The sequence below is a fragment of the Pseudomonas sp. IT-P253 genome (assembly GCF_949768125.1).
GTDB lineage: Bacteria > Pseudomonadota > Gammaproteobacteria > Pseudomonadales > Pseudomonadaceae > Aquipseudomonas.
The window spans coordinates 1-55968 of record NZ_CATKPT010000015.1 but is presented as its reverse complement, the minus strand read 5'-3'; the positions used below and the strand labels follow the sequence as shown (position 1 = coordinate 55968).

Here is a 55968-nt window from a genome sequence, read left to right as displayed (position 1 = left end):
CACTGTTGTTGAAGATTCAGCGCGCGGTCGCGGGGCAGGTGGACGCCGCAATGAGCACAGCGGACCATGGGCGCCGCTTCCAGTTCGGCAGAGGACTTGGGTACAGAAGCCTGACCTTTGAACTTGCGCCAGAACCATACCGCAGCGGCAATCAAAGCGATCCAGAACAATAAACGGAGCATGGTGAGCTGCTATTTGATTAATGAATCAGCAGTTTAGCCAAGGACGGGTCAGGCGCACAGCGTAATAGCTCGCCAATAAATAGCAGGCAATAAAAAAGGAGCCTCGAAAGGCTCCCTCTTGAAGGACTTTGTAGGAGCGAGCTTGCTCCGGGCGGCGTTCCGACGATGGACTCAAGAGCGCCGCATTTAGCCAGTAAACACGCGTTATCGTTAACGACCATCGCGAGCAAGCTCGCTCCTACATCCTACAGGTCAGTCGAACACGCCGAAGGTCAAGCGGCTGAACCACGAACGGTCAGTGTTATTGCCTTGCGCGTCATGCTTTTCCTCTTCGATCACGTCGCCATTTGTATCTTTAGGCTTGAGATCGCTTGGAATCGCGTCTTTGGCGTCCTGGAACTGCTTCTGCACGTCCTGGTTGGCGCGGGTTTCGCCCGGCGGCAGCGGTGGGCGGGAATCGATCAAGCCCAGAGTCGCCTTGCTCAACCACGAACGGTTGTCGGCTTCTTCCATCGATGGCTTGAACTGACCGTCCACCAGGCTCGGGTGGTTCGGGTAATTGAGCTTCAGGGCTTCGAGGCTGGTGTTGGCCAGTTCGTCCAGGTGCAGGCGCTGGTACGACTCGACCATTACTGCCAGGCCGTCACCGACCGACGGTGTTTCCTGGAAGTTTTCTACCACGTAACGACCACGGTTCGCGGCAGCGACGTAGGCCTGACGGGTCAGGTAGTAGTCTGCAACGTGAATTTCGTAGGCCGCCAGCAGGTTGCGCAGGTAAATCATGCGCTGCTTGGCGTCAGGCGAGTAGCGGCTGTTGGGGAAGCGGCTGGTCAGCTGGGCGAACTCGTTGTAGGAGTCACGAGCGGCACCCGGGTCACGCTTGCTCATGTCCAACGGCAGAAAGCGCGACAGCAGGCCGACGTCCTGATCGAAAGACGTCAGCCCCTTGAGATAGTAGGCGTAATCGACGTTCGGGTGCTGTGGGTGCAAGCGAATGAAACGCTCTGCAGCGGATTTCGCAGCCTCAGGCTCAGTGTTCTTGTAGTTGGCGTAAATGAGCTCGAGTTGAGCCTGATCAGCGTAGCGACCGAACGGATAACGCGACTCCAGGGCCTTCAGCTTGGCTGTGGCGGCGGTGTAGTTACTGTTGTCCAGGTCTTGCTGAGCCTGCTGGTACAGCTCGACTTCACTCAGGTTTTCGTCTACGACTTCCTTCGATGAGCAAGCAGCGGTCAATGCGAGGATGGCGATCAGCAGCAGGTGTTTCACTTGCATGGCGGCTTGCGTCCCTATGACGGCCGCTGTCTTGGGCGGGGCCGTCCTGTTATGATGAGTGCCCCGTTGAATAGCCTCGGGGCAAAAGACGCCGTATTTAACCACAAGCGCGCAGCCGAAACCAAAGGCTGTGCCGACGCCTAGTCTGAGCATGTCCGATAAAATTGAACTTCGCGCAGAGGTGCCGTCCGAATTGGGCGGCCAACGCCTCGATCAAGTCGCCGCACAATTATTCGCTGAGCACTCGCGCTCGCGCCTTTCCGCCTGGATCAAAGACGGCCGCCTGACTGTGGATGGGGCGGTTATCCGCCCGCGAGACATCGTTCATGGTGGCGCCATTCTTGAGCTGACTGCCGAGCAGGAAGCTCAGGGCGAATGGATCGCTCAAGACATCGAGCTGGACATCGTCTATGAAGACGACGACATCCTGGTCATCAACAAGCCTGCGGGCCTGGTGGTTCACCCGGCTGCCGGCCACGCCGATGGCACCTTGCTCAACGCCTTGCTGCACCACGTGCCGGACATCATCAATGTGCCCCGCGCCGGTATCGTGCATCGACTGGACAAGGACACCACCGGTCTGATGGTGGTGGCCAAGACCATTCAGGCGCAGACGCAGCTGGTTACACAGTTGCAGAGCCGCAGCGTCAGCCGGATCTACGAGTGCATCGTGATCGGCGTGGTGACGGCGGGCGGCAAGATCAATGCGCCGATCGGTCGCCATGGCCAGCAACGCCAGCGCATGGCCGTGATGGAAGGTGGCAAGCAAGCCGTCAGCCATTACCGCGTGCTTGAGCGTTTCCGCTCCCACACTCACGTGCGGGTGAAGCTGGAAACCGGTCGTACGCACCAGATTCGTGTGCACATGGCCCACATCAACTTCCCGTTGGTCGGAGATCCTGCCTATGGCGGTCGTTTCCGTATCCCGCCGGCAGCCAGTGTGACCATGATCGAATCGTTGAAGGCGTTCCCGCGTCAGGCGCTGCATGCGCGGTTCCTGGAGCTGGATCACCCGACGACCGGTAAACGCATGAGCTGGGAATCGCCACTGCCCGACGACTTCGTCTGGTTACTGACGCTGCTCAAGCAAGACCGCGAGGCGTTCATCGGATGAGTGACTGGCTGATACCCGACTGGCCTGCGCCTGCCGGGGTGAAAGCCTGCGTCACCACCCGTGCGGGCGGCGTCAGTCTGGCGCCGTTCGACAGCCTCAATCTCGGCGATCACGTCGACGACAGCCCCGAAGCTGTGGCCGAAAATCGTCGTCGTCTCACCGATCATTTCTCTATTCAACCGGCCTGGCTGCAACAGGTTCACGGCATCGTCGTGGCCCATGCTGAACCGGGCCGGGTCGTCACTGCTGACGCCAGCTGGACGGCAACGCCAGGGATTGCCTGCGCGTCGATGACGGCTGATTGTCTGCCAGCATTATTTTGCGACCGTGCCGGTACTCGCGTCGCGGCGGCCCACGCGGGTTGGCGCGGATTGGCGGCAGGCGTGCTGGAGGCCACTCTCGACAGTCTGGACGTGCCGCCAGAAGAAGTGTTGGTCTGGCTTGGCCCGGCCATTGGCCCCCAAGCCTTTGAAGTCGGCCCGGAAGTACGCGAAACCTTCGTCCAGCAATTGCCCGAAGCCGCCACCGCTTTTGTGCCAAGCCACAATGCCGGCAAGTTCATGGCCGACATCTACAAGCTGGCACGTTTGCGCCTGGCCGCTCGCGGTGTAACGGCTGTCTACGGTGGCGGTTTCTGCACCGTGACCGATCCGCGCTTCTTTTCCTACCGTCGCAGTCCTCGCACGGGTCGGTTTGCCTCCCTTATCTGGCTTGAAAGCTAGACTTCTCTGATCTGCATCAACCTCATGACGCTTGAATCTCCCAGAATTGACCACATCTAATGAGGTATCTGGCAGGTTTCTTCATTCAGGATGTTTATAGGTCCGGCCTGCTCAAAAGGAAGGTGACCCATGCGTATAGACCGTTTAACCAGCAAGTTGCAGTTGGCCTTGTCCGACGCCCAATCCCTGGCCGTCGGCCTCGATCATCCTGGCATTGAACCGGCGCACATGATGCAAGCCATGCTTGAACAACAGGGTGGTTCGATCAAACCCCTGTTGATGCAGGTGGGCTTCGACGTCAACAGCTTGCGTAAAGAGCTGACCAAAGAACTCGACCAGCTCCCGAAAATCCAGAACCCGACCGGCGACGTCAACATGTCGCAGGATCTGGCGCGCCTGCTCAATCAGGCCGATCGTCTGGCCCAGCAGAAGGGCGACCAGTTCATCTCCAGCGAACTGGTGCTGCTCGCCGCTATGGACGAGAACAGCAAGCTCGGCAAATTATTGCTCGGCCAGGGCGTCAGCAAGAAAGCCCTGGAAAACGCGATCAACAACCTGCGTGGCGGCGAAGCAGTCAATGATGCCAACCACGAGGAATCACGCCAGGCGCTGGATAAATACACCATCGACCTGACCAAGCGCGCCGAAGAGGGCAAGCTTGACCCGGTCATCGGCCGCGATGACGAAATCCGTCGGACCATTCAGGTCCTGCAGCGTCGCACCAAGAACAACCCGGTGCTGATCGGTGAACCAGGCGTGGGTAAAACCGCCATTGCCGAAGGCCTCGCCCAGCGCATTATTAACGGTGAAGTGCCGGATGGCCTGAAAGGCAAACGGCTGTTGTCCCTGGACATGGGGGCGCTGATTGCCGGTGCCAAGTATCGCGGCGAGTTCGAAGAGCGCCTGAAATCCCTGCTTAACGAGCTGTCGAAGCAGGAAGGCCAGATCATTCTGTTCATCGACGAATTGCATACCATGGTCGGTGCCGGTAAAGGCGAAGGCTCGATGGATGCGGGCAACATGCTCAAGCCTGCATTGGCTCGCGGTGAACTGCATTGCGTTGGCGCAACGACGCTCAACGAGTACCGCCAATATATAGAGAAGGATGCGGCCCTCGAACGACGCTTCCAGAAAGTGTTGGTGGACGAGCCGAGCGAAGAAGACACCATCGCTATCCTGCGTGGCCTGAAAGAGCGTTACGAGGTTCACCACAAGGTGGCGATCACCGACGGTGCGATCATCGCCGCGGCCAAGCTCAGTCATCGCTACATTACGGATCGTCAGTTGCCGGACAAGGCCATCGACCTGATTGATGAAGCCGCCAGTCGTATCCGCATGGAGATCGACTCCAAGCCGGAAGTGCTCGACCGTCTGGAACGTCGCCTGATTCAGCTGAAGGTGGAATCCCAGGCGCTTAAGAAAGAAAGCGACGACGCGGCGAAGAAACGCTTGGAAAAACTCCAGGAAGAAATCGTTCGTCACGAACGTGAGTACTCGGATCTCGAAGAAATCTGGAGCGCGGAAAAGGCCGAAGTTCAGGGCTCCGCGCAGATCCAGCAGAAAATCGAACAGTCCCGTCAGGAACTGGAAACTGCCCGCCGCAAAGGCGACCTGAACCGCATGGCCGAACTGCAATACGGGGTTATCCCGGACCTGGAGCGTAGCCTGCAAATGGTCGACCAGCATGGCAAAAGCGAGAACCAGTTGCTGCGCAGCAAGGTGACGGAAGAAGAGATTGCCGAAGTCGTCTCGAAGTGGACCGGCATTCCCGTGTCGAAAATGCTCGAAGGCGAGCGCGACAAGTTGATGAAGATGGAAAGCCTGTTGCACCAACGTGTGATTGGTCAGGACGAAGCGGTTGTTGCGGTTTCCAATGCGGTACGGCGTTCCCGAGCCGGGTTGTCCGACCCGAATCGTCCGAGCGGTTCATTCATGTTCCTCGGCCCGACCGGTGTCGGTAAAACCGAGTTGTGCAAGGCGCTGGCCGAGTTCCTCTTTGATACGGAAGAGGCGATGGTGCGGATCGACATGTCCGAGTTCATGGAGAAACATTCCGTGGCCCGACTGATTGGTGCACCACCAGGCTATGTAGGCTATGAAGAAGGCGGTTACCTGACCGAGGCGGTGCGTCGCAAGCCTTATTCGGTAATCCTCCTGGACGAGGTCGAGAAGGCCCACCCCGATGTTTTCAACATCTTGTTGCAGGTGCTGGAAGATGGCCGACTGACCGACAGCCATGGCCGCACGGTAGATTTCAAAAATACCGTGATAGTCATGACATCCAACCTGGGCTCGGTGCAGATCCAGGAACTGGTCGGTGATCGTGAAGCGCAACGTGCGGCGGTGATGGATGCGATTTCCACGCACTTCCGTCCGGAGTTCATCAACCGGGTCGACGAAGTGGTGATCTTCGAGCCGTTGGCTCGGGATCAGATCGCCGGCATTACCGAGATCCAGTTGGGTCGCCTGCGCAGTCGTCTGACCGAACGCGAGCTGAAACTGGAACTCAGCCCTGAGGCCATGGATAAGCTGATCGCGGTGGGTTACGACCCGGTGTATGGCGCACGGCCGCTCAAACGAGCGATCCAGCGCTGGATCGAGAACCCGTTGGCACAACTGATTCTGTCGGGTCGTTTCATGCCCGGCGATACCGCCAAAGGTATCGTGGAGAACGACGAAATCGTCTTCGTCTGATCCTCTGTTGTAGGAGCGAGCTTGCTCGCGATGGTCGTTAACGATAACGCGTACCTCTTGGATAAACGCGGTGTCATTGAGCGCTTCGCGAGCGAGCTCGCTCCTACACAATCCATATCTGAACAGCAGGTCTCGCATTGCGAGGCCTTTTTTTCGTTAGGCTGTTGAACTTAAAGGAAAAGGCTTGTAAAGTGCGCCCCGCAGTAAGTCACCCGGTAGGGTTTCTGCTCCCCAAGCAGGAATCTGAAATAAGTTGCAAATCATTAACTTGAATGCAAATTAGGGGGTTGACAGAGGTGCTTAAAATTGTAGAATAGCGCGCCTCAGACACACGAACGCAGCGATGCGAACGGGTCGAAGAGGTGAAGCAAGCTTCACAGTTGTAAATTGAAATATGTAGTTCCGTGATAGCTCAGTCGGTAGAGCAAATGACTGTTAATCATTGGGTCCCAGGTTCGAGTCCTGGTCACGGAGCCAATTTCAAACCGGGGTATAGCGCAGTCCGGTAGCGCGCCTGCTTTGGGAGCAGGATGTCAGGAGTTCGAATCCCCTTACCCCGACCATTTTTGGGTCGTTAGCTCAGTTGGTAGAGCAGTTGGCTTTTAACCAATTGGTCGTAGGTTCGAATCCCACACGACCCACCATTTTTGAAACCAGTTAACGCTGGAATCGAATCTTAAGATCAGAGGCCAAAAGCGCTGATCGTAGAAGGCGATTTGTAAAGGTCGCCTTTTTTTACCGGGGTATAGCGCAGTCCGGTAGCGCGCCTGCTTTGGGAGCAGGATGTCAGGAGTTCGAATCCCCTTACCCCGACCATATTAAAAATCCTCGTATCGAAAGATACGGGGATTTTTTTTGTCTTCGAAAAAAGTGAGGGCATGGTTCAGCGCTTGCGGGTTTAAATCTGTCAGGCGAAAAAAAGCCCTGCTGCTCGATGGAGGGGCAGGGCGGGGCTGGTGCCCGGACGCTTAGGCGCCGTCTTGGTCTCTCAGGTGCTCGAACAAGCCTTTTGGCATTTTCTTGCCATTGGCTTCGAAGTTGGCTTTTACGTTGTTGTAAGCCTCTTGCTCGTCGATGAAGCCATCATGGTTGGTGTCGATCTTGTCGAAATCGGACTTCGGCGCGACTTTCAGAAATTCGGCTCGGGATACTTTGCCGTCGCCATCGGTGTCGGTTTTTGCCATCGACGCATCGCCACACTTACCTTCACCGCATTTGCCTTCAGGGGTTTTCACGACCTGCTCAGCCGATGCCAGGAGGTAGCCCTGAGTCAGAGGTTGCGAGGCGAACACAGAGCCGGACAACGTCATGCCACCCGCCAGGAAAGCGCCGAGCAGGCCAATGGTGTTCTTGGTGAGAGTAGTGGTACGGGACATTTACATTCTCCTGGGTTGCACAACACAACCGCTCAATAGTGGGCGCCACGAAAATGCGGCGTTAGCCGAAGCGGGCGGGGTGCCTTGCTCGGATGTGGCTATTTAACGGGCGGGGTGTATCGCTACTGTGTCGCGCAAGGGAGAGTTTGTAAGCGAAGGGGTTCAATCGCGGGGATAGATACACAGAGACACAGATCTGATGGAAATCACCTGTGGGAGCGAGCCTGCTCGCGAAGAGGCCATCACATCAACATCAATATTGACTGTTAGACCGCCATCGCGAGCAGGCTCGCTCCTACAGTGGATATCAGTGCAGCTTGAGCCGTGGCTCAGTACCGCGGCCGATCTTGCTGCCGAGCATCAACATTGCCGTACGAAACGCGCCATACAACGCCATCTGGTGCATGCGGTACAGCGACACGTAAAACATCCGCGCCAGCCAGCCTTCGAGCATTACGCTGCCGGTCAGGTTGCCCATCAAGTTACCCACAGCCGAAAAGCGCGACAGCGAAATCAGCGAGCCGTAGTCGGTGTAGCTGTACTCCGGCAATGGCTTGCCTTCGATTTTCAGCTTCAGTGATTTGGCCAGCAACGATGCTTGCTGATGCGCAGCCTGGGCACGTGGCGGCACATTGCGATCGGTGCCCGGTTGCGGGCAGGCCGCGCAGTCACCGAAGGCGAAGATGTTCTCGTCGCGGGTGGTTTGCAGGGTCGGTAACACTTGCAGCTGGTTGATGCGGTTGGTTTCCAGGCCATCGATATCCTTGAGGAACCCCGGCGCCCGAATCCCCGCCGCCCAGACTTTCAGACTGGCATTGATCACTTTGCCATCAGCGGTGATCAAGCTGTCGGCCGTCACTTCACTGACGGCGGCATTAGTCATGACATTGACCCCGAGTTTCTCCAGGGTTTTATGCACCGGCCCGCCGATGCGTTCCGGCAGGGCTGGCAACACCCGTGGTCCGGCTTCAATCAGAGTGATGTGCATGTTTTCCGGTTTGATCCGGTCCAGGCCATAGGCCGCCAGTTCATGGGCGGCGTTGTGCAGTTCCGCCGCCAGTTCGACGCCTGTGGCGCCCGCGCCGACGATGGCGACACTGATCTGCTCAACCTTGTCGGTTTGTCCGGCATGGGCGCGCAGATAGTGGTTGAGCAATTGCTGGTGAAAGCGCTCAGCCTGTTTGCGGGTGTCGAGAAACAGGCAGTGCTGCGCCGCGCCCTGAGTACCGAAGTCGTTGGTGGTACTGCCGACCGCGATCACCAGGGAGTCGTAGCCGAGTTCCCGGGCCGGCAGCAGTTCAACGCCGGCTTCGTCGTAAGTGGCTGCCAGCTGGATTTTTTTCTGCGTGCGATCAAGCCCGCTCATCCGCCCCAGCTGGAACTGGAAGTGATTCCATTTTGCCTGGGCAACATAGTTGAGTTCATCCTCGGAAGAGTTCAGCGACCCGGCCGCCACTTCGTGTAACAGCGGTTTCCAGATGTGAGTCAGGTTTGTGTCGACCAGCATCACACTGGCCGTGCCACGCTTGCCCAGAGTCTTACCCAGACGGGTAGCCAACTCCAGACCGCCGGCGCCGCCGCCAACGATGACAATACGATGAGTCATGGGGATATCTCGCAAGGCTAAAAGAAATCGGAGCAATTACCCGAGCGAGCGCGAGGCTGCTCATAGCGTCAGGTAACTGATAAGTCGGCTCAACAGGCCCAGACCAATGGTCACTGCCAATACCACCACCAGGAGCATCCACGGCCGGAAAGGCCGGCGCTCGACTCGGTGCTGGGACAGGTGCAGGTACTCTTCGACATGCTTTTGGTCGTCGGGGTTCAGGCGGCTGGTCATATCGGGCCTCGTCAGGGGGTAGACGTTGCTAAATGTGTAGAAGCTACAGGCAGGTGTTATCCCACGTTGAACGGAGCATAGCCGCTGGTGGGGATTGGCTCGACGCTCACCCTGTCGTCCAGGCGAATGATTCCACTTTGTAACACTCGCGCCGTGATTCCGCCATGTCCGCGAACGGCCTGAAAGGTACCGGGGCCGAGGTTGTTTTCGAGGCGTGCGCAGGGCTGACACCAACCGGTGGTTTCGAAAATGGCCTGGCCGATTTTGAAACGGCGGCCCTTGAGGCTAAACAGGTTGATACCGCTGATAACGAGGTTGCGCCGCAAATCTTCAGGTAACACCGGTTGGTCTTCCGGCCGCCCCATCAGCGAGTTGATCACGGCCAGGTGTTCCCATTGAATCAGCGTCACCTGCCGCGCATTATGCACGCCGGGATGCGCGTGATCGCCAGTCAGGCCGGCTTCAAGGCGCGCCTCCACGGCGTCCAGTTCGATCATGTGTGAGCGAGATTGCGGGCGCACGCCAATCCAGCGAACGCGACCCTGTTGCGGCACTTGGGCAATCAGTTCTTGCAATGGACTCACAGGCTGATCCCGACATCGAACACGATGCTGCGCCCCAGGTTGCTGCGCAGGAAATCCGGTGCGTCCGGATGCGCAAATAAAACACGAGCAAACGTCGGACCGACCAGCGACAACGAGCGCCAGCCCTGGCGCAGGTATTCGGTCGGCGGCGGGAAATGGCTGTTGAGGTCCAGCACTTCGCGCTTGAGGCTGGCGAAGGCGATGATGTCCAGTTCCCCCAGATCCATACCGCGTTCTTTGTAGTTGTGGGCTTTTTTGCGCAAGGTCGGCGCCAGTCTCAGCAAAAATTCGTTGGCCGGAATGCGCTTGGGCTTGGCTTCGCGGCGCACCAGGGAACTCAGGGAAAACGCGCTGCGTCGGCGTTGCAGTTCGTCCCTCCATTCATCGTTGAGACGCCGGCCTTCGTCGAGCACGAAAAAAACCTCGAAATTCGCATCGCGAAACAGCACGTCTGGCGGTTCCCCTGCGGGCGCGAATTCATCGATGCGGTAGGCAATGTTCAGGCCTTGCAGCAGGCGCTGGCACACCCAACGCTCTCGCTCCCATTTGCGGGCATTGGACAGGAACGCGTTGGCTTGCTCGGCCGCGATGGTCAGCAGGCGTAAATAATCTGAGTCATCCATAGGCCCAAGCTTAGCGTTCAAATGCGACAAGCTGAAAGCGTTTACCGGTAAAGGTCGTCACTGGGCAGTCAGAACGGGCGGTGTAGACTGATAGCCACTGTGCGTAAGCGATTGAACAAGGAGTTGAACGTGAAATATTGGCCGCTGTTGCTGCTCAGTCTTTTGCCCCTGTGGGTCCAGGCGCTAGAGGTCGGTGAGCGATTGGCACCCTGGACGTTACTTGATCAGTTCGATCAGGCCTACAGCCTCGACAGCCACACGCAGACGTTACTGGTGGCGCGTAGCATGGACGGCGCCAAGTTGGTCGATGCCGCGCTTCAAGGCCAGCCAAAAGGCTATCTGGAAGCGCGCCATGCGGTATTTGTCGCAGACATTCAGCGCATGCCGCGGCTGGTTGCAAAAATGTTCGCGGTGCCAGCCATGCGCGCCTATTCCTATCGGGTGATGCTTGATCGTGATGGTCGTGTGGCGCCACGCTATCCGGGGGCTGTGGATAAAGTGCTGTGGTTGCAGCTCAAGGATGGCCAGTTGTTGGATCAGCATGAATACGCTACGGCCGCGCAATTGCGGGAGGCGCTTGAGAAGGCCGGGCCATGATTGGCGCAGAGCTGTTGTTACCGCAGACGTTAACGGTCGGCTGGCTGATTTATGTACCTGTGGTTATCTGGGCCATCTGGCGCGCACCGTGGGTCGAACTGTTCACCGACAGCCGGCGTCAGCATTTGCTGTTCGGCACGGTGTTCGCGTTGTTCGTCTTGTGGCTGGTACGACGTGATTTCGATACAGGCGTCTCGTACCACTTTATCGGCATGACGGCGGTGACCTTGCTGCTGGACTGGCCGTTGGCGATTGTCGGCGGGCTGGTTGCGCAGATGGGCCTGGTGCTGCTCGGCCGGCAGGATCTGGCTGCCGTGGGCGTCAATGGATCACTGTTGATCCTGCTGCCGGTGTTGGTCACTGAGTGTTGCGCGATGCTGGTGGAGCGAGCGCAACCGCGTAATCCCTTTGTGTATATCTTCGTTTCCGGTTTCTTTGCGGCGGCGCTATCGGCCTTGCTGTGTCTGCTGTTGGCGCTGTGGTTGCTGTGGTTCGACGAGCGTTTCGAAATGCCGTACTGGCTGGAAGATTTTATCGGTTATCTGTGGCTGCTGATTTTTCCGGAGGCCTTTATCAACGGCATGATCGTCAGCGCACTGGTGGTATTCAGTCCCGAGTGGCTGGAGACGTTCAACCGCACGCGCTACCTTTCGGCACCATGGAAAGACGACGATCCCAAGTCTTGATCCACATCAAATCCTCAACTCACAGACGATCTCATGCTCTGGCAAACCTTCAGGAGCATCGGCATGAGTGTCTACGAGTGGGCAAGGCAGGAGTTGCGACAGAGTCTGGATGCAGCGCAAGAGCTGGGGTTTGATCCGGGATTGAGCCTGCGCGCCTTGCTCAGCGCAGTGGTGCAGCAGAGCAAGGCAGTGCGCAGTGTCGAGGACCTGGCGGACGAGTTGCAGTTTCTCGCCGAGAACCTCGATGAAGGTCAGGACTACGGCTTTATGCGCCCTTAGTGACGCGGGTCGAAGTCTTCGCTGAACAGTTCATCCTCGGCATCCGGACTGACCGGAATCTTGTGTTCTTCCGACGCCCAGGCGCCCAGGTCGATCAGTTTGCAGCGGTCCGAACAGAAAGGCCGGTAGGTGCTGGTGGCGCTCCATTCAACAGGGGCGCCGCAGGTTGGGCATTCGACGACAGGGGGTTGGCTCATGACTGGCCTCCACGCAAAGTAAGGTAAAAGTGATGCAGGCGTTCGACCTCGCTGTGCAGCCAGGCGAGGTCGCGGTCGTTGACCACGATATCGTCGGCATGGCTCAGACGATTCTGGCGGCTGGATTGCACCTTGAGAATCGCCTGAACCTGTTGTTCGCTGGTCTGGTCACGCTGCAGGGTTCGCTGGATCTGTAACTGCTCGGGGGCATCGATCACCAGGACCCGTTGGGTCATGGCGTACTGCCCGGACTCGATCAGCAGCGGCGAAACCAGAATCGCATAAGGTGATTTTGCCAGCGCCAGATGTTGGGTGATTTCCTCGGCGATCAACGGATGCAGTAATGCTTCGAGCCAGCGGCGTTCATCCGGCACCTCGAAGATCAGCTTGCGCAGCGCCGCGCGATCCAGTTGCCCGTCGGCTTGCAGTACGCCTGGGCCAAAGTGTTCGGCGATCTTCACCAGCGCGGGGCGCCCCGGTTCCACCACCCAACGAGCGGCGTGATCGGCGTCCACCACGTGTACGCCCAAGTCGATGAAGTGCTGGGCCGCGGCGCTTTTGCCGCTGCCGATGCCGCCGGTGAGGCCGAGAATCCAGGGTTTTTCCACAGGGGTATTCATTTCAAACCGACAGACTGCCAATAGAGGTCGGTTATTTGACCACCCCAGAGCAAGGCAATCCAGCCGGCAATCGCCAGATAGGGGCCGAAAGGGATCGGTGTTGAGGTTTTCGCATGGCGAACGCGCAGCAAAATCACGCCGATAACCGCGCCTGCAATGGATGACAAGAGGATGGTCAGCGGCAAAATCTGCCAGCCACCCCAGGCGCCGAACATCGCCAGCAACTTGAAATCACCGTAACCCATGCCCTCCTTGCCAGTGATCAGCTTGAACAGCCAGAACGCCGACCAGAGCACCATGTAGCCGGCAATCGCGCCCCACAAGGCGTCATGCAGTGGCACGAACAGCCCGAAACTGTTGACGATCAGTCCCAGCCAAATCAGCGGCAGCACCAGTACATCCGGTAGCAGTTGATGCTCGGCATCGATCAGGCTCATGGCCAATAGACCCCAACTGAGGACCAGCGCCATACAGGCCGGCCATCCGAAGCCGAAGTGCCAGGCAATAAACGCCGACAGCAGCCCGCAGGCCAGTTCGGTCAACGGGTAACGTTTACTGATAGAGGTGGTGCAACTTGAACAGCGGCCCCGTAGAAACACATAACTGATGACCGGAATGTTTTCCCAGGTGCGTATCCGGTGGCCACAGTGCGGGCACTGGGAGTGGGGCAGCACCAGGTTATAGGTCGGCTGCGGGGTTTGCGTTGGCAAACCCAGAATGTCATTGGCCTGCTGGCGCCATTCCCGTTCGAGCATTTTCGGCAGGCGCCAGATCACGACATTGAGGAAGCTGCCGATCAGCAGGCCCGCCACCAAGGCGATGACGACGAAGGCTTGTGGATAGAGGGCCAGAATTTCGTTCAAGGGCATGTCAGATCGCTGAGCCGAGTTGAAAGATGGGCAAGTACATCGCAATGACCAGGCCTCCGACAATAACACCCAGCACCACCATGATGAACGGCTCCATCAGGCTGGTGAGGTTATCGACCATATTATCGACTTCGGCCTCGTAGAAACTCGCGACCTTGTCGAGCATGTCGTCCAGTGCGCCAGACTCTTCGCCAATGGCGGTCATCTGAATCGCCATGTTCGGGAAGATGCCGGAGGCGCGCATGGAGAAATTCAGCTGCATGCCGGTGGACACGTCCTGCTTGATCCGCAGCACGGCACGCTTGAACACGATGTTACCGGTCGCTCCGGCCACCGATTCGAGGGCCTCCACCAGCGGTACGCCGGCGGCAAAGGTGGTCGACAACGTGCGGGCATACCGGGCCACGGCGGACTTGTACATCAGCGTGCCGATCAACGGCAATTTCAGCAGCCAGGTGTCCGTCCAGTCCCGAAAAGCCTGCGACGTTGTGAAGGCGTGCCGCACGCCAAAGATCCCGGCGATCAGTCCGCCGAGCAGCGCCCACCACCAGGCTTGCATGAATTGCGACAGGCCGATGACCATCACGGTGAAAGCCGGCAGTTCGGCGCCAAACCCTTTGAACACCGACTCGAACTGCGGCACCACCTTGACCAGCAGAATCGCGGTCACAATGATCGCGACGAACACCACGGCCAGAGGGTAGGTCATGGCTTTCTTGATCTTGGCCTTGAGGCTTTCGCTCTTTTCCTTGTAGGTGGCGACCCGTTCCAGCAGGGTATCCAGGGCACCGGCCTGTTCGCCGGCGTCCACCAGGTTGCAGTACAGCGCATCGAAATACCGCGGTTTTTTGCGCAGGGCGGCAGCGAAGCTGTTACCCGCCGCGACGTCCTGTTTCACCTCGTCTATCAGTTTGCGCATCGCCGGGTTATCAAAGCCTTCACCGATGATGTCGAACGACTGCAACAACGGCACGCCAGCTTTCATCATGGTCGCCATTTGCCGAGTGAACAGGGCAATGTCCTGAGCCTTGATGCGCTTGCTCTTGCTGAAAATCGAGGAAGGTTTTTTACGTACCTTGCCAGGATTTATGCCTTGCTTGCGCAGTTGCGCCTTGATCAGCGCCGGGTTTTGACCGCTCAGTTCGCCGGTCATTTTCGAGCCTTTGCGGTCCGTGCCTTCCCAGGCATAGACACTGATTTTTACTGCTTTGACCGCCATGTTCAGTCCTTGGTGACCCGGTTGATTTCTTCAAGGCTGGTAATGCCTTGCATCGCTTTGAGCAGGCCTGAAGTACGTAGGTCCTTGAAGCCGTCCTCGCGCATCTGGGTATCGATTTCCAATGAATTGCCTTCGGCCATGATCACCCGATGCAGACAGTTCATGACTTATAGCCTAGTCAAGGCGCTGAGCCAAACCTGCGGGGTTGAGGTGACAAAAAGTGTCAGATAGTGCGGATACTGGGAGTAGCAAAGGGCGCGGAGTTAGTCTCGCGCCCAGTCAGCAGGGGGGCAGGGCTTGGCATGGGCTGTGCTGCGGTTCATTCAGATCATGAGATTTCGACTCATGCATGGAGCTTGTCTATGAGTACTCAGAAAGGGTTTACGCTTATCGAACTGTTGATCGTGGTGGCGATCATCGGGATTCTGGCGACGTTTGCGTTGCCGATGTATTCCAAATATCAGGCCAGGGCCAAGGTAACGGCGGGACTGGCCGAAATATCGGCGATGAAAGTGCCATATGAAGATCTGATGAATGAGGGCACTGTGCCCACCGTCGGTACCATCGCACCCGCGGGTGGTGCTGCTGCTTCCAGCAATTGCACCTTTACCGTCACAGGAGTGGCGGCTACAGGGGTCGGCTCTATCGCGTGCAAGATCGAAAATGCGCCGAGCCCCGTACTGGGATTGGCAATTACCTTGAATCGCGATCCAGAGAAGGGTTGGTCATGCACTACAACTGTTGCGCAGGACTACGCGCCTAAAGGTTGTAAGAGCGTTTGATTTTTGGATGAATTGTCAAAAAACCGCACCTTAGTGCGGTTTTTTTATAACAAAGCGAAGCGTCAGAAAAGTCCCGACAATTCATTGCCTTAGGCCTGCGATAAAACCCGCAACTTGCATGTAGAGAATGGCGAAGTCATGCATTTTGCATGATTACGGAAATCACCTGTTTTTTTAAGTTGTTGATTTATAATAATTTAATGGTTATTTCTAAGTTGGCACAGCGTTCGCACTATCCCTGTTAACCCTGCTGACAAGACACGCAGCAGACTTTAGAGAAAAACAGGAGTTACTCGTATGAAGAAGTTCGCTATCGCTGCCGCTACTGCAACCGCGTTGACCCTGACCATGGCCAACGTAGCATTTGCACAGACTCAAACCACCCAGGGCCCGATGACATTGGCCGCAGGTGAAATGACCAAGGCCACGGAAGCTACTTCCGACACCTGGATTACCACCAAAGTAAAAAGTGACCTCGTCACCGAAAAAGGCATTCCTGGTACCGACATCAAAGTCGAAACCAACAAAGGTGTAGTATCGCTGTCGTCGACTGTCGCTATCACCGAAGCACAGAAAACCACTGCAGTGAACATCACCAAAAAAATCAAAGGCGTCAAAGCGGTCTCTGCTGACGGCCTGAAAACCGAGTAAGGCCAATGACAGGCCCCGGCATTCGTGTCGGGGCCTGTTCTATTGTCGGCTGATAAACATCTCTGTAGCAGCTGGCGAAGCCTGCGTTCGGTTCGGGCCGCGTTCGGACGAAGCAGTCGTAAATCCGGAACACATGGTCTTCCTGATGCACCGCATTGCCTGAACTCGCGGCCGCTTTGCAGCCGAACGCAGGCTTCGCCAGCTGCTACAGAGAGCGTGCCTCCCAGTGACAATTGCCTGATCTTCACTCGGCATCCAAATGCATCGGCGTCACGACCCGGCCGTCACTTTCAGCTTCGCCAAGGCTGGCGTCGATGAAGTACACGCGGTCATCGGCCAACTGACCCTTGTTCACCAGATAGTCCTTGATGCTGCTGGCGCGATCCTGGCCCAGCTGGCGTAATAGAACTTCGCTGGAACTCCAGAACTTGATCACTTCTGCGCGCATTTTCGCCGCGCGTTCTTCCTTGCCCAGATTCTTCCATTCGGCGGGCGGCTGAGTCTCCAGGCGCGTGCGGTAGATGCCTTCCAGGAGCGGGCCTTTCTCGCTTTCCGGCACTTCCAGCAGGGACGCCTGCGCGGGCACCTTGTCGCCACGATGCTGGAGCATTTTGTAGTAGTTGTACTGGTATTCGCGCTCAAGCCGTTGCTCGGCAATCAATGGACCGTCGCTGCTGGCGGCAGCAGTACCTTCAATTTCCAGGCGCAAGGCTGGCCGTTCCTTGAGCGCACTGGACAGTTTGTTCAGTGCGCCTTCAGCTTCCTTGCTCAGATCGCTTGAGCCTGGGGCGAACGACACGCTGCCCAAATCTTCCGAACCACCGCCACTGACCAGCCCGCCAATCATTTTGAAGGGCGCCGAGACGGCCTTCACGATCAGGTTGCGCAGGGTCTGCCAGATGATAGGCATGACTCTGAACTGCGGGTTGTTCAGGTCACCGGTCACTGGCAACTCGATGGAGATTTTGCCGTCGGCGTCCTTGAGCAGCGCGACCGCCAGTTTCAGCGGCAGGCTCACGGCGTCCGGACTGTCGACTTTTTCCCCCAGTTGCAGCTGCTCGATCACCACTTTGTTTTCGGCCTTGAGCTGGCCCTTGGTGATCAGGTAATGCACGTCGAGATTGAGTCGGCCCTTGCGAATGCGGTAGCCGGCGAACTTGCCGGAATAGGGGGTCAAGGTGGTCAGTTCAACGCGTTTGAAACTGGTGGCGATGTCGAGGCTGGCCAATGGGTCGAACGGGTTGACGGCGCCTTTGATGGTCACCGGCGCATAACGGTCGACTTTGCCCTTGATATCGACACTGGCCGGTTTGGCCTGACGGCTGTCGATGGTGCCGATCTGGCCATTGAGCTGCTGGATGGCGGTGGCGAAGTTCGGGGTCAGGCTGAAGTCGGCGAAATTGGCCGAACCGTCATTGATGGCAATGCCACCGATATGAATACCCAGAGGCTTGCCCTTGCTGGCGTCCGGTTTGGCGGCGTCAGTCTTGGCGCCGGAGTCTGGGGCTTGCGGGATCAGCAAGTCATCGATGTTGGTGGTGCGGTCATCGTTGATCATGACGCGTGCGTACGGCTGGAACAAGTTGACCTTGTCGATCGACAGGCTGTCGCCGTGCTGATAGTTCAGGCCTTCAAGCACCAACTGCTGCCACTTGAGGAAGTCACGGGTTTTGAGGGTGTCCAGGGTATGCAGTTGATCGATCTGGGCGCGGCCGGTGACGCTGAATGCCAGCGGCTCGGTGCTTTTCAGATCGACCGCCAGATCACTGCCAAGCATGCCGCTACGCAATTCGAGGCGAATGAAAGGGGTGATGTAGGACTGGGCAACTCGCAGGTCGATGTCCTTGGTCTGCACTTTTAACTGGGCGCTGACCGGGGCGAGATTGACTACGCCGTCTGCCGTGATCTTGCCTTGCTTGCCCAGGCCGGTATCGAGCTTGAGGTTAAAAGGGGAGCCATTGAGGCTGTCGAAATTTTGCAGGTCCAGGTTCAACGGGCCCACTTCCAGTGCGACTGCCGGTTGTGCCTTGCGGTCAGCCAGGTGCACTTGGTAATTGCGCAGCTGCACGTCTTTGAGCAGCACTTGCCAGGGCTTGCTCGGTGCGGCGGGCTCTTTCGGTGAGTCCGCCGCCGCCGGGGTTTTGGCCGGTTCGGCTTTGGCCTTGGTGGCCGACTTGGACGGTTGGCTGGCGAACAGTTTTTGCCAGTCGAGTTGCCCGTCGGCTTCGAGGGCTGCCCAGGTTTCCAGTTTGTTGCTGCGGATTTTACCGACCACTACTTGCTGCCTGGCCAGGTCCACCGTGGTGTCGCTGACTTCCAGTCGTTCGAGTTTTACCAGAGGTCGACCGTCCGGCGCCTTGATCGCGAAGGGCGCAACGGTCACGGCGACGTTACTCAGCAGCAGTTCGGTTTGCTTGTCCAGACTCATCTTGTAGTCGGTGCTGAGGCTGAGGACGCCGTCTTCGAGCTCTAATGGCAAAGCATCGCGCACGTAGGGCCAAAAGGATTTCATTTTGCCATTGCTGATCTTCACCTTACCTTCGGAGGCGATCGGGATCAGGCTGAAATTGCCGCTCCAGTCGAGCTGTCCTCCTCCCGGGCCGTTGGCCACCAGCGTCATGTTGGCGCTGTCGTCGGGCAGGGTGCTGAGATTCTTCAGTTCAAAATCGAGTTTGTCGTAGAGGAACTCAATGGGTTCGCTGGGGCGTTCATCCTTGAAATGCACTGAGCCGCCCGCCAGATTGATCCGCTCCACGCGCAGCGGGAACGGTTTGGCGTTCGGGTCGGCCGGGGTCGGCTCGCTGGCGGGTAGTTTGAACAAACCAAGCAGGTTGAGTTTGCCTTCTTTGTCAAAGAGGACTTCGGTCTTGGATTTGTCCAGTTCGATATCGGACAGGTGCAGGGCCTTGGTCCAGAGGCTGTCGATTTGCAGGTTGGCATACAGGCGTTCGAAGCCGACCTGCTCCTTGCCCGGTTCGCCGATGATCAGGCCCCACAGCGTCACTTCAAGGCTGAACGGGTTGAGTTCGATCCGCTGGATGTGGGCGGGCACCGTGGCGTAGTTGGCCAGTTGTTGGTTGACAACCCGCAAAGCGATGCCCGGCAAAATCAGAAATCCCAACAGGCTGTAGAGGGCCAGAGCAGTCAACAAGGCGCCTATAGCGCGAATCAATCCTTTGGGCATGTGCGGCTTCATCTGTCTAAATCGGAGTGCGTTGGAGTATGGCACGCGAATCCGGTTCCGAAGTGATCCTGCTTTATCGGATTTATCTGATTTTGTGGTTGTTTTTCAGAGTTGCAGGATCAGGGTTTTCAGCGGCGGCTGCTGATCCATGGACGGGAAGTCGGCACCTGGTTTCATCACGGTCCATTCACGCACCGGCCGCCCGGCTTTCTCGGCACAACGCAAAACCTGCTCGCGCCAGTCGTCCATGCTGACTTTTGCCAGGTTGTTGCAGCAGATCAGCACGCCATTGTCGGCGGTGGTCAGCAGTGCCGGTTTCAGTAAGCTCTGGTAGTCGCGCAGCAAGTCGACAGTGCCGAACGCGCTCTTGGCCCAGGCCGGAGGATCCAGCAGCACCAGGTCGTACTGACGTTGGTCCAGACGTTGATAGCTCGGCAGTTTCTGTCCGCGGCGCTGACTGATGGGCAGGCCGGCCAACTGGCGGATCGCCGGGAAGTAATCGGACTGGATGAACTGCATGGCCGGCAGCTGCGGGTTGAGCAGGCCGTTTTCGCGACCGACCGCCAGATTGCCCTCGGCGAAGTCCAGATTGCAGACCTCGCGCGCGCCACCCGCCGCTGCACTGAGGCCGACGCCGCAGGTGTAGGCAAACAGGTTCAGCACGCTTTTGTTCTGGCTGTGATCCTTGACCCAGCCGCGGGTATTGCGCAAGTCGAGGAACAGCAGCGGGTCCTGGCCAGGGTGACGACCGCGAACCCGGTAATTCAGGCCCCACTCGTGACCGATCAAGTCTTGCAGCGCGGCTTCGTCAGCGCGGTAGACGGTGTCTTCGCGGTCGATGCGTGAGTTGCCCCGGGAACGGTCGTTGTACACCAGCAGGGTGTCGAGGCTCAGATGCTGATTTATCGCCTCGTGCAATTGCAGCAGCTCATCACGCTCCAGGGACTGGTGAAAACTTTGTACCAGCAATTGCGGGCCGTAGCGGTCGATGGTCAGGCCGCCGGCGCCTTCCTGGCTGCCATGAAACAGGCGATAGCAATCGGTGCCTTGCTGATGCAGTTCGGCAAGCAGGTCCTGGCGATGTTCGAGGGCGGCGCGCAGCGCCTGATTCAAGGAAGACATGCTGGGCGCCTTGCAGGAGGTAATTTGGCGCGAGAGTTTAACAGCTTGAGCGGTGAAGAACCTGTAGGAGCGAGCGGTGCGACGATTCGACTTGCCCGCGAAGAACGATAACGCGGAGTATCAGCCAGACCGCGCGACCTTCTTCGCGGGCAAGTCGAATCGTCGCACCGCTCGCTCCTACAGGAATGATTCAGGTCAGCAAGCCCATCCGCCGCTTCGCCCGATGCACCGAGCCGTTACGCACGGCCCAGCGCAGCATCGGCGCGCTACGGTTGACGCTGGCGCGGATCAGCTTGCGTTGCAGCGGGCTCTGGCTGATGCCGAACATGTCGCTGGCCCAGTCCGGCAGCAGGTCGATTCCGGCCTGCATCATCAACCCGCCAAATGGCTTGGCCAGACGACTGGGGGACGGTGCGTTCAACAGCAGGCGCAACACTTCCCGACTGCGTTCGTCGCAGAGCAACTGTGGGCGAATACGCTCAAGGTAGTCGGATATTTCCTGGCGTGAGCGAGGCACTTCGCGAGCCCCGAGACGTTCGGCGACCAGCGCGATTTCAGCGTAGTAACGGTCCTGATCGGCCGGCGACAGCTGCGGATTCCGGTAACGCAGGTGTGCGGCGAGGAAGTTACTGACTTCAGCGACGTGCACCCAGGTCAACAGCTCGGGATCGCTGGCGGCATAGGACCGGCCATCAGGCGCCGTGCCGGTCACTTGCAGGTGGATGGTGCGGACTCTCTCGATCAGCCAGTCGGCATCTTTGCGCGAGCCGAATGTTGTGCCAGAGATGAACTGCCCGGTGCGGCGCAACCGGCCGAGCATGTCCTCGCGAAAATTCGAATGGTCCCAGACACCGGCCAGGGCCAGTGGGTGCAACGCTTGCAGCATCAGGGCACTGATGCCGCCGATAAGCATGCTGCTGAAGTCGCCGTGGACTTGCCAGCTCACCGAATCTGGCCCGAACAGGCCGGGATCGCCCTTGGGGTTTTCCAGGTCAAGCTTGCCCAGGGACAGGCCGGTCAGGCTCATGATCTGGGTTTCGATGCGGGTGCGGATGAATTCCATGGCAACTCTGTAGGAGCGAGCTCGCTCGCGATGGACGTTAACGATAACGCATGTTGCCTGAATATACGCGGCGCGCCTGAGTTCATCGCGCGCGCTCGCTCCTACAGAAGGCAGTGCGTCATTGGTTCAGGCGTTTATCGATCAGCCCCTGAACCACGCTCGGATCAGCCAGGGTCGAGGTATCGCCCAAGCTATCCAGTTCATTGCAGGCGATCTTGCGCAGAATCCGCCGCATGATCTTGCCTGAACGGGTTTTCGGCAAGGCCGGTGCCCACTGGATCAGGTCCGGCTTGGCGAACCTGCCGATTTCCTTGCTGACGTGTGCCAGCAATTCTTTCTTCAAATCGTCGTTGGTCTCGATGCCGTTCATGGGGGTGACGAAGGCGTAGATACCCTGGCCTTTTATGTCATGAGGGTAACCGACCACTGCGGCCTCGGCGATGCTGTCGTGGAGCACCAGGGCGCTTTCCACTTCGGCGGTACCGATACGATGCCCGGAGACGTTGATCACGTCATCGATGCGCCCGGTGATCCAGTAATCCCCATCCTCGTCGCGCCGCGCACCATCACCGGTGAAATAATAGCCAGGGTAAGGCTTGAAGTAGGTGTCGATCATCCGTTGCGGATCGCCGTAGACACTGCGGATCTGTGCTGGCCAGCTGGATTTGATCGCCAGCACGCCACTACCGGCGCCCTTGATTTCCTTACCCACCTCGTCGAGGAGCACCGGTTGCACACCGAACATCGGCTGGGTGGCGCAGCCAGGTTTGATCCTTGTGGCGCTGACTAAAGGGCTGAGCATGATGCCGCCGGTTTCGGTCTGCCACCAAGTGTCGACGATGGGGCAACGCTGTTCCCCAACCACGTTGAAGTACCAATCCCACGCTTCAGGGTTGATGGGCTCACCGACACTGCCGAGCAACCTGAGGCTCTCGCGGGAGGTTTCCTTCAACGGTTCGGCGCCCTCACGCATCAGGGCGCGCAGAGCGGTGGGGGCTGTGTAGAAAATGTTGACGTGGTGCTTGTCGATCACTTGCCAGAAGCGCGAACTGGTCGGGTAGCTCGGCACGCCTTCGAAAATCAGTGTGGTCCCACCATTGGCCAGCGGGCCGTAGACGATGTAACTGTGGCCGGTGACCCAGCCGACGTCGGCGGTGCACCAGAACACTTCGCCGTCGCGGTAGTCGAGCACGTATTTGAAGGTCATCGCCGCTTGCAGCAAGTAGCCGCCCGTGGTGTGCAGCACGCCTTTGGGTTTGCCGGTGCTGCCAGAGGTATAAAGGATGAACAGCGGATCTTCGGCGTCCATCGGCTCAGGCGGGCAATCGTCGCTGACGTCGCGCAGCGCCTGGTGATACCAGAGGTCCCGGCCTTCGACCCAGTTAACCTCGCCTTGGGTGCGCTCGACCACGATCACGGTGCTGACGCCCGGGCAACTTTGCAGCGCCTTGTCGACGTTGTGTTTGAGCGACACGAATCTTCCGCCGCGCACGCCCTCATCGGCGGTGATCACGGTGCGGCAGTCGGCGTCGAGGATCCGGTCGCGCAGAGAATCCGGGGAAAAACCGCCAAACACTACCGAATGCACGGCACCGATGCGTGTGCAGGCGAGCATGGCGTAAGCGGCTTCGGGGATCATCGGCATGTAGATGCACACCCGGTCACCTTTCTTCACGCCACGACTTTTGAGCACGTTGGCCAGGCGACAGACATTGCGATGGAGTTTTTTGTAAGTGATTTGGGCGGATTCGATCGGGTTGTCACTTTCCCAGATGATGGCGACTTGATCGCCGCGTTGTTCCAGGTGACGGTCAATGCAGTTGTAACTGACGTTCAATTTTCCGCCGGCGAACCAGCTCGCTTCACCGGTTTTCAGGTTATAGCGCTGGACGGTAGTCCACGGCGTGCTCCAGTCGAGGAAGCGGGTAGCCTGCTCGGCCCAGAAAGTGCTGGGATGCTCGATGGATTGACGGTACAGGCGCTGATAGTCGTCTTGACTCAAGTGTGCAGCCCGGCGGACGGCATCGGCTTTGGGGAACGTGCTGATATCGAACATGACGGTTCCTTATGCTTGGTTTTGCGACAAGGATAAAGATGCGCCCTGTGAATATTGAGTTCAAGGTGTACATAGAACCAATGTGGGAGCGAGCTTGCTCGCGATAGCGTCGTATCAGTCAACAGCAATGTTGAATGACAAACCGCCATCGCGAGCAAGCTCGCTCCCACAGGGATCGGGTCTGGAGTGACTTAACCGCGGTGACGGCCGCGGAAGTAGTTGATCAGGCCCTGGGTGGATGCATCGTCCGCCGGGGTTTCTTCGCTGCCGACCAGGCGGTTGTAGACGCCTTTGCCCAGCTCTTTACCCAGCTCCACGCCCCACTGGTCGAAGGCGTTGATGCCCCAGATCACGCTTTGCACGAAGACTTTATGTTCATACATCGCCACCAGTGCACCGAGACGACGCGGGCTGATGCGCTCGACCACCAGAGTGTTGCTCGGACGGTTGCCCGGGATCACCTTGTGCGGCGCAAGTTTCTGTACGTCTTCTTCGCTCATGCCCTTGTCGCGCAGCTCGGCTTCGGCCTCGGCGCGGGTCTTGCCGAGCATCAGCGCCTGGCTTTGGGACAGACAGTTGGCGTACAGCCACTGGTGGTGGTCGGACACCGGGTTGAAGCTGACAATCGGCACAATAAAGTCGGCCGGGATCAGTTGGGTGCCCTGGTGCAGCAATTGGTGATACGCGTGCTGACCGTTGCAACCCACGCCGCCCCAGATCACAGGGCCGGTATCAGTGGAAACCTGCGTGCCGTCCTGACGCACGCTTTTGCCATTGGATTCCATGTCCAGCTGTTGCAAGTGCTTGGTGATATTGCGCAGGTAGTGGTCGTACGGCAGGATCGCGTGGCTCTGTGCGCCCCAGAAGTTGCCGTACCAGACGCCGAGCAAGGCCAGCAGCACCGGCATGTTCTGTTCGAACGGCGCGCTCTGGAAATGCTGGTCCATGGTGTAGGCACCGGACAGCAGTTCCTTGAAGTTCGACATGCCGATGGCCAGGGCGATTGGCAGACCGATGGCCGACCACAGCGAGTAACGCCCGCCAACCCAGTCCCACATCGGGAAGATGTTTTCTTCGCGGATACCAAAGGCCACGGCCGCAGCATTGTTGCTCGACACCGCGATGAAGTGGCGATACAGCTCGGCCTCGGAACCGCCCTGAGCCAGGTACCAAGCACGAGCGGCCTGGGCATTCTTCAGGGTTTCGAGGGTATTGAAAGATTTCGACGAGACGATGAACAGCGTGGTCTCGGCGCGCAGCTTCATGGTCAGTTCGTGGAACTCACTGCCGTCGATGTTCGCCAGGTAATGGCAGCGCACGCCTTTCTGGGCATAGGACAGCAGCGCTTCGGAGACCAGTTCGGGGCCGAGGAACGAACCCCCGATGCCGATGTTCACCACGTCAGTGATCGGCTTCTCGCTGTAACCACGCCACAGGCCATCGTGGATTCGGCCTACAAGGTCGGTGATCTGGTTCAGTACTTTGTGTACTTCCGGCATCACGTTGACGCCATTGACCGACAGCTTGTCGCCGACAGGGCGGCGCAGGGCGGTGTGCAGGGCCGGGCGTCCTTCCGACGAATTGACGATTTCGCCTTCGAACAGCGATTTGATTGCGCCCCCGAGGTCGACTTCATTGGCCAGGCCCACCAGCAGATTGCGGGTCTCGGCGTTGATCAGGTTTTTCGAATAATCGAGGAACAAGCCGCAACTGCTGAGGGTGAATTGGGTAAAGCGCTGCGGATCGGCATTGAACGCTTCACGCATGCTGAAATCCTGCATGGCTTGGCGGTGGTCATTCAACGCTTGCCAGGCGGGCAGAGCGGTCACATCGTGAGGGGTGCGGTAGTACGCCATCGCTGCGGGTTTCCTTTTTACTTGAACGGCCTTTTGAACACGAAAAATCCCGGAGCGCTGCGGGTGGGCGTCCGGTTAACTGCGTCGACACGATTTAATGACACAGGGCGAATACAGTAAACCTCGCGCTGCAATCTGTCTTGGCTTTGTCTGACCCGTCCCCGGTACTTTTTTATACATAAAGCCGGGAACGGTCCGACAAACGGTGTAGGGGGGCAGATCAGGCGACCTGCACCGGGATGGCATTGCTGGTGTGGCTCAACTCGTTACCCGGCGCCATGTAGAGCATGCGAGGCTTGAAGTTGAGCAGCTCGGCTTCGCTGTAGTGAGCGTAAGCGCAGATGATCACACGGTCGCCGACCTTGGCCTTGTGCGCGGCTGCACCGTTGACCGAAATCATCCGCGAGCCTGCTTCGCCACGAATGGCATAGGTGGTGAAGCGTTCGCCGTTGTCGACGTTATAGATCTGGATCTGTTCGTATTCACGGATGCCGGACAGGTCCAGCCAGTCGCCGTCGATGGCACAAGAACCTTCGTAATCAAGTACAGCGTGGGTGACTTCGGCGCGATGCAGCTTGGCCTTGAGCATGATGGCGTGCATGAGTATTTTCCCCAGGTCGAATCGAGTTGTGGAAACTGAAGCAGGTCGAATGTGTGAGCGAGACCGGCTTGCCGGCGATGGGGTGTGTATTCAGCATTGATGCCGACTGATCCACCGCTTTCGCCGGCAAGCCGGTCTCGCTCCCACAAGGTCTTGTAATGTTTAGCTCGGGGTGTCGAGATTCAGGTGCAGGTTGTCGATCAACCGCGTGGTGCCCAGGAACGCCGCCACCAGAATGACCAGGTCCCGATCCTCCGCCGTCGCCGGACGCAATGTCAGGGCATGACGGATTTCCAGGTAATCCGGACGCAAGCCAGCCGTTTCAAGCTGCTTGATTTGCGCGCCGATCAACGCCGGATAATCGCGCTCACCCTGCTTGATGGCATCGGCCATCTGGGTGAGAGACCGATACACAGCCGGCGCAACAGCACGCTGCTCTTCGCTGAGGAAGCCATTGCGCGACGATAGCGCGAGGCCATCGGGCGCACGCACAGTCGGTTCGCCGATGATCTGGATGGGCATGTTGAGGTCATGCACCAGCGCGCGGATCACGGCCAGCTGCTGATAGTCTTTCTGGCCGAAGATCGCCAGGTCCGGCTGGACCATGTTGAACAGCTTGCTGACTACCGTTGCCACACCTTCGAAGTGCCCCGGACGGCTGGCGCCGCACAGGCCTTCGGACAGTTGCGGCACGCTGACGCGCGTCTGGCCGGCCATGCCGTCGGGGTACATTTCTTCGACGGATGGTGCAAACAGCAAGTGGCAACCGGCGTTGAGCAGTTTCTCCTGGTCGGCAGCGAGGGTTCGCGGGTACTTGTCGAGGTCTTCGCCGACGCCAAACTGCAGCGGGTTGACGAAAATGCTCGCGACCACGAAATCCACCCGTTGGGTGGCTTTGGTAATCAGCGCGACGTGGCCGCTGTGCAGGTTGCCCATGGTCGGCACAAAGCCGATGCGCTTGCCTTCGCTGCGGGCACGGGCCACGGCGGCCCGCAGTTCGCGTACGGTTTTTACGGTATTCATGCAGAAAATCCGTGTTCGATGCCTGGGAAAGTCGCTGCTTTGACTTCAGTGACGTAAGCGTTCAAAGCCGCTTGAATGCTTGCTTGGCCCGTCATGAAGTTTTTTACGAATTTTGGTACACGGCCGGTTATGGACAGGCCGAGCATGTCGTGCAAGACCAATACCTGGCCGTCAGTAGCGTTGCCGGCGCCAATTCCAATCACCGGGATTTTTACCGCTTGGGTGATTTCTTCGGCCAGTTCGCTGGGCACGCACTCGAGCAACAGCATCGCAGCGCCGGCCTGTTCCAGGGAGATTGCGTCGGCACGCATTTGCCGCGCCTGGTTTTCGTTGCGGCCCTGGACTTTATAGCCACCGAGGATGTTCACCGATTGCGGCGTCAGACCCATGTGCGCGCACACCGGAATACCACGCTCGGCCAGCAGGCGGATCGAATCCGCCAGCCAAAGTGCACCTTCAACCTTGACCATATGCGCACCGGCCTGCATCAACAGGGCACTGTTGGTCATGGCTTGTTCGGGGGTGGCATAGGCCATGAACGGCAGGTCGGCGAGGATCAAGGCGTCAGTGTTGCCGCGTTTGACGGCTGCCACGTGGTAAGCCATCTCAGCGGTCGTGACCGGCAGGGTGCTGTCGTGACCTTGCAAAACCATGCCGAGAGAGTCGCCCACCAGCAGCACCTCGACACCAGCCTCGTTGCAGGCATGGGCGAAGGTTGCGTCATAGCAGGTCAGCATGGTGATTTTTTCACCTTTTTGCTTGATACCTTGCAGGGTGGTCAGGGTGATGGCTGGCATGAAAAGTTCCTCATTCAGGCGCTATGAAAACTACTGCGAGTAACGCGCGTGATTCTTCGTTAAATACAGGCGCACGGTCTGTTGTCGCGCTTTTAAGGCCTGGATTGCGCCCTTCAACGCCGTGTTGGCGGCAGCGGGACGCCTATAGTCGTGAGGAGACCTCTGGAAGTCAATTGCGTGTGTTACCGCATTGTTACGCATGGGGTGTTACCGGGGTAACTGATGCGTTTCAGCAGAGGCGGATCTTGTGTTCGGCACAAAACCCCGTGTGGGAGCGAGCTTGCTCGCGATGGCGGTCTGCCATCCAACGATGATGGTGACTGCACTATCGCTATCGCGAGCAAGCTCGCTCCCACAGGGTATTTGCGTTAAGCCGGGGGCAGGCGTTCCAGGCCGACGAACGGGCAGGCTGCGAGTAATTCCTTCAGGCTGCGACCATCAGCCAGCCGCAACTCCGCAGGTGCCAGTTCGGCCAGCGGATACAGCACGAATGCGCGTTCCTGCAGGTGGTAGTGAGGAACCTTGAGGCGGGGCTCGTCGATCAGCCGGTCACCGAACAACACAATATCGAGATCAAGCGTGCGTGGCCCCCAGCGTTGAAGGCGTTCGCGGCCCTGTTCGTTCTCGATGGCTTGCAATGCATCAAGCAGCTCCAGCGGAGCTAGCGTGCTGTCGAGCGCGGCGATCGCGTTGGTATAGCGCGGTTGGCCAGGCAGCAGCGAGTCGCTTTGATAAAACGCGGAAACCCCGACCAGTTCGCTCTGCGGCAAGCGGGCCAGCGCCCCGACGGCGCTGCGCAATTGTTCGGCGGGGTCAGCCAGATTGCTGCCCATGCCGATGTAGATGCGTTCCATGGATTATTCGCCCGTGGCACTCGGTGCGCCGGCTGCGCGTTTGCGCTTGGCGCCACCACTGCGACGACGTTTGCGTGGCGCGCCAGTCCCGTCTTCCTTGCCGCTGAGGTCGCGGATCATGTCGCGGCGCTCGCTGTCGTTGGAATCCTGGTAATCCGTCCACCATTCGCCCAGGCCATCAGTCTGCTCGCCCGCGCTTTCGCGCAGCAGCAGGAAGTCGTAGCCGGCACGGAACCGTGGGTTGTCCAGCAACAGGTCGGCACGCTTGCCGCTGCGGCGTGGCAGACGCTCCTGCATGTCCCAGATCTCGCGGATCGGCATGGTGAAGCGTTTTGGGATCGCAATGCGCTGGCATTGTTCGGCAATCAGTTCGTGCGCCGCTTCCTGCATTGCCGGAATCGGCGGCATGCCGCGTTCCTGCAGACGCAGCACGCGAGCCGGCAAGGCAGGCCAGAGCAGGGCCGCGAACAGGAACGCCGGGGTCACCGGTTTGTTCTGCTTGATCCGCAAGTCAGTATTGATCAGGGCTTCACTGATCAGCGTGTGGGTGTACGTCGGGTTGTATTCCAGCGCCTCGGCACTGGCCGGGAACAGCGGATCGAACAATTGCAGGTCGACCAGCATCTCGAAAGTGTCTGCGGCATGGCCGGAGAGGAACAGCTTGAGCACTTCCTCGAACAGGCGTGCCGATGGGATTTCGCGCAGCATCGGTGCCAGTTCGCGGATCGGCAGGGCGCTGTGCTTTTCGATACCGAAATTCAGCTTGGCGGCAAAACGCACCGCCCGCAGCATCCGTACCGGGTCTTCCTGGTAACGTTGCTTCGGATCGCCGATCAACCGGATCAGGTGATTGCGGATGTCGTGTACGCCGTTGGCGTAGTCGAGAATACGCTCGCTGACCGGGTCGTAATACAGGGCGTTGATGGTGAAGTCGCGACGTTGCGCGTCTTCTTCCAGCGTGCCGTAGACGTTATCACGCAGGATGCGCCCGCTCTCGTTGCGAGAAGACTGGTTGCTGTCTTCCTCTTCATCGTTTTGCGGATGATTGGCGCGAAAGGTCGCGACTTCAATGATTTCGCGGCCAAAGTGGATGTGCACCAACTTGAAGCGGCGACCGATGATCCGCGCGTTGCGGAATTCGGCCCGAACCTGCTCAGGTGTGGCGCTGGTGGCGACGTCGAAATCTTTTGGCGTGATGCCCAACAGCATGTCGCGCACGCAACCGCCGACCAGGTAGGCCTGGTAGCCGGCGCTCTGCAGGCGTTCGACGATGTTCACCGCATAACGGCTGAATTGTGCCTTTTGCAGCGAATGTTGGCCGCTGTTGAGCACTTCAGGCGTACTGCGAATGTGTTGCGTATGACGCTTGGGAGAACGGAATGACTGGAACAGCTTCTTCAGCATGGGATGCACTGTTTGAAGGAATGTTCGGCCATAACCAAGAATGACCGCATGATGGGCCGGGATTCTAGCATTTAGTCGGGGGATGGTGTAGGAAGCTGCGAAACCGCTTGAAGGGGGGGCTGGTACGCGCGATCTGTGTAGCAGCTGTCGAGCTTGCGAGGCTGCGTTCGGCTGCGCAGCAGTCGTTATATGGACGCCCGCATTCTGCCCACACACCGCAATTTCTGATTCTACGACTGCTTCGCAGCCGAACGCAGCCTCGCAAGCTCGACAGCTGCTACGGTTGCGTAAACGCCAGGAACCACAAGGGGAGCCGAAGCTCCCCAAGAAGTAGTTGCATGCTCTATTTTTATTATTGATTTCGGGCTTTTTGTTTTTGTTAAGTGCCCACGTCATGAAGCTTATCCTTCATGACCCTCCCAATCGGGAGCCAAGAGCAAACGGATTGCTTTGGTCGCTGTGCTGCAGTGATCTTTCGATCCAACCAGTTCAGGCTCTGTCTTGAGACAGTTTTTTGTTGTTCTCGGCCTGGTCGTGGGGCAAGCCCCAAATACAACGCCTCTCCAAAAGAATCAGTTAGCTGCGCCTCTCGCCGTCTTGTTTTTATTGTGCGTGAGTCGATACGTCTTATTTTTATTGTCTTGTACATTGCTTGTTATTGTTCTTGTACTAAACATATAGCAGGGTGCGTGCCAACTTTTGCAAACCCCAATAAAACAAGGGGTTAGGTCGTCAGGTGGCCTTACTGAGGACCAAAAAAAGCCGGGGCTTCGTTACCGTAAGCCCCGGCTTCTGTTACGTGAAAAAGCTGAGGTAACAGTTTTTTCACAATGTCACGTGTTACCCATGGGTCAGACAGGCAAGGTTCAGCTCTCGCTGGCCACCCCGGTCTTGCGCCGTGGTATGCCCAGGCGTTGACGGCGTTCCCACAGGCATTTGCGACTGACCCCGAGTTTGCGTGCGAGCTCGGTTTCGGTCATGTGGTCCTGATGTTCGAGTACGAAGTGCTGGAAGTAGTCTTCCAGCGACAGGTCTTCGGTCGGTTCATGGCTGGTGTTACCGGCACTGGTGCCCTGTTGTGGCGCCAGGCCAATGAAGTCGTCGTCTTCCAGATCGCTCAGTTCGATGTCGATACCCAGCAGCTCGGCGGAAATCTCCGGGCTCTCGCACAGGATGACGGCGCGCTCGACGGCGTTCTCCAGCTCACGAACGTTCCCCGGCCAGGTGTAATGACGAATCGCCTGCTCGGCATCCGGGGCAAATTTCAGGTCGGTGCGGTTCACCCGCGCGCTTTGTCGCGCCAGGAAGGCATTGGCAATTTCGTTGACGTCAGCACCACGCTCGCGCAGGGCCGGCAGTTTCAGGGCGATAACGTGGAGACGGTAATAAAGGTCTTCACGGAACTGACCGATCTTCGCCAGGCTCTTGAGGTCCCGGTGAGTGGCCGCAATCAGGCGCACATCGACTTTCTGCGACTGGACCGAGCCGACCCGGCGAATTTCACCTTCCTGCAATACGCGCAGCAGGCGAGCCTGAGCTTCCAGTGGCAGTTCGCCGATTTCGTCGAGGAACAAGGTGCCGCCGTCCGCAGCTTCCACCAGCCCGGCACGCCCGGCGCTGGCGCCCGTGAACGCGCCCTTTTCGTGGCCGAACAGTTCGGACTCGATCAGGCTTTCCGGAATGGCCGCGCAGTTCACCGAAATCATCGGCGCCTTGGCGCGTTTGGACAGGTTGTGCAGGGCGCGCGCCACCAGCTCTTTACCGGTGCCGGATTCGCCCTGGATCAGGACATTGGAATCGGTCGGTGCGACTTTGCGGATCTTGCTGTACAGGTCCTGCATCGGAGGGCAGGAGCCGATGATGCCGATTTCGCCGTTGCTGTTATCGACACCCGGTTTCGCCGCGCCATTGGCCGCTTTGCCAGTGAGGGGTTCACCACTGGCTGGCACCGATTGCCGGTCACGAAGGATTCGCGCGACGGCCTGGAGCATTTCGTCGTGATCGAAAGGCTTGGCGATGTAATCCACCGCGCCCATCTTCATGGAGTCGACGGCAGAACGCAGGCTGGCGTAGCTGGTCATGATCAGCACCGGCGTGCCCTGGCCGAGCTTGATCAGCTCGGTACCCGGTGCGCCAGGCAGGCGCAGGTCGCTGACGATCAGGTCGAACGTGGGAATAGTGAAGCGTTCTTGTGCTTCCTGCACTGAACCGGCTTCGCTGACCTGGTACTGGTTACGTTCCAGCAGGCGGCGCAAGGCGGAGCGGATAATTGTTTCGTCTTCGACGATCAAAATGTGCGGCATTGATTCGATACTCTCGACGGTCTCAGTTCACAGCGGACGTCGCTTCGACATGACGCGGCAAGGTCACCCGGATACGGGTGCCGCGTTGGCTTTGAACATCAGCCGGGCTGTCGATGGTGATTTGTCCATAATGCTCTTCAACGATGGAATAGACCAGTGCAAGGCCCAGACCGGTGCCTTCGCCGGGATCCTTGGTGGTGAAGAAAGGTTCGAACAATCTATCCATGATGTTCTTCGGAATGCCGCTGCCTTCGTCTTCCACGATCAGGTCGACGGTGTGCTCGCCAGCTTCGCTTTTGACGCGCACTGCGCTGCCGGGAGGCGAGGCATCACGGGCGTTTGAGAGCAGGTTGATCAACACTTGGGCGAGGCGTTGCGGATCGCCTTCGACCCAGTGATCGGGGTCGCACAGGTTGTAGAACTGCACTTCGAAATTGCGTCGGTTCAGGGCCAGCAGGCCGATGGCATCCTGGGCCACCTCCGCCAGACAGACGGGCTCATCACTGTGCTGATGACTGCCCGCGTGGGCGAAACTCATCAGCGATTGAACGATGCGCGACACGCGTTTTGTCTGTTCGAGGATCTGTCCGCTGATTTCCTTGAGTTCGCTGTCTTCTTCGCGCTCTTCGCGCAAGTTTTGCGCGAGGCAAGCGATGCCGGTGATCGGGTTGCCGATTTCATGGGCTACGCCGGCGGCGAGTCGGCCAATGCTGGCCAGTCGCTCGGAGTGCACTAGTTTGTCTTCGAGCATCTGCGTTTCGGTCAGGTCTTCCACCAGCAACACCAAACCGCTGTTGCCCGGTGCGAGCGGTTCATCGATCGCTGCTTTGTGCAGGTTCAGCCAGCGGGTCTGGCCATCGAGGGCCAAGTGCTGTTTGTGCAAGTGTTCGTCCGGCAGGTTGATGAAACCTTGCAGCAGTTCCTTCCACGGATCGGCAATGGTGCTCAGGCGCGAGCCGACCACGCGTTGCGCGGCAATTCCGGTCAATTCCTCCATGGCTTTGTTCCACATGAGGATTTCCTGATCCTTGGCCAACGAGCAGACACCCATCGGCAATTCCTGCAAGGTCTGGCGGTGATAGCGGCGCAGGGCGTCAAGTTCGGCAGCCAGGCCGGTGAGACGTGAGTGGTAGTCTTCAAGGCGACTTTCGATGAAGTGGATGTCTTCAGTCACGTAGTTTTCGCCGCCCGCCTTATACGGCAGGAACGTCTCGACCATGTCCTGGGCCACGCTCGGCCCCATCAGGCCGGAGAGGTTGGCTTCGATCCGGTCGCGCAAACGGCGCAAGGCGTAAGGCCTGCGCTCGTCGAATGGCAGATAAAGATCGCGCAAGGCCTGTTCGACTTCTTTCTGAGCAGCCTTGGCGCCCAAAGGTTTAGCCAGTTGCGTGGCGAATTCCTGTGGCGATGCCGCGTGCAATTCGCGGCGTTGCGGGCGACGCACGTTATCCACTGCACAGGCTTCGGCGGCGCTGGCCTCTTCGGTGCTGGCATTGGTGAACAGCGAGATCAGGGTGAACATCAGCACGTTGGCGGCCAGCGATGCGATCGCCGCCATGTGCCAACTGGTGTCGTCCAGCACGTAGATCATGTTCAGCAGTGGAATATAGAAACCCTGCAGATTGCTCACCAGCGGCAGTAGCATGGTCACCAGCCACACCAGAATCCCCGCCAGCAAACCGGCGATGAAGCCTCGGCGGTTGGCGGTCGGCCAATACAGGACAGACAACACGCCGGGCAAGAATTGCAGGGTGGCGACGAAGGCGACGATGCCCAGGTTAGCCAGATCCTGTTCTGCGCCCAGCAGCAGATAGAAACCGTAGCCGGCCATGATGATCGCGACGATCAGCGCCCGGCGGGTCCACTTCAACCAGCGGTAGATATTGCCTTCGGCCGGAGGCTGATAAAGCGGCAGCACCAAATGGTTCAGCGCCATGCCGGACAATGCCAGGGTGGTCACGATGATCAGGCCGCTGGCTGCAGACAGTCCACCGACATAGGCCAATAGCGCCAGGGCCTTGCTGTTGGCGGCGATGCCAACACCCAGCGTGAAATATTCCGGATTGGTGGTGGCACCCAGCTTCAGGCCGGCCCAGAGAATCAGTGGCACTGCCAGGCTCATCAGCAGCAGGAACAGCGGCAAACCCCAGCTCGCACTGACCAGCGAGCGCGGGTTGAGGTTTTCGGTGAACGTCATGTGGTACATGTGCGGCATCACGATCGCAGACGCGAAGAACACCAGCAACAGCGTGCGCCATGGGCCTTCCTGCAACGGTGTGTGCAGGGCAGCGAGGGCTGTCTGGTTTTGCAACAGCCAGACTTCCAGCTGTTGTGGACCGTCGAACACGCCATAAAGGGCATACAGGCCGACGCCGCCGATGGCGATCAACTTGATTACCGATTCGAAGGCAATCGCGAACACCAGGCCTTCGTGTTTCTCGCGGGTAGCGATGTGGCGGGAACCGAAGAAAATCGTGAACAGCGTAATCAGCGCGCAAAAGCTCAGGGCCACGCGATGTTGCACGGGCTCACGGGTGAGAATGCCGATGGAGTCGGCGACGGCTTGAATTTGCAGGGCCAGCAACGGCAGTACGCCGATCAACATGAAGATCGTGGTCAGTGCGCCAGCCCAGGTGCTGCGGAATCGAAACGCGAACAGGTCAGCCAGGGACGACAGCTGATACGTACGGGTGATCTTCAGAATCGGGTACAGCAAAACCGGCGCCAGCAGAAATGCCCCGGAAACCCCGAGGTAGCTGGACAGGAAGCCATAGCCATATTGATAGGCCAGCCCCACCGTGCCGTAAAACGCCCAGGCACTGGCGTAAACGCCCAGCGACAGGGTGTACGTCAATGGATGGCGAATGATCGCCCGGGGGATCATGCCCCGTTCACTGATCCAGGCTACGCCGAACAGCACCGCCAGGTACGCGGCGCTGATCAGGATCATCTGGGTCAGGCTAAAGCTCATCGGCATCTTTTTGGCTCTGCAGGATGAAGGTCACGACGATCAGAATCAGCCAGAGCAGATAAGGGCGATACCAGGCGCCAGTGGCGTCGATCCACCAATCCATGATGGCCGGGGAGAACAGGTAAATCCCCACTACCAGGAGCAGGACCAAGCGATAGATGTACATCCCGGCCTCTCTTTTTTATGCGCGTGCCCGAAAACGTGCGGCGATGGTAACGGATGGGTGCGCCACTGCAAGCATGTTCACTGTAGTTGCGCTTCGGGCAGGATCAGTGTGCGCGGGATCAGCAACGCATCCCAGTGGGCAATGCCCCAGTTCAGCACTTCCCGCGGTGTTGCGTAAGCCAGTTCGGCACCCGGATTCTGCCCGAGTGCGCGCAATGCGCGCAGCAGCAAAGGCGTGGCCTGGTCTTCGGTCAGTGGCGGCGAACGGTAGGATTTACCGAGCTTGTTGCCATCGGGCTGGGTAATCAGCGGGATGTGCAAATATCGTGGCTGCGGCAGGCCGAGCAATTCCTGCAGGTAGAGCTGGCGCGGCGTGGAGTCGAGCAAGTCGGCGCCACGGACAATGTCGGTGATGCCTTGCCAGGCATCGTCCAGCACCACCGCCAATTGATAGGCGTAGAGCCCGTCGCGGCGGCGAATCACGAAATCGCCGACTTCTCGACCCAGGTGCTGGCGAAACTCGCCCTGGACCCGGTCGATGAAATGGTATTCCAGCTCGGGCACCCGCAGGCGAATCGCCGCGTTTTCAGCCTCATGGCCGGCATTGCGGCACAGCCCCGGATAAATGCCGTGATAGGGCTCAAGCTGTTTGCGCGAACAGGTGCAGGCGTAAGCCAGGCCATGATTGAACAAGCGATTGAGGACTTCGGCGTAGGCGTCGTGCCGGTCGCTCTGGCGAATCATCTCGCCGTCCCACTCGAAACCATAGCTTTCCAGCGCCTTGAGAATAGCCGCCTGAGCGCCGGGCTCTTCCCGTGGAGGATCGAGATCTTCCATGCGCACCAACCAACGACCGCCCGCTGCGCGTGCGTCGAGGTATGAGGCCAGCGCTGCGACCAGCGAACCGAAATGCAGATGTCCACTGGGCGTGGGGGCGAAGCGCCCGATGTAGGAGGGGGAGGCGATGGTGGTCATGAGGGTGATGTTACTTTTTTCCGGGCTTGCGCCAGACACTTGTGGGAGCGAGCCTGCTCGCGAAAGCGGTGTGCCAGCCAGCATTAATGTTGAAACTGAAGACCCCTTCGCGAGCAGGCTCGCTCCCACAGGTTTCCTGCCGAAGCAAATATCAGAAACAAAAACGGAGCGTTCGCACGCTCCGTTCTTCGTTCAAGTCGACGTTACTTGCCGACTTGTTTTTCCTTGATTTCCGCCAGGGTCTTGCAGTCAACGCACATGTCGGCGGTAGGGCGGGCTTCGAGGCGCTTGACCCCGATTTCGACGCCGCACGACTCGCACCAGCCATATTCTTCGTCTTCGATCAGCTGCAGCGTCTTGTCGATCTTCTTGATCAACTTGCGTTCGCGATCGCGGGCACGCAGCTCGAGGCTGAATTCTTCTTCCTGGCTGGCACGGTCTGCCGGGTCCGGGAAGTTGGCCGCTTCGTCTTTCATGTGATCAACAGTACGGTCGACTTCCTGCATCAAGTCCTGTTTCCACTTGTTCAGGATCTTGGTGAAGTGAGCGCGCATGGGTTTGCCCATGTACTCCTCGCCCTTCACTTCTTTGTAGGGTTCGAAGCCGCTGATCGACTGGTTCTGTTGTTGCTTTGCTTGGGTGGACATGAAATAGACCGCCTCTACTCTTGTAATCCATTGCGCAGGATTGCTCCATCACCGACACCTGCCGGCCCTGCGGCTGCAAGCGGGCGAACTTACCAGATCAAATCGGACCGCGCTACTCCCGGATGTCGAGGTAGTGGCCCGAGGGGCTTGCAAATGATTGCAAAGCCTTGTCTGGTGGTGATGAAGACCTGATCAATTAATGATTTTAGTCAAACCTGAAGCACTCGTTTGAGTCGTTTGTGGACAGGGCTATAACGGCTCTGACCGCTTTAGGTTCTCGCTCGTTCCTGCGCTTGGGTAGAATCGGCTTTTTTCTCCTGATGAAGGAAGACCCATGGCCCATTCCTACAGTGCCCGCAGTCGCGCGATCGAACCGTTTCATGTCATGGCATTGCTGGCGCGGGCCAATGAATTGCAAGCGGCAGGTCACGACGTGATCCACCTGGAAATCGGCGAGCCGGACTTCACCACCGCCGAGCCCATCATCCAGGCCGGTCAGGCCGCGCTGACCGCGGGCAAGACCCGTTACACCGCCGCACGTGGCATTCCTGAATTGCGTGAAGCCATTTCGGGCTTCTATCAGCAGCGTTATGGGTTGAACATCGATCCGCAGCGTATCCTCATCACGCCTGGCGGTTCTGGCGCGTTGCTGCTGGCCAGCGCCTTGCTGGTGGATCCCGGCAAACATTGGCTGCTGGCGGACCCGGGTTACCCCTGCAATCGTCACTTCCTGCGGCTGGTCGAAGGTGCGGCGCAGCTTGTTCCTGTCGGTCCGGACGTGCGCTATCAGTTGACCCCGGACCTGGTGGCCCGCCATTGGGATCACGACAGTGTTGGCGCTCTGGTGGCGTCACCAGCGAATCCGACCGGGACGATTCTGACCCGCGACGAATTGGCCGCACTGTCTGCCGCCATCAAGGAGCGCCACGGCCATCTGGTGGTGGACGAGATCTATCACGGCCTGACGTACGGCACCGAGGCGGCCAGCGTGCTGGAAGTCGATGACAGCGCTTTTGTACTCAATAGTTTCTCTAAGTATTTCGGCATGACCGGGTGGCGGCTTGGTTGGCTTGTGGCGCCCGAGGTGGCGGTTGGCGAGTTGGAAAAACTGGCGCAGAACCTCTACATCAGCGCTCCGAGCATGGCGCAGCACGCTGCGTTGGCCTGTTTTGAACCCGCGACGATCAGCATTCTCGAAGAGCGTCGCGCCGAGTTCGGGCGTCGTCGGGATTTCCTGTTGCCCGCCCTGCGTGAGCTGGGATTCAACATCGCGGTGGAACCGGAAGGCGCGTTCTACTTGTACGCCGATATCAGCAAGTTCGGCGGCGATGCCTTCGCGTTCTGCCGACATTTCCTCGAAACCGAGCACGTGGCAATTACCCCGGGCCTGGACTTCGGTCGCTTTCAGGCCGGGCATCACGTGCGCTTTGCCTACACCCAAAGCCTTCCGCGATTGCAGGAAGCCGTTGAGAGAATTGCTCGCGGCTTGAAGAGCTGGCAAGGCTGATGCGCTTTCATCCTCCTCTCGAAGAAGGGCGTCTGATTCGACGTTACAAGCGTTTTCTCGCCGATATCGAAACCGTTAGCGGCGAGTTGCTGACCATTCATTGCCCCAACACTGGCTCGATGCTCAATTGCCAGGTCGAGGGCGGGCAGGTCTGGTTCAGTCGCTCCGATGACCCCAAGCGCAAATTGCCCGGCACTTGGGAAGTCGGCGAAACCCCTCAAGGACGGCTGTTTTGCGTGAATACCGGACGTGCCAACGGCTTAATCGAAGAGGCTTTGCGGGGAGGCGTCATCACTGAGCTGAACGGCTTTACCGAGTTGAAACGCGAAGTCGCTTACGGTCAGGAAAGCAGCCGTATTGATTTCCGTCTCGATTACCCGAGCGGGCCGGCGTATGTGGAAGTCAAAAGCGTGACCCTGGGCTTCGATGCCTCAGCGGTGGCGGCGTTTCCCGACGCCGTCACGCAGCGCGGGGCCAAGCATTTGCGCGAACTCGCGCATTTGGCCCGGGACGGAATTCGCGCCGTGCAGTTGTATTGCGTAAACCTCAGCGGCATCGATGCAGTGCGTCCCGCAGAGGAAATCGACTCGGCCTACGCGGCAGCCTTGCGTGAGGCGGTGGCATGCGGAGTTGAAGTGCTGGCCTATGGCGTGCGGTTGAGCCACGAAGAAATGGTGGTCGATCGGCGTCTTGAGGTGTTGATCTAATGGTTGATCCAGATTCCTCGCTCATCCTCATGGCAAGGAACGCGGGTCAGCGATTGCCCGGCGCATGGGCCGGCGACGCATTCGCCGTCCTCGATCAGGAACAAGGCACCGTGGGTCGCACACTGGATCAGGCTGTTGCTGGGGTCAAGAAACCGGTCGGGCGTCCATTCCAGCCCGACACCCCGGTGTGGGCAGCGGTTGAGGTAGATATAGACCTGACCAGCCCGGCGCACGGCCAGCAGCTTTTGTCCGTCGATGTCGAAACCGCGGCTGCTGTCGTCAGCTAATTCGGCACCGGTACAAAGCAACTTCATGTCTATCCTCAAGTTCCGTGGCTCGTGGTCCGAGCTTGACGTTTAAATGCAAGCAATTATCAAATGTACACCCTTTCCTGCGGGGAGCAGGTGTCAGAAGCCAAGGATACTTGGCCTGTTATCTCGATGCCCGGGAAAACCTTTAAGGAAGCTGTTTATGCGCCTGAGTACCCGCATTGTAATACCGCCCCATGATCATTCTGGTTAAACCTCGCGCGTTGTTCATTGGTCTGAGCCTGTTGTGTTTGGTAGCGACCTGGTTGTCGTTGGCGTTGGGGCCAGTCAGCTTGCCATTGCTCGACACCTTGCGCGCAGTGTTGCGCATGGTCGGCCTGCCCATTGCGCCCGACGGGCTGGAGCAGGCTGAACTGATCCTGGGGCAGATTCGCTTGCCGCGAACCTTGCTGGGTTTGGCGGTTGGCGGTGTGTTGGCGCTGTCTGGCGTAGCGATGCAGGGGTTGTTTCGTAATCCGCTGGCCGATCCGGGTCTGGTAGGCGTCTCCAGTGGTGCGGCATTGGGGGCGGCGATTGCGATTGTCGGCGGCTCAGTGTTTGGCGGCTTGCCTGCATCGTTCGGACCTTATCTATTGTCGGTGTGCGCGTTTCTCGGCGGGCTGGGTGTAACGGCATTGGTGTATCGGTTGGGACGGAGCAATGGCCAGACGAACGTCGCGACCATGCTGTTGGCGGGTATCGCGTTGACGGCTTTGGCCGGTTCGACGGTAGGACTGTTCACCTACCTGGCGGATGACGCGACGCTTCGCACACTGACGTTCTGGAACCTGGGCAGTCTTAACGGTGCCAGCTATTCGCGGTTATGGCCGCTGTTGCTGGTGACCGCCGGTGTGGCGCTGTGGTTGCCGCGCCGGGCCAGGGCCTTGAACGCCTTGTTGTTGGGTGAATCGGAGGCCGGTCACCTGGGCATCAACGTCGAGGGACTCAAGCGCGAATTGGTGTTCTGCACGGCGCTGGGCGTCGGCGCGGCGGTGGCGGCAGCGGGAATGATCGGGTTTGTCGGACTGGTGGTGCCTCATTTGGTGCGATTGCTGGCGGGCCCCGATCATCGGGTGTTGTTGCCGGCGTCGGTGTTGGCCGGGGCCAGCCTCTTATTGTTTGCCGATCTGGTCGCACGCCTGGCGCTGGCGCCGGCGGAGTTGCCGATCGGGATTGTCACGGCGTTTATCGGTGCACCGTTCTTCCTGTTTTTGTTGCTACGGAGGCGCGCCTGATGTTGCGCACGCAGAATCTGCAAGTCCGTCGGGGCACAAAGACCGTTCTGACAGGTATCACGCTTGAGCTGAATCCGGGTGAGGTCCTTGGCGTATGGCCCCAACGGCGCCGGAAAAAGCACCTTGCTGGGTGCCTTATGCGGAGAATTGAAGGCTGATCAAGGCAGTGTCTGGCTTGATGAGCGCGAGTTGAGTCGTTGGGACGGGGCAGATCGAGCCCGGCGATTGGCCGTGTTGCCGCAGGTGTCGACGCTGGATTTCGCGTTTCGCGTTGAAGAAGTGGTCGGCATGGGCCGCTTGCCTTATCAAAGCGGTCAAACCCGCGATGACGAAATTGTCGCGGCTGCATTGCAGGCCGCCGATGCCGGGCACTTGAGTGGTCGCAGTTATCTGGCCTTGTCGGGTGGCGAACGTCAGCGGGTGCACCTGGCGCGAGTGCTCGCGCAGTTGTGGCCGGGTGAGGCGGGGCAGACGTTGTTGCTCGATGAACCGACGTCGATGCTCGACCCGCTGCATCAGCACATCACCTTGCAAGCGGTGCGCGAGTTCGCCGATCGTGGTGCGGCAGTGCTGGTGATCCTGCATGATCTGAACCTTGCGGCGCGCTATTGTGATCGCCTGTTGCTGCTCGAAGGTGGGCGTTCGGTGGCACTCGATACGCCGGAGCAGGTGTTGCGTCCAGAACCGCTCAAAGCGGTGTTCGGGCTGGAAGTGCTGGTACAGCGGCACCCGGAGCGTGGGCATCCGCTGATCATCGCCCGCTGAATTTTTGAGGGGGGAGTCCATGCGTGGGATTTTGATGCTGGTCTTGCTGTTGTTGAGTGCTTGCCAGCACCTGTCGGCACCGCCACCGGTTGCAGGCCAGATTCTGGACTTGCGCAGTGGGCAGGCGTTGACGGCACAGGAACTGGTTGGCCGGCTGGCCCTGCCTTCGCGGCTGATCGTGGGTGAGCAGCATGACAATCGTGACCATCATCAAGTGCAATTGTGGTTGTTGAAGGCATTGGGTGAGCAGCGACCCCAAGGCAGTCTGCTGCTGGAGATGCTCACGCCGGATCAACAACGGCGCGTCGATGATGTTCGTCTCGCTTCGACACCACCGGTGGATTTGCCCGGTGCATTAGCCTGGCAACCTGGTTGGGACTGGGATTTGTACGGGCCGATCATGCGTTTCGCGTTGACACAGCCGTACCCGCTGTTGGCGGCCAACCTCGACACCCTTGAAGTCCGTACCGTCTACGCCAAGCCGCCAGCGCTGAGCGGCTCGCGCTCTAACACCTCTTCAGTCAGGGACCAATTGCTGAAGCAAGTCAGTGAGTCCCATTGCGGTCTGCTGCCCCAGTCACAAATGCCGGCGATGCTGGCGGTCCAGCAGCAGCGTGATCGGCGTATGGCTGAGCGTCTGCTCGCGGCCCCCATGCCTTCTTTACTGTTTGCCGGCGCTTACCATGCGCGAAAGGATATCGGCGTGCCGATCCATGTGCTGGATCTGGGCGCGTCGCAAGCGCCGACAGTGTTGATGCTGGCGCAGCAGGGCAGTGAGGTCACGGCAGCCATGGCCGATTACGTTTGGTACACACCTGCGACGCCGGCGCCGGATTACTGCGCACAAATGCGCAAGCAGTTCGGCAAGTAAGAAGATAACTTTTCCACAGGCAAAAAAAGACCCGGCAAGAGCCGGGTCAAATAACCGTGATTAGCCTGATGAGGAGATATCTGAGCGTCCGAACCAAGGGCTTTTCAAATATCGGCCAGTCTCGCGACCAGCTGCGGTAATAATATCGATTCTCATTATCAAGTCAACTGCTGATTTTCGGTTTATTTGAAGTCCGCCGTCAATCCGCTCCAGAAGCCGTAATTATTGGGCTTAACCCTCTGGTTGCGGGTAACGAACCGAGTGAACTGTTTGTCCAGCCGATCCCGTTTAATTCTTGTGGCGTGACGAGATAGCTTCCAACTGTTTGTTCAAGGCATCTTTGCGCTCGGCGGGGATGTCGTTCCAATGCACGTCCATCAGCGCGCCTTCGATCGCATACAACAACACCTTGGACGCTCGAAACCCGCGCGTGCGCACGGCCCGATAAGCATCCACCGCCCCCAGACGACGCAAGTCCGAAGCACTGTGAATGCCCACGGCATGCAGCCACTGCGCTGACGTCTTGCCAAGATTCTTCAAGTGCTGCAGTTCATCATTCATCAAGCCTCCTTGCGACGGCCGAACGGAGCGTGGGCGAGCTTCTCAGGAGTGTAGCCATCAGTAGGAAAAGCGTGATTGTTTGGTCGGTTTCGACGCAAACGCTTCTAAGAGGCAAAGCCTTGATGCGTCGGGAACGTTCACGAACAGGGCAGGAAGAGAGGGACGGGAATCAGCTTTCAGGTGAAAAATGCGCAGAGTCCAGCGCGGAGCAGGCGCGCCAGACTTGTCAGTTACGGGTCGTTTTTAGCGGGAGCGATAGCGCAGGCGTGTGCCAAAATTCATCGACATCAGAATCTCGTCGGCACTCAGCTCTGGCGGAAAGTAGGCACCGGAGATTTGTGCGTGAGCCAGGCTTGCGCCTTCCAGAATCGAGTGACTGAAGTCGATGCCGCGCAAATCGGCGGAGCGGAAATAGGCATTGGAAAAGTCAACGCCATCAACATTCAGTTCGCGAAGGTCCAGCCCCCGGAAGTCGCCACCGACCATGTCGATAGGCCCATCCACAGGACGTTCCTTGTTAAAGCCTGTGATGTCGTCTTTGTGCAGCAAGGCATAAAGCGGGGTATCGAGAAGTTTCGGCTGGCTCATGTCACATTACCTGTTGGTTTTATGACGCCAGTATAGTGCCACTATTTGACAGTCGTGAAGCCGCCTGAGGCTTCACGACTGAAATACTTTCTTAGAGGCCTGGCAGGCGTTGGCGGATCTGCGCCACGACAGTATCGAGGGTTCCGCTTTCATTGGTCTGCACGCGTTTGCTGCAGAGAATCTCTGCTGGCGTCAGCGCTTCACGATTCGCTTGCTGGGCCTGGATAACGGCCAGGTTGGCATCGGACGGATCCTTTTGGTCTGCCTGACGCAGGGCCAGCCAAGCCTCGATCACCGCTTGCGGCGCATTGCAATCGAGGATCAGGAACGGTGCGCCGGTGGCCTCGGCAATTTTCGCTGCGCCGTCGCGCTGGTCGCGTTTGAGATAGGTGGCATCAACCACTACCGGGAAGCCCGCGCGCAGTATTACGGCGGCGATTTCATGCAGGCGGGTGTAGGTCGCGGCGCTGGCATCGGCACTGTAGATGCCGGCCTGCGGGTCGTTCGCGACGGTTTGCTCACCGAACAGGCGTTTGCGTTCTACGTCCGAGCGCAGTCGGATGGCACCCAATGCTTCCACCAGGCGCATGGCAACGTGGCTTTTGCCGACGGCGGAAACACCGTGGGTGATGGCCATGAAGCGCGAAGGAATGGTGCTGTAGCTTTCTGCCAGGTTGGCGTAGTTGCGGTATTGGCGCAGGGTTGTGGCACGCTGCACCGGGTCGGCCTCGGCGGGCATGCTGAACAGGCTGACTTTGGCGCGAACCAGTGCGCGGTAGGCTTTATAGAAGTTCAGCAGCTCAAGACCCTGGTAATCACCGGTCAACTCCAGGTACTGGCTGATGAAGCGGCGCGCCAGGCTCTTCAGGCCACGGTCTTCAAGGTCCATCGCCAGGAAACCGGTGTCGGCATAAACATCGGTGAATCGGAACGGCTCGTTGAACTCGATGCAGTCGAAGATCACGACCTTGCCATCGATCACAGTGGCGTTGCCCAAATGGATGTCGCCGTGGCATTCACGGATGAAGCCGTCTGCCTTGCGTTGGGCGAACAGCGGCTTGAGGCGTTCAAAGCTGCTTTCGGCCCAGGCTTGCAGCGCATCGAGTTGCAGCAGATCGGCCTTGTCGCTGAGGAATGGGCGGATCTGGTCGAAGTTCTGGCGGACCGGCGCCATCACGCTGTCCGGGGTGCCGGCTTCGTGATCGGCCGGCACTTTCGGTGCGGTGAGGTGGAACTGGGCAATCTGTTCCGCCATCTCGTCGATGTGCGCGGTGGTCAATTCGCCGTTGGCCTGCAGTGTGCTCAGCAGTTGGCTCTGTGGGAATTGACGCATTTTCAGGGCGTAATCTGCGACCGGGCCATCGCCACCCAATTGCGGAGCCTCGGCACTACCGGTGATCGGCAGCACTTCGAGGTACAAGTCATGGGTCAGACGTTGGTTCAGACGCAGCTCCTCACCACAGAAATGCTTGCGAGCGTCGAGGCTGGTGAAGTCGAGAAAGCCGAAATTCACCGGTTTCTTCACTTTATAAGCAAAGGGGCCTGTGAGGATGACCCAGGAAATATGGGTCTCGATGACCTGGAACCCGTCCACAGGATGCGGGTAGAGGGCAGGGTTTTGCAGGGCAGCGATCAGTGACTGGCTCACAGGCGATCCTTCAGAGTCTGGGAAAATTCAAGGTCGTCATTATGGCTGCAAGTCCGTCCGACGCAAACCTCGGCAGGCGTCTGTTGAGTCTGAATAAAGTGCGTATAATCCGCCGCCATGACTCGTACTCGATCCCCACGCACCCCCAAAAAACCACCTTCCAAGGGCCTGCGCCCCTGGCTGGGCTGGGCCCTTAAACTCAGTCTGGTCGGCCTTGTGGTGCTTGCCGGATTCGCGGTCTACCTCGACGCCATCGTCCAGGAGAAATTCTCCGGCAAGCGCTGGACCATCCCGGCCAAGGTGTACGCGCGCCCGCTCGAACTGTTCGTCGGACAAAAGCTGAGCAAAGACGACTTTCTGATCGAACTCGATGCCCTTGGCTATCGTCGCGAAAGCGTGGCCAACGGTCCTGGCGCCGCTTCGGTCAACGGCAATACCGTTGACCTCAACACCCGTGGCTTCCAGTTCTATGAAGGTCTGGAGCAAGCGCAACCGGTGCGGGTGCGATTCTCTGGCGACTACGTGGCTGAGCTGTCGGCGACCAACGGCTCGAAGCTATCTGTCGTGCGCCTGGAGCCGCTGCTGATTGGTGGCCTGTACCCGAAAAACCTTGAAGACCGGATCCTGATCAAGATCGATCAGGTGCCGCCTTATTTACTCGACACCCTTATAGCCGTCGAGGACCGCGACTACTATCACCACTTCGGGGTTTCGCCGAAGTCGATTGCGCGTGCGATCTGGGTCAATGGCTCGTCCGGCCACATGCGTCAGGGTGGTAGTACGCTGACCCAACAGTTGGTCAAAAACTTCTACCTGACCAACGAGCGCAGTCTGACCCGCAAACTCACCGAAGCGATGATGGCGTTGCTGCTTGAGCTGCATTATGACAAGCGCGAGATTCTTGAGGCGTACCTCAACGAAGTATTCATCGGCCAGGATGGTCAGCGTGCGGTGCATGGTTTCGGCCTGGCCAGTCAGTTCTTCTTCAGTCAGCCGCTGTCGGAGCTGAAACTGCATCAAGTCGCGTTGCTGGTGGGCATGGTCAAAGGGCCATCCTCCTACAACCCGCGTCGCTACCCGGAGCGTGCTCTCGAACGGCGCAACCTGGTGCTCGACGTACTGCAAGAGCAGGGTGTTGCCACGCCTGAGCAAGTCGAAGCTGCGAAGAAGATGCCGTTGGGCGTGACCACGCGTGGCAGTCTGGCGGATAGCTCGTTCCCGGGCTTCCTCGATCTGGTCAAGCGTCAGTTGCGCGAAGACTATCGCGATGAAGACTTGACCGAAGAAGGCCTGCGTATCTTCACCAGCTTCGACCCGATCCTGCAGATGAAAGCCGAAGCATCGGTCAACGACACCTTCAAACGTCTGGCCGGACGTAAAGGCTCTGAGGATGTCGAAGCAGCCATGGTCGTGACCAACCCGGAAACCGGCGAAGTCCAGGCCATGATCGGCAGTCGTCAGGCGAGTTATGCCGGATTCAACCGTGCACTGGATGCCGTACGCCCGATCGGTTCGTTGATCAAGCCGGCGGTTTATCTGACAGCCCTTGAGAAACCGAGTCAGTACACCTTGACCAGTTGGCTGTCGGACGAATCTTTCTCGGTCAAAGGCGCGGACGGTCAGGTCTGGAAACCGCAGAACTATGATCGTCGTTCCCATGGCACCGTTTTCCTTTACCAGGGCCTGGCACATTCCTACAACCTGTCGACCGCCCGTCTCGGGTTGGCGGTGGGCGTGCCGAATGTCTTGAAGACCCTGGGGCGCCTGGGCATAACTCGAGAGTTCCCGGCATTCCCGTCAATGTTGCTGGGGGCCGGTGGAATGACCCCGATTGAAGTGGCGACCATGTACCAGACGCTCGCCAATGGCGGTTTCAATACGCCGATGCGCGGGATCCGTAGCGTGTTGACCGCCGAAGGTGAACCGCTCAAGCGTTACCCCTTCCAGATTCAGCAGCGTTTCGATCCAGCTTCCATTTACCTGATCCAGAGCGCGATGCAGCGGGTTATGCGTGAAGGTACCGGCAGCTCGGTTTATAACGTGCTGCCGAAGACCCTGACGCTGGCCGGCAAGACCGGTACCAGTAACGATTCGCGAGACAGCTGGTTCGCAGGTTTCAGTCAGGACCTGCTGGCGGTGGTCTGGCTGGGTCGCGATGACAACGGCAAGACACCCTTCACCGGTGCCACCGGTGCGCTACAGGTCTGGACCAGTTTTATGCGCAAGGCCGATCCGCTGCCACTGGACATGCCGCAGCCAGACAACATTGTTCAGGCATGGGTCGATTCCCGTACCGGACAAGGTTCCGAAGCCAGCTGCCCAGGCGCGGTGCAGATGCCGTATATTCGCGGCAGTGAACCGCCTCCCGGCGCCGCTTGCGGTGGTGCAAGCCCGGCTTCCGGTGAAACGGTGATGGATTGGGTCAAGGGCTGGTTGAATTAAGCAAAGAGGGTTTCAAGTGAACAAGTGGTTGATTCCAGCGGTTACCGCCGTGGCTTTGCTCAGCGGTTGCTCCACCGTACAGCGCGGTTCGATTCCGGTTGTAGATTCCGGCAGCACCGTTTCCAACAGTGAGCGGATTTCGACGAATGGCGGGTTCCGTCAGACGACAGTGAAACGTCCCGTGCAGGCCCAGCCGCAGGCGATTCCACAGGGGGATAGCGGTGTGGTGGTGATGGTTCCGGGTGGTGGCGCCGTGACCTCGGCGCCGATCAGCACTGCGCCGATCACGCCTGGCCCGATTACGCCGGGTCCGATTGACACATCTCCGGTTCAGGCTGCACCGATCAATCAAGACAGCTATAGCATGCCGTCGACACCCAGCGGGATTCCTTCGGCCAATACCGGTGGCGGCCTGTCTGCGGATGAGCAGCTGGACGGTCCGGTATTGGCACTGCTGACCACTGCTCAGCAACAACAAGCCAGTGGTGACCTCAACGGTGCTTCCTCCAGCCTCGAGCGCGCCCAGCGGGTTGCGCCACGTGAGCCGCAAGTGCTCTATCGTCTGGCGCAGGTACGCATGGCTCAAGGCGATGCGGCACAGGCCGAACAGTTCGCCCGCCGTGGTCTGACGTTGGCCAATGGTCGTCCGGACCTTCAAGCCAGCCTGTGGGGATTGATCGCCCAGGCGCGCGAGAAACAAGGTGATTCCGCGGGTGCTGCGCTCGCCCGTCAGAAGGCCAAGGTTTCGCTGTGATGGACTCTCGTTTTCCGAAGATTGCCGAGCAGTTGCTGTTGATCGAACGTGAACTGCGCGTTCAGGGCTGGTGGGACGAGGTCTCACCCTCCGCTGAAGCGCTTTCCAGCGTCGAGCCGTTTTCAGTCGATACGCTGGATTTCGAACAGTGGCTGCAGTGGATCTTCCTGCCGCGCATGAAGATGATCCTCGAACAGGATTTGCCGCTGCCCAATGCCTCCGGGATTCAGGAGATGGCCGAAATGGTCTTTGCCGCCCGTAATGTCCAGGGTAAAGATCGGTACTTGCAGGTTCTGCTCAAAGAGTTCGACCAGCTGATCACTGCCTCCCGCTGATTCCGTTTCGTTGTAGAAACTGTGTAGGCGTTATGTAGGAGCTGTGTAGGAGCTGTCGAGTGATTATTGGCAGTTATCCGTAATCCGTTTCTGTGTTTCGGTGGTGCGCTCCTGGCGTTGCAGGTCGGTCAGGCGGCGCATCTCACCATCGACATCCTCCCGTAGTCGTGGATTGTTCTGCAGTTGTGCCAGGTTTGTTCGAGCCTGCTCGCAAAATACCTTTAGCTGGGCTTGCTGTTCGGCGACCTGCTTTTTCACAGTATTGTCGATGGTCTGTTGATCACCGATGGCGTTGCTGCGTGGCGGCGTGGCCGGTTTGTCGGCAGGCGAGGAGGGCATCATCACCGTTGTCGCTTCCTGGCCTTGTGGCGGTTGTGCGCCGAAGTGGGTGACGCCCTGGGGGTCGACCCATTTATAAATCTGCCCCGCCATGCACCAAGGGCTGATGAGCAGACTGATCATGAAGAGCCTTCGCATGTCATTTCCTTGCCATGAGTTGCGCAATTGAAGCTAACACAGTTGATGTTTAGCGGTTTTTTCTTGCTTTCTCATGTGCTTACTTCAATAAAGCACATAGACGACTTGACTTGCAGAGGACGAAACAGAAGAATCCAAAGTCCGCTGTAGAGGGACTGCCAGAAGCAGACCCACTCAGCAGATCATGAGGCGCACACCCGCGCCGACCTGTTACACCCGCAACGCGTTACCTCGCGCTGGGTGGGAAAGGCCCGCAACACTTGGGACGATCCCAATACTTGCTCAGTCAGTGCTGACGTAGTCGGCGACCACCGTCGCTCATGCTCTGCTGAGAAGTAAACCTATTAAGACCCGTCCTCTTTTTTGTGGGCGGTATTCTGGCGTTTTAGAGGTGAACAACGTGGAGCTTTTATCTGGCGGTGAGATGATCGTCCGCTTTTTGCGTGACGAAGGCGTCAAGTATATCTATGGGTACCCGGGCGGTGCCGCATTGCATATCTACGATGCTCTGTTCAAAGAACCAGCTGTTCAACATATCCTCGTTCGCCATGAACAGGCAGCCACTCACATGGCTGACGGCTATGCGCGCGCCACTGGCAAGGCTGGCGTTGTGCTGGTGACCTCCGGTCCCGGCGCGACCAACGTCATTACCGGCATTGCCACGGCGTACATGGACTCGATCCCGATGGTGATCCTGACCGCCCAGGTACCTAGCATGATGGTGGGTACCGATGCGTTCCAGGAAACCGACATGATCGGTATCTCCCGGCCGATCGTGAAACACAGTTTCATGATCAAGCATGCTTCGGAAATCCCGGAAGTCATGAAAAAGGCCTTCTACCTGGCGCAGTCCGGTCGTCCTGGTCCTGTCGTGGTCGACATTCCGAAAGACATGACCAACCCGGCCGAGAAGTTCGAATACATCTTCCCGAAAAAAGCCAAGCTGCGTTCCTACAGCCCGGCGGTTCGTGGCCACTCGGGCCAGATCCGCAAGGCCGTGGAAATGTTGTTGGCGGCCAAGCGGCCAATCATCTATGCCGGCGGCGGCGTCATTCTGGGTAACGGCTCCGCGCCGTTGACCGAATTGGCGCAACTGCTGAACGCACCGGTCACCAATACCTTGATGGGCCTTGGCGCCTATCCGGGCAGCGACCGCCAGTTCCTCGGCATGCTCGGTATGCACGGCAGCTACACCGCCAACCTGGCGATGCACCATGCGGACGTGATCCTGGCTGTTGGCGCGCGCTTCGATGACCGTGTTATCAACGGCGCATCGAAATTCTGCCCAAGCGCCAAGATCATCCACATCGATATCGACCCGGCTTCGATCTCCAAGACCATCAAGGCTGACGTTCCTATCGTAGGCCCGGTGGAAAGTGTATTGACCGAAATGGTCGCTACCTTCAAAGAAATCGGCGAGACCCCTAACAAGGACTCGGTCGCTGCCTGGTGGAAGCAAGTTGAAGAGTGGCGCGGTGATCGCGACATGTTCCCTTACAACAAGGGTGACGGCAGCATCATCAAGCCACAGACCGTGATCGAAACCCTGCACGAAGTGACCAAGGGCGATGCCTATGTGACTTCCGACGTTGGGCAGCACCAAATGTTCGCGGCGCAGTACTACCGCTTCAACAAGCCGAATCGCTGGATCAACTCCGGCGGCCTGGGCACGATGGGCTTTGGTTTCCCGGCAGCAATGGGCGTGAAACTGAACTTCCCGGACGCAGATGTGGCGTGTGTGACCGGTGAAGGCAGCATCCAGATGAATATCCAGGAGCTGTCGACTTGCCTGCAGCACGATTTGCCGGTAAAGATCGTCCTGCTCAATAACGGCGTGCTTGGCATGGTCCGTCAGTGGCAGGACATGAGCTACGGCGCACGTCACTCGCACTCCTACATGGAATCGTTGCCGGACTTCGTCAAATTGGCCGAGGCCTATGGTCACGTCGGTATGCGCATCACGGACTTGAAGGATTTGAAGCCGATGATGGAGCAAGCATTCGCCATGAAGGATCGCCTGGTGTTCATCGACATCAAAGTCGACGCCGGCGAACACGTCTACCCGATGCAGATCAAAGACGGCTCCATGCGTGATATGTGGCTGAGCAAGACGGAGCGTACTTAATCATGCGGCACATTATTTCCTTGCTTCTGGAAAACGAACCCGGCGCTCTGTCTCGTGTAGTCGGCCTGTTCTCGCAGCGCAACTACAACATCGAAAGCCTGACGGTGGCGCCAACCGAAGACCCGACTCTGTCGCGTCTGACGCTGACCACTGTCGGCCACGATGAAGTCATCGAGCAGATCACCAAGAACCTGAACAAGCTGATCGAAGTGGTCAAATTGGTCGACCTGTCGGAAAGTGCTCACATCGAGCGCGAACTGATGCTGGTCAAGGTCAAGGCTACCGGCGCCCAACGCGCCGAGATCAAACGCACTACCGATATATACCGTGGGCAGATCGTCGATGTCAGCGCTAGCGTGTATACCGTTCAACTGACCGGTACCAGCGACAAGCTCGACAGCTTCATTCAGTCCATTGGCACCGCCTCGATTCTGGAAACCGTCCGTAGCGGCGTAACCGGTATTGCCCGCGGCGACAAAGTACTCAGCATCTAAACCAAATTAGCGAATGGCCTGAACGGCCTGGATATATAGGGGAATTTCATGAAAGTTTATTACGAAAAAGACTGCGACCTGTCGATCATCCAGGGCAAGAAAGTTGCCATCATTGGTTACGGTTCCCAAGGCCACGCTCAAGCGTGCAACCTGAAAGACTCCGGCGTTGACGTCACTGTTGGTCTGCGTAAAGGTTCGGCCACTGTTGCCAAAGCCGAAGCTCACGGCCTGAAAGTGACTGACGTTGCTTCTGCCGTGGCTGCTGCCGACCTGGTCATGATCCTGACCCCGGATGAGTTCCAGTCTGCCCTGTACAAAAATGAAATCGAGCCGAACATCAAGAAAGGCGCCACTCTGGCCTTCTCCCACGGCTTCGCGATCCACTACAACCAGGTTGTTCCGCGCGCTGACCTCGACGTGATCATGATCGCGCCGAAAGCACCGGGTCACACCGTGCGGTCCGAGTTCGTCAAAGGCGGCGGTATTCCTGACCTGATCGCGATCTATCAGGATGCTTCCGGCAACGCCAAAAACGTTGCACTGTCCTACGCAGCTGGCGTCGGTGGCGGTCGTACCGGCATCATCGAAACCACCTTCAAGGACGAGACCGAAACCGACCTGTTCGGCGAACAAGCCGTTCTGTGCGGCGGTACCGTTGAACTGGTTAAAGCCGGTTTCGAAACACTGGTTGAAGCCGGCTACGCGCCGGAAATGGCCTACTTCGAATGCCTGCACGAACTGAAGCTGATCGTTGATCTCATGTACGAAGGCGGTATCGCCAACATGAACTATTCGATCTCCAACAACGCTGAGTACGGCGAGTACGTGACGGGTCCGGAAGTGATTAACGCCGAATCCCGTCAGGCCATGCGCAACGCCCTGAAACGTATTCAGGACGGCGAATACGCCAAGATGTTCATCAGCGAAGGCGCTACCGGCTATCCTTCGATGACCGCCAAGCGTCGTAACAACGCCGCTCACGGTATCGAAATCATCGGCGAGCAACTGCGCTCCATGATGCCGTGGATCGGTGCCAACAAGATCGTCGACAAAGCCAAAAACTAAGTCACGCACTTGTACGGAAGACGCGGCCTAGGCCGCGTTTTTTCGTTTGGCCGGTCGTTCTGGTATAAAGCTGCAGCGTTTGTGGCCGAACCGTCGTCCCAGACACCTGTCGAAACTTTCCACCCCGTTGCAAGGTAATGTCCATGAGCGAACGTCCCGAAGAGCCAAACCAGGCTTCTGACGCCGAAAGTCTGCTGCCCATCGATGAACATATCGAAGAAGGGCACGACGCTGAAGGCCGTAAAGTCCGGCATCGTGGTATCTATCTTCTGCCAAATCTGTTCACCACTGCGAACCTGTTCGCAGGGTTTTACTCCATCATCAACTCGATGAGCGCCCAAAGCGCCTTGAGTGCCGGTGATTCAATTGGCGCAAGCAAGTATTTTGCTTTTGCCGCCATCGCGATTTTTGTCGCCATGGTGCTCGATGGCCTTGATGGTCGTGTTGCCCGTATGACGAATACCCAGAGTGCCTTCGGTGCCGAATACGACTCACTGTCGGACATGGTCGCCTTTGGTGTCGCGCCGGCATTGCTGGCATTTGGCTGGGCCTTGGGCGACATGGGCAAAGTCGGCTGGATGGTTGCCTTCATCTATGTTGCTGGCGCGGCATTGCGTCTGGCGCGGTTCAATACTCAGGTCGGCACCGCGGACAAGCGCTACTTCATTGGCCTGGCCAGTCCGGCTGCTGCTGGCGTGGTTGCGGGTATCGTCTGGGCGTTCAGCGATTACGGGATCCAGGGTTCCAAGATGTCCTTCCTGGTTGCACTGATGGTCGCGGCTGCCGGCATGCTGATGGTCAGTAATATCAAGTACAACAGCTTCAAGGAACTGGATCTGAAAGGGCGCGTACCTTTCGTGGCAATCCTGGCTGTAGTGTTGGTGTTTGCCGTCGTATTCAGCGATCCGCCGCGCATTCTGCTCCTGGTTTTCCTCGCGTATGCGGCGTCTGGCCCGGTTCAATATCTGTTACGTCTTCGTCGGCGCAAAAACGCCGAGTGACCTGATTTCCCTCATACTCCGCAGTCTATTGGTGCACTGTCCTCCAATACTGCGGAGTTGCCATGCTGATCAAAATCCCCAAGGCGTCTGACTGTCATGAGTCGGACGTCACGCCTGAATCCTTCTATCTATCTCGCCGTAATGTGCTCGGTGCTGCCGTTGCCGGTTTGGCTGTGGGCTGCTTGCCGCATTGGGCCGTTGCCGAAGATGCCGCACGATATGCAGCTGTCGAGGCTGGCAACGCGCCTTCCTGGTTTGCCGAAAAACTTCCTTCTACTCAATGGGGCGCGGTCAACGTCAAGGATGAGGCGATCACGCCATTCAAGGATGCGACCCATTACAACAACTTCTATGAGTTCGGCACTGATAAAGGCGATCCGGCGGCCAATGCCGGCGCGCTGAAGACTGAACCGTGGAGCGTAGTGATAGACGGGGAGGTGGGTAAACCGGGGCGGTATGCGCTGGAGGACTTCATGAAGCCTTACCAGTTAGAGGAGCGGGTCTATCGCCTTCGTTGCGTGGAGGCGTGGTCGATGGTCATTCCATGGATCGGATTTCCCGTCTCTGCCTTGCTGAATATCGTCGAACCGACCTCTAAGGCAAAGTTTATTCGCTTCGAGACCCTGCAGGATCCCGAGAGCATGCCGGGACAGCGTTCCGGTTTTGCCTTGATCGACTGGCCTTATGTCGAAGGACTGCGTCTGGATGAGGCGATGAACCCGTTGGCAATTCTTGCGGTGGGTATGTACGGGCGGGAATTGCCTAATCAGAACGGCGCACCTCTGCGTTTGGTGGTGCCGTGGAAGTATGGCTTCAAGAGCGTCAAATCCATCGTTCGGATCAGTCTGGTCAGCGAGCAGCCGAAAACGACCTGGCAGAGCATTGCTGCGGATGAGTATGGTTTTTATGCGAACGTGAATCCGACAGTCGATCACCCGCGCTGGACTCAGGCTCGGGAGCGGCGTTTACCGAGTGGTCTGTTCAAGCCCAATGTGCGAGACACGCAGATGTTCAATGGCTACTCGGATGAAGTCGCTTCTTTATATGCAGGCCTCGATCTTCGGAAGAATTACTGATGCGGTATTCGTTCTGGCGTATCGGCGTTTTCATTTCTGCAGTCGTTTGGCCGCTGCTTTGGTTGTACCAAGCCTGGGCAAATGCGCTTGGGCCTGATCCGGGCAAGGTGTTGGTTGACCGATTGGGGTTGGGGGCGCTGATTCTTTTGCTGGTTACGCTAAGCATGACACCGTTGCAAAAGCTTACGGGGTGGGCGGGGTGGATTGCTGTTCGACGGCAACTGGGTTTGTGGTGCTTTGCTTATGTGGTTTTGCATCTGAGCGGTTATACGGCGTTCATTCTTGGGTTTGATTGGTCGCAGCTAGGCGTCGAGCTGCATAAGCGGCCGTACATTATCGTTGGTGCGCTGGGGTTTCTCTGTTTGCTGGCGCTGGCGGCGACTTCGAATCGCTATAGTCAGCGGCGTTTGGGTGTTCGTTGGAAGACGCTGCATCGTCTGGCCTATTTGATTCTCGGGCTTGGGCTACTGCATATGTTGTGGATCGTGCGTGCCGATCTGAAGGAGTGGGCAGCCTATGCCTCTATAGGAGGATTACTGCTATTACTGCGTATACCTGCGGTTACCCGTCGAGTCCCGCATTTAATGGCTAAAAAGGCACCTTCCGCAAGAAAGGCGTAATTAAGGGTTGACGGCAGATTCCAGACGTCTATAATTCGCCCCACTTCCGGCGCAGTCA

Annotated in this window: 52 protein-coding genes, 4 tRNA genes and 2 pseudogenes (1 of these 58 only partly in view); 26 read left to right on the top strand and 32 right to left on the bottom strand. The window is 58.3% G+C overall.

The features are described from left to right. Together ACM6IR_RS10305 and ACM6IR_RS10300 are read right to left on the bottom strand one after the other, a co-directional pair. On the bottom strand, positions 1 to 182 hold the 5' portion of the coding sequence (locus ACM6IR_RS10305) for a PP0621 family protein (RefSeq protein WP_414907616.1). 52 nt of this gene lie to the left of the window's left edge; 182 of the gene's 234 nt are visible here — the first part of the coding sequence; the start codon lies at positions 180 to 182; the stop codon falls past the left edge of the window. A 252-nt stretch (positions 183 to 434) separates the two neighbouring features. Beyond that, the gene (locus ACM6IR_RS10300; protein ID WP_414907615.1) at positions 435 to 1457 is read right to left on the bottom strand and encodes an outer membrane protein assembly factor BamD; all 1023 of its coding nucleotides are present in this window, start codon (positions 1455 to 1457) and stop codon (positions 435 to 437) included. Between the two features lie 151 nt (positions 1458 to 1608). Here ACM6IR_RS10300 and rluD point away from each other — a divergent pair, with 151 nt between their 5' ends. The 7 genes from rluD (at position 1609) to ACM6IR_RS10265 (ending at position 6803) form a co-directional block, all read left to right on the top strand. Then, positions 1609 to 2571 (top strand): 23S rRNA pseudouridine(1911/1915/1917) synthase RluD, encoded by a 963-nt coding sequence (gene rluD, locus ACM6IR_RS10295; RefSeq protein ID WP_046048807.1) that lies wholly within the window; start codon positions 1609 to 1611, stop codon positions 2569 to 2571. Then, positions 2568 to 3293, top strand: coding sequence for a peptidoglycan editing factor PgeF (gene pgeF / locus ACM6IR_RS10290; RefSeq protein WP_414907614.1), 726 nt, complete (start codon positions 2568 to 2570; stop codon positions 3291 to 3293). Before rluD ends, pgeF begins: the two co-directional genes overlap by 4 nt. Positions 3294 to 3422: 129 nt before the next feature. After that, the gene (clpB, locus tag ACM6IR_RS10285) at positions 3423 to 5987 is read left to right on the top strand and encodes an ATP-dependent chaperone ClpB (protein WP_414907613.1); all 2565 of its coding nucleotides are present in this window, start codon (positions 3423 to 3425) and stop codon (positions 5985 to 5987) included. Positions 5988 to 6388: 401 nt separating this feature from the next. After that, positions 6389 to 6464 (top strand) — tRNA-Asn (locus ACM6IR_RS10280). Positions 6465 to 6473: 9 nt separating this feature from the next. Next, positions 6474 to 6550: transfer RNA gene (locus ACM6IR_RS10275), tRNA-Pro, on the top strand. A gap of 5 nt (positions 6551 to 6555) precedes the next feature. Next, a tRNA-Lys gene (locus ACM6IR_RS10270) sits at positions 6556 to 6631 on the top strand. 95 nt (positions 6632 to 6726) lie between these two features. Further along, positions 6727 to 6803 (top strand) — tRNA-Pro (locus ACM6IR_RS10265). A 152-nt stretch (positions 6804 to 6955) separates the two neighbouring features. Here the strand turns inward: ACM6IR_RS10265 and ACM6IR_RS10260 are convergent. The 5 genes from ACM6IR_RS10260 to ACM6IR_RS10240 form a co-directional block, all read right to left on the bottom strand. Then, on the bottom strand, positions 6956 to 7363 hold the full coding sequence (locus ACM6IR_RS10260; RefSeq protein WP_414907612.1) for an EF-hand domain-containing protein: 408 nt from the start codon (positions 7361 to 7363) through the stop codon (positions 6956 to 6958). A 307-nt stretch (positions 7364 to 7670) separates the two neighbouring features. Then, entirely contained in the window at positions 7671 to 8969 is a 1299-nt protein-coding gene (locus ACM6IR_RS10255; RefSeq protein WP_414907611.1) for an NAD(P)/FAD-dependent oxidoreductase, read from the bottom strand. 60 nt (positions 8970 to 9029) lie between these two features. Next, positions 9030 to 9203, bottom strand: coding sequence for a DUF3094 domain-containing protein (locus ACM6IR_RS10250; RefSeq protein ID WP_032830895.1), 174 nt, complete (start codon positions 9201 to 9203; stop codon positions 9030 to 9032). Between the two features lie 56 nt (positions 9204 to 9259). After that, positions 9260 to 9787 (bottom strand): MOSC domain-containing protein, encoded by a 528-nt coding sequence (locus ACM6IR_RS10245; protein WP_414907610.1) that lies wholly within the window; start codon positions 9785 to 9787, stop codon positions 9260 to 9262. Continuing rightward, entirely contained in the window at positions 9784 to 10410 is a 627-nt protein-coding gene (locus ACM6IR_RS10240; protein ID WP_414907609.1) for a DUF1780 domain-containing protein, read from the bottom strand. The genes ACM6IR_RS10245 and ACM6IR_RS10240 overlap by 4 nt, the downstream gene beginning before the upstream one ends. A 129-nt stretch (positions 10411 to 10539) precedes the next feature. On the opposite strand from ACM6IR_RS10240, the gene ACM6IR_RS10235 reads away from it, so the two are divergent. The 3 genes from ACM6IR_RS10235 (at position 10540) to ACM6IR_RS10225 (ending at position 11972) form a co-directional block, all read left to right on the top strand. Beyond that, on the top strand, positions 10540 to 11007 hold the full coding sequence (locus tag ACM6IR_RS10235; protein WP_414907608.1) for an FAD/FMN-containing dehydrogenase: 468 nt from the start codon (positions 10540 to 10542) through the stop codon (positions 11005 to 11007). Then, the gene (locus ACM6IR_RS10230) at positions 11004 to 11693 is read left to right on the top strand and encodes an energy-coupling factor ABC transporter permease (protein ID WP_414907607.1); all 690 of its coding nucleotides are present in this window, start codon (positions 11004 to 11006) and stop codon (positions 11691 to 11693) included. Before ACM6IR_RS10235 ends, ACM6IR_RS10230 begins: the two co-directional genes overlap by 4 nt. A gap of 63 nt (positions 11694 to 11756) precedes the next feature. After that, positions 11757 to 11972, top strand: a complete 216-nt coding sequence (locus tag ACM6IR_RS10225; protein ID WP_414907606.1) for a hypothetical protein — start codon at positions 11757 to 11759, stop codon at positions 11970 to 11972. Here ACM6IR_RS10225 and yacG read toward each other — a convergent pair. From yacG to ACM6IR_RS10200, 5 genes and pseudogenes are all read right to left on the bottom strand, one after another. Then, the gene (yacG, locus tag ACM6IR_RS10220) at positions 11969 to 12169 is read right to left on the bottom strand and encodes a DNA gyrase inhibitor YacG (RefSeq protein ID WP_201116331.1); all 201 of its coding nucleotides are present in this window, start codon (positions 12167 to 12169) and stop codon (positions 11969 to 11971) included. The two genes, ACM6IR_RS10225 and yacG, sit on opposite strands and share 4 nt — an antisense overlap. Beyond that, on the bottom strand, positions 12166 to 12789 hold the full coding sequence (gene coaE, locus ACM6IR_RS10215; RefSeq protein ID WP_414907605.1) for a dephospho-CoA kinase: 624 nt from the start codon (positions 12787 to 12789) through the stop codon (positions 12166 to 12168). The genes yacG and coaE overlap by 4 nt, the downstream gene beginning before the upstream one ends. Next, positions 12786 to 13658 carry a prepilin peptidase gene (locus tag ACM6IR_RS10210; RefSeq protein ID WP_414907604.1) on the bottom strand — a complete coding sequence of 291 codons (873 nt, stop codon included), beginning with the start codon at positions 13656 to 13658 and terminating at the stop codon, positions 12786 to 12788. Before ACM6IR_RS10210 ends, coaE begins: the two co-directional genes overlap by 4 nt. 1 nt (position 13659) lies before the next feature. Beyond that, positions 13660 to 14877, bottom strand: coding sequence for a type II secretion system F family protein (locus tag ACM6IR_RS10205; protein ID WP_414907603.1), 1218 nt, complete (start codon positions 14875 to 14877; stop codon positions 13660 to 13662). Between the two features lie 2 nt (positions 14878 to 14879). Next, positions 14880 to 15032 (bottom strand): annotated as a pseudogene (locus ACM6IR_RS10200) (hypothetical protein); the annotation flags it as partial. A 207-nt stretch (positions 15033 to 15239) separates the two neighbouring features. On the opposite strand from ACM6IR_RS10200, the gene ACM6IR_RS10195 reads away from it, so the two are divergent. Both ACM6IR_RS10195 and ACM6IR_RS10190 read left to right on the top strand, forming a co-directional pair. Continuing rightward, positions 15240 to 15659 carry a pilin gene (locus tag ACM6IR_RS10195; protein ID WP_414907602.1) on the top strand — a complete coding sequence of 140 codons (420 nt, stop codon included), beginning with the start codon at positions 15240 to 15242 and terminating at the stop codon, positions 15657 to 15659. 297 nt (positions 15660 to 15956) lie between these two features. Continuing rightward, on the top strand, positions 15957 to 16310 hold the full coding sequence (locus tag ACM6IR_RS10190) for a BON domain-containing protein (RefSeq protein ID WP_414907601.1): 354 nt from the start codon (positions 15957 to 15959) through the stop codon (positions 16308 to 16310). A gap of 244 nt (positions 16311 to 16554) precedes the next feature. Here ACM6IR_RS10190 and ACM6IR_RS10185 read toward each other — a convergent pair whose 3' ends face one another. The 15 genes from ACM6IR_RS10185 to dksA all read right to left on the bottom strand — a co-directional run bounded on the left by ACM6IR_RS10185 (position 16555) and on the right by dksA (position 37331). Beyond that, complete coding sequence (locus ACM6IR_RS10185; RefSeq protein ID WP_414907600.1) at positions 16555 to 19506, bottom strand: DUF748 domain-containing protein; 2952 nt, start codon at positions 19504 to 19506, stop codon at positions 16555 to 16557. 93 nt (positions 19507 to 19599) lie between these two features. Beyond that, complete coding sequence (locus tag ACM6IR_RS10180; RefSeq protein WP_414907599.1) at positions 19600 to 20616, bottom strand: class I SAM-dependent rRNA methyltransferase; 1017 nt, start codon at positions 20614 to 20616, stop codon at positions 19600 to 19602. 190 nt (positions 20617 to 20806) lie between these two features. Beyond that, positions 20807 to 21679: an oxygenase MpaB family protein gene (locus tag ACM6IR_RS10175; RefSeq protein WP_414907598.1), complete on the bottom strand. Its 873-nt coding sequence runs from the start codon at positions 21677 to 21679 to the stop codon at positions 20807 to 20809. A gap of 118 nt (positions 21680 to 21797) precedes the next feature. Further along, the gene (acs, locus tag ACM6IR_RS10170) at positions 21798 to 23735 is read right to left on the bottom strand and encodes an acetate--CoA ligase (protein ID WP_414907597.1); all 1938 of its coding nucleotides are present in this window, start codon (positions 23733 to 23735) and stop codon (positions 21798 to 21800) included. A gap of 191 nt (positions 23736 to 23926) precedes the next feature. After that, positions 23927 to 25591 carry a glucose-6-phosphate isomerase gene (gene pgi / locus ACM6IR_RS10165; RefSeq protein WP_414907596.1) on the bottom strand — a complete coding sequence of 555 codons (1665 nt, stop codon included), beginning with the start codon at positions 25589 to 25591 and terminating at the stop codon, positions 23927 to 23929. A gap of 220 nt (positions 25592 to 25811) precedes the next feature. After that, positions 25812 to 26192 (bottom strand): aspartate 1-decarboxylase, encoded by a 381-nt coding sequence (gene panD, locus ACM6IR_RS10160; protein WP_253432033.1) that lies wholly within the window; start codon positions 26190 to 26192, stop codon positions 25812 to 25814. Positions 26193 to 26354: 162 nt separating this feature from the next. Then, a complete protein-coding gene (panC, locus tag ACM6IR_RS10155) occupies positions 26355 to 27215 on the bottom strand; it encodes a pantoate--beta-alanine ligase (protein ID WP_414907595.1) in 861 nt (286 codons plus the stop codon). Next, on the bottom strand, positions 27212 to 28012 hold the full coding sequence (gene panB / locus ACM6IR_RS10150; RefSeq protein WP_414907594.1) for a 3-methyl-2-oxobutanoate hydroxymethyltransferase: 801 nt from the start codon (positions 28010 to 28012) through the stop codon (positions 27212 to 27214). Before panB ends, panC begins: the two co-directional genes overlap by 4 nt. A gap of 368 nt (positions 28013 to 28380) precedes the next feature. Continuing rightward, entirely contained in the window at positions 28381 to 28866 is a 486-nt protein-coding gene (folK, locus tag ACM6IR_RS10145) for a 2-amino-4-hydroxy-6-hydroxymethyldihydropteridine diphosphokinase (RefSeq protein ID WP_414907593.1), read from the bottom strand. Between the two features lie 3 nt (positions 28867 to 28869). After that, positions 28870 to 30270, bottom strand: a complete 1401-nt coding sequence (locus ACM6IR_RS10140) for a polynucleotide adenylyltransferase PcnB (protein ID WP_414907592.1) — start codon at positions 30268 to 30270, stop codon at positions 28870 to 28872. A gap of 866 nt (positions 30271 to 31136) precedes the next feature. Further along, positions 31137 to 32573 carry a sigma-54-dependent transcriptional regulator gene (locus ACM6IR_RS10135; protein WP_414907591.1) on the bottom strand — a complete coding sequence of 479 codons (1437 nt, stop codon included), beginning with the start codon at positions 32571 to 32573 and terminating at the stop codon, positions 31137 to 31139. A 22-nt stretch (positions 32574 to 32595) separates the two neighbouring features. Continuing rightward, the gene (locus ACM6IR_RS10130) at positions 32596 to 35550 is read right to left on the bottom strand and encodes a sensor histidine kinase (RefSeq protein ID WP_414907590.1); all 2955 of its coding nucleotides are present in this window, start codon (positions 35548 to 35550) and stop codon (positions 32596 to 32598) included. Then, positions 35534 to 35710: a hypothetical protein gene (locus ACM6IR_RS10125; RefSeq protein WP_003176118.1), complete on the bottom strand. Its 177-nt coding sequence runs from the start codon at positions 35708 to 35710 to the stop codon at positions 35534 to 35536. The genes ACM6IR_RS10130 and ACM6IR_RS10125 overlap by 17 nt, the downstream gene beginning before the upstream one ends. A gap of 77 nt (positions 35711 to 35787) precedes the next feature. After that, the gene (gluQRS, locus tag ACM6IR_RS10120) at positions 35788 to 36684 is read right to left on the bottom strand and encodes a tRNA glutamyl-Q(34) synthetase GluQRS (RefSeq protein WP_414907589.1); all 897 of its coding nucleotides are present in this window, start codon (positions 36682 to 36684) and stop codon (positions 35788 to 35790) included. A 203-nt stretch (positions 36685 to 36887) separates the two neighbouring features. Next, the gene (gene dksA, locus ACM6IR_RS10115; RefSeq protein WP_008153293.1) at positions 36888 to 37331 is read right to left on the bottom strand and encodes an RNA polymerase-binding protein DksA; all 444 of its coding nucleotides are present in this window, start codon (positions 37329 to 37331) and stop codon (positions 36888 to 36890) included. Positions 37332 to 37665: 334 nt separating this feature from the next. Here dksA and ACM6IR_RS10110 point away from each other — a divergent pair, with 334 nt between their 5' ends. Together ACM6IR_RS10110 and sfsA are read left to right on the top strand one after the other, a co-directional pair. After that, positions 37666 to 38838, top strand: coding sequence for a pyridoxal phosphate-dependent aminotransferase (locus ACM6IR_RS10110; protein WP_414907588.1), 1173 nt, complete (start codon positions 37666 to 37668; stop codon positions 38836 to 38838). After that, complete coding sequence (sfsA, locus tag ACM6IR_RS10105) at positions 38838 to 39545, top strand: DNA/RNA nuclease SfsA (protein ID WP_414907587.1); 708 nt, start codon at positions 38838 to 38840, stop codon at positions 39543 to 39545. The genes ACM6IR_RS10110 and sfsA overlap by 1 nt, the downstream gene beginning before the upstream one ends. On the opposite strand, the gene ACM6IR_RS10100 is transcribed toward sfsA, so the two are convergent. Further along, a complete protein-coding gene (locus ACM6IR_RS10100) occupies positions 39542 to 39859 on the bottom strand; it encodes a Rieske (2Fe-2S) protein (RefSeq protein WP_414907586.1) in 318 nt (105 codons plus the stop codon). The genes sfsA and ACM6IR_RS10100 overlap by 4 nt on opposite strands. A 245-nt stretch (positions 39860 to 40104) precedes the next feature. Between ACM6IR_RS10100 and ACM6IR_RS10095 the strand changes: the two genes are divergently transcribed. The 3 genes and pseudogenes from ACM6IR_RS10095 to ACM6IR_RS10085 all read left to right on the top strand — a co-directional run bounded on the left by ACM6IR_RS10095 (position 40105) and on the right by ACM6IR_RS10085 (position 42724). After that, complete coding sequence (locus ACM6IR_RS10095; protein ID WP_414907644.1) at positions 40105 to 41088, top strand: FecCD family ABC transporter permease; 984 nt, start codon at positions 40105 to 40107, stop codon at positions 41086 to 41088. After that, positions 41088 to 41853 (top strand): annotated as a pseudogene (locus ACM6IR_RS10090) (heme ABC transporter ATP-binding protein). Before ACM6IR_RS10095 ends, ACM6IR_RS10090 begins: the two are co-directional and overlap by 1 nt. A gap of 19 nt (positions 41854 to 41872) precedes the next feature. Then, a complete protein-coding gene (locus ACM6IR_RS10085) occupies positions 41873 to 42724 on the top strand; it encodes a ChaN family lipoprotein (protein WP_414907585.1) in 852 nt (283 codons plus the stop codon). 288 nt (positions 42725 to 43012) lie between these two features. Here the strand turns inward: ACM6IR_RS10085 and ACM6IR_RS10080 are convergent, their stop codons facing one another. The 3 genes from ACM6IR_RS10080 to ACM6IR_RS10070 form a co-directional block, all read right to left on the bottom strand. Next, positions 43013 to 43285 (bottom strand): TfoX/Sxy family protein, encoded by a 273-nt coding sequence (locus tag ACM6IR_RS10080; RefSeq protein ID WP_003228231.1) that lies wholly within the window; start codon positions 43283 to 43285, stop codon positions 43013 to 43015. 243 nt (positions 43286 to 43528) lie between these two features. Then, positions 43529 to 43873 carry a pentapeptide repeat-containing protein gene (locus ACM6IR_RS10075; protein WP_414907584.1) on the bottom strand — a complete coding sequence of 115 codons (345 nt, stop codon included), beginning with the start codon at positions 43871 to 43873 and terminating at the stop codon, positions 43529 to 43531. Positions 43874 to 43964: 91 nt separating this feature from the next. Next, complete coding sequence (locus ACM6IR_RS10070; protein ID WP_414907583.1) at positions 43965 to 45521, bottom strand: AAA family ATPase; 1557 nt, start codon at positions 45519 to 45521, stop codon at positions 43965 to 43967. A gap of 117 nt (positions 45522 to 45638) precedes the next feature. Here ACM6IR_RS10070 and mrcB point away from each other — a divergent pair, with 117 nt between their 5' ends. From mrcB to ACM6IR_RS10055, 3 genes are read left to right on the top strand one after another with little or no spacing between them, the layout of a single operon-like run. Further along, entirely contained in the window at positions 45639 to 47963 is a 2325-nt protein-coding gene (gene mrcB, locus ACM6IR_RS10065) for a penicillin-binding protein 1B (RefSeq protein WP_414907582.1), read from the top strand. 16 nt (positions 47964 to 47979) lie between these two features. After that, positions 47980 to 48717 carry a tetratricopeptide repeat protein gene (locus ACM6IR_RS10060; RefSeq protein ID WP_414907581.1) on the top strand — a complete coding sequence of 246 codons (738 nt, stop codon included), beginning with the start codon at positions 47980 to 47982 and terminating at the stop codon, positions 48715 to 48717. Beyond that, positions 48717 to 49052 (top strand): YqcC family protein, encoded by a 336-nt coding sequence (locus ACM6IR_RS10055; protein ID WP_414907580.1) that lies wholly within the window; start codon positions 48717 to 48719, stop codon positions 49050 to 49052. The genes ACM6IR_RS10060 and ACM6IR_RS10055 overlap by 1 nt, the downstream gene beginning before the upstream one ends. A gap of 63 nt (positions 49053 to 49115) precedes the next feature. Here ACM6IR_RS10055 and ACM6IR_RS10050 read toward each other — a convergent pair whose 3' ends face one another. Beyond that, the gene (locus ACM6IR_RS10050; RefSeq protein ID WP_414907579.1) at positions 49116 to 49529 is read right to left on the bottom strand and encodes a DUF4124 domain-containing protein; all 414 of its coding nucleotides are present in this window, start codon (positions 49527 to 49529) and stop codon (positions 49116 to 49118) included. Positions 49530 to 49929: 400 nt separating this feature from the next. Between ACM6IR_RS10050 and ACM6IR_RS10045 the strand changes: the two genes are divergently transcribed. The 6 genes from ACM6IR_RS10045 to msrQ all read left to right on the top strand — a co-directional run bounded on the left by ACM6IR_RS10045 (position 49930) and on the right by msrQ (position 55910). Beyond that, positions 49930 to 51654 carry an acetolactate synthase 3 large subunit gene (locus ACM6IR_RS10045; RefSeq protein WP_414907578.1) on the top strand — a complete coding sequence of 575 codons (1725 nt, stop codon included), beginning with the start codon at positions 49930 to 49932 and terminating at the stop codon, positions 51652 to 51654. Positions 51655 to 51656: 2 nt separating this feature from the next. Further along, on the top strand, positions 51657 to 52148 hold the full coding sequence (gene ilvN / locus ACM6IR_RS10040) for an acetolactate synthase small subunit (RefSeq protein WP_003176102.1): 492 nt from the start codon (positions 51657 to 51659) through the stop codon (positions 52146 to 52148). A gap of 48 nt (positions 52149 to 52196) precedes the next feature. Continuing rightward, positions 52197 to 53213: a ketol-acid reductoisomerase gene (gene ilvC / locus ACM6IR_RS10035; RefSeq protein WP_007948647.1), complete on the top strand. Its 1017-nt coding sequence runs from the start codon at positions 52197 to 52199 to the stop codon at positions 53211 to 53213. A gap of 143 nt (positions 53214 to 53356) precedes the next feature. Next, positions 53357 to 54214, top strand: a complete 858-nt coding sequence (gene pssA / locus ACM6IR_RS10030; RefSeq protein WP_414907577.1) for a CDP-diacylglycerol--serine O-phosphatidyltransferase — start codon at positions 53357 to 53359, stop codon at positions 54212 to 54214. A gap of 62 nt (positions 54215 to 54276) precedes the next feature. After that, positions 54277 to 55290 carry a protein-methionine-sulfoxide reductase catalytic subunit MsrP gene (gene msrP, locus ACM6IR_RS10025; protein ID WP_414907576.1) on the top strand — a complete coding sequence of 338 codons (1014 nt, stop codon included), beginning with the start codon at positions 54277 to 54279 and terminating at the stop codon, positions 55288 to 55290. Next, on the top strand, positions 55290 to 55910 hold the full coding sequence (msrQ, locus tag ACM6IR_RS10020; protein ID WP_414907575.1) for a protein-methionine-sulfoxide reductase heme-binding subunit MsrQ: 621 nt from the start codon (positions 55290 to 55292) through the stop codon (positions 55908 to 55910). Before msrP ends, msrQ begins: the two co-directional genes overlap by 1 nt. Positions 55911 to 55968: the final 58 nt, after the last annotated feature.

Coding starts and splice junctions, on each gene's coding strand:
- ACM6IR_RS10300 (WP_414907615.1), bottom strand. CDS start 1,457: ATGCAAGTGAAACACCTGCTGCTGATCGCCATCCTCGCATTGACCGCT.
- rluD (WP_046048807.1), top strand. CDS start 1,609: ATGTCCGATAAAATTGAACTTCGCGCAGAGGTGCCGTCCGAATTGGGC.
- pgeF (WP_414907614.1), top strand. CDS start 2,568: ATGAGTGACTGGCTGATACCCGACTGGCCTGCGCCTGCCGGGGTGAAA.
- clpB (WP_414907613.1), top strand. CDS start 3,423: ATGCGTATAGACCGTTTAACCAGCAAGTTGCAGTTGGCCTTGTCCGAC.
- ACM6IR_RS10260 (WP_414907612.1), bottom strand. CDS start 7,363: ATGTCCCGTACCACTACTCTCACCAAGAACACCATTGGCCTGCTCGGC.
- ACM6IR_RS10255 (WP_414907611.1), bottom strand. CDS start 8,969: ATGACTCATCGTATTGTCATCGTTGGCGGCGGCGCCGGCGGTCTGGAG.
- ACM6IR_RS10250 (WP_032830895.1), bottom strand. CDS start 9,203: ATGACCAGCCGCCTGAACCCCGACGACCAAAAGCATGTCGAAGAGTAC.
- ACM6IR_RS10240 (WP_414907609.1), bottom strand. CDS start 10,410: ATGGATGACTCAGATTATTTACGCCTGCTGACCATCGCGGCCGAGCAA.
- ACM6IR_RS10230 (WP_414907607.1), top strand. CDS start 11,004: ATGATTGGCGCAGAGCTGTTGTTACCGCAGACGTTAACGGTCGGCTGG.
- ACM6IR_RS10225 (WP_414907606.1), top strand. CDS start 11,757: ATGAGTGTCTACGAGTGGGCAAGGCAGGAGTTGCGACAGAGTCTGGAT.
- yacG (WP_201116331.1), bottom strand. CDS start 12,169: ATGAGCCAACCCCCTGTCGTCGAATGCCCAACCTGCGGCGCCCCTGTT.
- coaE (WP_414907605.1), bottom strand. CDS start 12,789: ATGAATACCCCTGTGGAAAAACCCTGGATTCTCGGCCTCACCGGCGGC.
- ACM6IR_RS10210 (WP_414907604.1), bottom strand. CDS start 13,658: ATGCCCTTGAACGAAATTCTGGCCCTCTATCCACAAGCCTTCGTCGTC.
- ACM6IR_RS10205 (WP_414907603.1), bottom strand. CDS start 14,877: ATGGCGGTCAAAGCAGTAAAAATCAGTGTCTATGCCTGGGAAGGCACG.
- ACM6IR_RS10195 (WP_414907602.1), top strand. CDS start 15,240: ATGAGTACTCAGAAAGGGTTTACGCTTATCGAACTGTTGATCGTGGTG.
- ACM6IR_RS10190 (WP_414907601.1), top strand. CDS start 15,957: ATGAAGAAGTTCGCTATCGCTGCCGCTACTGCAACCGCGTTGACCCTG.
- ACM6IR_RS10185 (WP_414907600.1), bottom strand. CDS start 19,506: ATGAAGCCGCACATGCCCAAAGGATTGATTCGCGCTATAGGCGCCTTG.
- ACM6IR_RS10180 (WP_414907599.1), bottom strand. CDS start 20,616: ATGTCTTCCTTGAATCAGGCGCTGCGCGCCGCCCTCGAACATCGCCAG.
- ACM6IR_RS10175 (WP_414907598.1), bottom strand. CDS start 21,679: ATGGAATTCATCCGCACCCGCATCGAAACCCAGATCATGAGCCTGACC.
- acs (WP_414907597.1), bottom strand. CDS start 23,735: ATGTTCGATATCAGCACGTTCCCCAAAGCCGATGCCGTCCGCCGGGCT.
- pgi (WP_414907596.1), bottom strand. CDS start 25,591: ATGGCGTACTACCGCACCCCTCACGATGTGACCGCTCTGCCCGCCTGG.
- panD (WP_253432033.1), bottom strand. CDS start 26,192: ATGCACGCCATCATGCTCAAGGCCAAGCTGCATCGCGCCGAAGTCACC.
- panC (WP_414907595.1), bottom strand. CDS start 27,215: ATGAATACCGTAAAAACCGTACGCGAACTGCGGGCCGCCGTGGCCCGT.
- panB (WP_414907594.1), bottom strand. CDS start 28,012: ATGCCAGCCATCACCCTGACCACCCTGCAAGGTATCAAGCAAAAAGGT.
- folK (WP_414907593.1), bottom strand. CDS start 28,866: ATGGAACGCATCTACATCGGCATGGGCAGCAATCTGGCTGACCCCGCC.
- ACM6IR_RS10140 (WP_414907592.1), bottom strand. CDS start 30,270: ATGCTGAAGAAGCTGTTCCAGTCATTCCGTTCTCCCAAGCGTCATACG.
- ACM6IR_RS10135 (WP_414907591.1), bottom strand. CDS start 32,573: ATGCCGCACATTTTGATCGTCGAAGACGAAACAATTATCCGCTCCGCC.
- ACM6IR_RS10130 (WP_414907590.1), bottom strand. CDS start 35,550: ATGCCGATGAGCTTTAGCCTGACCCAGATGATCCTGATCAGCGCCGCG.
- ACM6IR_RS10125 (WP_003176118.1), bottom strand. CDS start 35,710: ATGTACATCTATCGCTTGGTCCTGCTCCTGGTAGTGGGGATTTACCTG.
- gluQRS (WP_414907589.1), bottom strand. CDS start 36,684: ATGACCACCATCGCCTCCCCCTCCTACATCGGGCGCTTCGCCCCCACG.
- dksA (WP_008153293.1), bottom strand. CDS start 37,331: ATGTCCACCCAAGCAAAGCAACAACAGAACCAGTCGATCAGCGGCTTC.
- ACM6IR_RS10110 (WP_414907588.1), top strand. CDS start 37,666: ATGGCCCATTCCTACAGTGCCCGCAGTCGCGCGATCGAACCGTTTCAT.
- sfsA (WP_414907587.1), top strand. CDS start 38,838: ATGCGCTTTCATCCTCCTCTCGAAGAAGGGCGTCTGATTCGACGTTAC.
- ACM6IR_RS10100 (WP_414907586.1), bottom strand. CDS start 39,859: ATGAAGTTGCTTTGTACCGGTGCCGAATTAGCTGACGACAGCAGCCGC.
- ACM6IR_RS10085 (WP_414907585.1), top strand. CDS start 41,873: ATGCGTGGGATTTTGATGCTGGTCTTGCTGTTGTTGAGTGCTTGCCAG.
- ACM6IR_RS10080 (WP_003228231.1), bottom strand. CDS start 43,285: ATGAATGATGAACTGCAGCACTTGAAGAATCTTGGCAAGACGTCAGCG.
- ACM6IR_RS10075 (WP_414907584.1), bottom strand. CDS start 43,873: ATGAGCCAGCCGAAACTTCTCGATACCCCGCTTTATGCCTTGCTGCAC.
- mrcB (WP_414907582.1), top strand. CDS start 45,639: ATGACTCGTACTCGATCCCCACGCACCCCCAAAAAACCACCTTCCAAG.
- ACM6IR_RS10055 (WP_414907580.1), top strand. CDS start 48,717: ATGGACTCTCGTTTTCCGAAGATTGCCGAGCAGTTGCTGTTGATCGAA.
- ACM6IR_RS10050 (WP_414907579.1), bottom strand. CDS start 49,529: ATGCGAAGGCTCTTCATGATCAGTCTGCTCATCAGCCCTTGGTGCATG.
- ilvN (WP_003176102.1), top strand. CDS start 51,657: ATGCGGCACATTATTTCCTTGCTTCTGGAAAACGAACCCGGCGCTCTG.
- ilvC (WP_007948647.1), top strand. CDS start 52,197: ATGAAAGTTTATTACGAAAAAGACTGCGACCTGTCGATCATCCAGGGC.
- pssA (WP_414907577.1), top strand. CDS start 53,357: ATGAGCGAACGTCCCGAAGAGCCAAACCAGGCTTCTGACGCCGAAAGT.
- msrP (WP_414907576.1), top strand. CDS start 54,277: ATGCTGATCAAAATCCCCAAGGCGTCTGACTGTCATGAGTCGGACGTC.
- msrQ (WP_414907575.1), top strand. CDS start 55,290: ATGCGGTATTCGTTCTGGCGTATCGGCGTTTTCATTTCTGCAGTCGTT.